Origin of the sequence: Neisseria meningitidis, from assembly GCF_022869645.1 — a bacterium.
Taxonomy (GTDB): Bacteria; Pseudomonadota; Gammaproteobacteria; order Burkholderiales; family Neisseriaceae; genus Neisseria; species Neisseria meningitidis.
Genome location: NZ_CP064367.1, coordinates 280,905 through 337,532 on the forward strand (window position 1 = coordinate 280,905; position 56,628 = coordinate 337,532).

Below are 56,628 nucleotides of genomic sequence, written 5' to 3' on the forward strand. Positions count from 1 at the left end.
ACAAACTGGGTCGGCAACCGTTTCAACTGCCTTGCCTATACGTTGGAAATGCCGTTCAAAGACAATGCCAACCTGCCCGACGACGATTTCGGATGGAACGGTCAACGGTCGTTGCGCTTGGGCGAAGCCGCGTTGTCCGCCATCCTCAACATCATCGGCGATTTGCGCTGAAACCCTTATTGCAGAAATGCCGTCTGAAGCATCATGCCTTTCAGACGGCATTTGAAAACGAAAGCCCGTTATGATTACCCATCCCCAATTCGACCCCGTCCTTATCAGTATCGGCCCGCTTGCCGTCCGCTGGTATGCCCTAAGCTACATCCTCGGATTTATTCTTTTTACCTTTCTCGGCAGAAGGCGCATCGCGCAAGGCTTGTCCGTTTTTACCAAAGAATCGCTCGACGACTTCCTGACATGGGGCATTTTGGGCGTAATTTTGGGCGGGCGTTTGGGTTACGTCCTGTTTTACAAGTTTTCCGACTACCTCGCCCATCCGCTTGATATTTTCAAGGTATGGGAAGGCGGAATGTCGTTCCACGGCGGCTTTTTGGGTGTAGTTATTGCCATATGGTTGTTCGGTCGCAAACACGGCATCGGCTTCCTCAAACTGATGGACACGGTCGCACCGCTCGTTCCACTGGGTCTCGCTTCGGGACGTATCGGCAACTTCATCAACGGCGAACTTTGGGGACGCGTTACCGACATCAACGCATTTTGGGCAATGGGCTTCCCGCAGGCGCGTTACGAAGACCTCGAAGCCGCCGCGCACAATCCGCTTTGGGCAGAATGGCTGCAACAATACGGTATGCTGCCGCGTCATCCCTCGCAGCTTTATCAGTTTGCACTTGAAGGCATCTGCCTGTTCGCCGTCGTTTGGCTGTTCTCTAAAAAACAGCGGCCGACCGGACAAGTCGCCTCACTCTTCCTCGGCGGCTACGGCATATTCCGCTTCATTGCCGAATTTGCACGCCAACCCGACGACTATCTCGGGCTGCTGACCTTGGGGCTGTCGATGGGGCAATGGTTGAGCGTCCCGATGATTGTTTTGGGTATCGTCGGCTTTGTCCGGTTCGGCATGAAAAAACAGCACTGACCGCCTGTGAAAAATACCGTCTGAAACATGGAAATCCGGTTTCAGACGGCATTTTTACGTTTGGTTCATGGAAACAAACGCTTCAATTCTTACCGCAACACGCCTTGTATTTTCTGCCGCTGCCGCACGGACAGGGATCGTTCCTGCCTGTTTTTTCGCCTTCCCTGCGGACGGTTTGCGGCTTGTTGATGACCGCCTGCCAGTAGCGGTAGATATCCGCCAATGCATAAGGCAACTCGGATTCCAGTTCCGCCAGCTCGCCTTCTGTGAATTGCAGACGGATAGTGCCGTTGTCCTCTTCGTCGTAAATACCGCCCAATGCCATGATGGGATAAAACAACTCTTCAAACGCTTCATCATCGACGGCTTCAAACCAATCGGTCGGCACAATATCCAAACCGTAAAGATAAGCATTGCACCATGTGTAAAAATCGCTGCCGCCGTCTTCGTTTTCATACAGCCACAAATCGGGCAGTTTTTTATCCGACATCGCGGCGGTTGTTTCCATCGCCATTGCCAAAACCAGCCGTTCGATTTCGGAACGTTCGGCGGCGGTAAATTGCGATTCGTCGCCCAACACTTCGGGCAGCCAGTCGAGCGGTGTCAATTTGTCCGGCCCGCTCAACAGCGCCGTCATAAAACCTTGAACCTCGTCGCAACGCATCGTGTTGCCTTGTTCGCTTTTGGCATCCAACAATTCGCTCAACCGCCGTTTGGATGCTTCGGTAAATTTTCGGGAATCCATCATTTTCCTTTTCCAATGGGTTTTGCGCCCTATTATAGTGGATTAAATTTAAATCAGGACAAGGCGACGAAGCCGCAGACAGTACAAATAGTACGGCAAGGCGAGGCAACGCCGTACTGGTTTAAATTTAATCCACTATATCGCCGCAATGCCGTCTGAAGCCTTTTTATGCTTCAGACGGCATCGTCTGTTTTCACGCTCAAATCGTACCGCTGCCTTGCGCTTTCGGTTTGGCAGAACCAAATTCCAGTTTGCTTAAGGCAGAGAGGTAGGCTTTGGCAGTGGCGACCAAAACGTCGGTATCCGCACCCTGACCGTTGACAACGCGGTTGCCACGCGCCAGACGGACGCTGGTTTCGCCCTGGCTTTCCGTACCTTGCGTGACGGCGTTGACGGAATAAATCTGCAAAGCCGCGCCGCTTTGCGCCACGCTTTCAATCGCTTTGAAAATCGCATCCACGGGGCCGGAGCCTGTGGCGGAAGCGCGTTTTTCTTCGCCTTTGATGCTGAACACGATGTCGGCGCGCGGCTCTTCGCCGGTTTCGGTGCTGATTTTTTGGGAGATGAATTTGTAGCTCTCGGCATTCATGCTGCCCATTTCGTCGGATACCAGTGCGTGCAGGTCTTCATCGAAGATTTCGCGTTTTTTGTCGGCGAGTTCTTTGAAGCGGGCAAACGCGGCGTTCAGTGCCTCTTCGCTTTCCAACTCGATGCCCAAATCCGCCAGCTTGGTTTTGAAGGCGTTGCGGCCGGACAATTTGCCCAAGCTCAAACGGTTTGTTGCCCAGCCGACCGATTCGGCGGACATAATCTCGTAAGTTTCGCGGTGTTTCAGCACCCCGTCCTGATGGATGCCCGATTCATGCGAAAAGGCATTGGCACCGACAATGGCTTTGTTGGGCTGCACGGGATAGCCCGTAATGGTGGACACCAGTTTGGACGAAGGCACGATTTGCGTGGTATCGATGCCGGTTTCCAAGCCGAACAAGTCGTGGCGCACTTTCAACGCCATCACGATTTCTTCAACCGAAGCATTGCCTGCACGTTCGCCCAAGCCGTTGACAGTACATTCCACCTGACGCGCACCGCCTTTTAATGCGGCAAGCGAATTGGCAACCGCCAAGCCCAAATCGTTGTGGCAGTGTGCCGACCAAACGACTTTGCCGCCGTTGGGCGTTTTGACAATCAGTTCGCGGAAAAATTCTTCGGTTTTGTACGGGATTGAATAGCCGACGGTATCGGGAATATTGATGGTGGTCGCGCCCGCTTCAATTACCGCGCCGCAGATTTCGGCAAGGAAATCGATTTCCGAACGCAACGCGTCTTCGCAGGAAAATTCCACATCGTCGGTGTATTCACGAGCGATTTTCACCGCTTTGACCGCCGCCTCAATCACCTGCTTCGGCTTCATCTTCAATTTGTACTCCATATGGATGGGGCTGGTGGCGATGAAGGTGTGGATGCGTTTTTTCGGCGCGGGCGCAACGGCCTCACCCGCCTGACGGATGTCCCGCTCGATGGCACGGGACAATGAACAGACCGTTGATTTGGTAATGGTTTTCGCAATCGCATTGACCGCCTCGAAATCGCCCGGGCTGGCAGCGGCAAAACCCGCTTCGATGATGTCCACACCCAATTTTTCCAGCTGGCGGGCGACGCGGATTTTTTCCTCTTTGGTCATAGCGGCGCCGGGCGATTGTTCGCCGTCGCGCAGGGTGGTGTCGAAAATGATAACGCGGTTGGCCTGTGTCATTTCTGTTCTCTCCAGAGATTCGTTTTTTTGTAAAAAAGCATTCAAATCCAGCGGCCTGCCTTGCGATTCGGCAAGCGCGGTCAGCTTTTGCAGTTGCGCCAAAGGCAGCGACCCGCGCGTGCGCCATTTATAGATGGCGGCGGTCGTCGCGGCATTTTCGGGATCGTGCTGTTTCAACGCTTCGGCAAGCGCGTTCACGCCGCCGAAATAAGCAACCAAGCGGTCTATATCTAATTGCATGGTAGTCCTTGTCTAAAATAAATCAGCCTACAGCAGAAATATGGACAGGATTATACGCATTTTGGACAAAACGGCAATATAAATTTGAAAAATCTCAATAAGCCGCCATAGATTTTATTAATTTTATACATTTTGTCTATTTTATCGCAGACGCGGCGTGATTGTTGACAATTGCGGCAGAACAGGGCAAATTCGGCGGCACAAGGCGGCAAACGAGACAGGACAAACCAACAAGGACGGAAACAATGAAATACAAAAGAATCGTATTTAAAGTCGGCACATCTTCGATTACCCATTCGGACGGCAGTCTCTCGCGCGGCAAAATCCAAACCATCACCCGCCAGCTTGCCGCATTGCATCATGCGGGACACGAGCTGGTCTTGGTGTCTTCCGGCGCGGTTGCGGCAGGGTTCGGTGCGCTGGGTTTCAAAAAACGTCCGGTCAAAATCGCCGACAAACAGGCTTCCGCCGCCGTCGGGCAGGGGCTGCTGATGGAAGAATATACGGCAAACCTGTCTTCAGACGGCATCGTGTCCGCACAAATCCTGCTCAGTCGCGCCGACTTTGCCGACAAACGCCGCTACCAAAATGCCGGCGGCGCACTTTCCGTGCTGCTGCAACGCCGCGCCGTCCCCATCATCAATGAAAACGATACGGTTTCGGTTGAGGAATTGAAAATCGGCGACAACGACACATTGAGTGCGCAAGTGGCGGCGATGATACAGGCAGACCTCTTGGTGCTGCTGACCGACATAGACGGTCTTTACACCGGCAACCCGAACAGCAATCCCGATGCCGTACGGCTGGACAAAATCGAACACATCAACCATGAAATCATCGAAATGGCGGGCGGCTCGGGTTCGGCAAACGGCACAGGCGGTATGCTGACTAAAATCAAAGCGGCGACGATTGCGACCGAGTCCGGCGTACCGGTCTATATCTGTTCCTCGCTCAAACCCGATGCACTTGCCGAAGCGGCAGATAATCAGGCGGACGGCTCGTTTTTCGTCCCCCGTGCCAAAGGTTTGCGGACGCAGAAGCAATGGCTGGCGTTCTATTCCGAAAGCAGGGGCGGCGTTTATGTGGACGAAGGTGCGGAACACGCTTTGTCCGAACAGGGAAAAAGCCTGCTGATGTCGGGCATTGCCGGAATCGAAGGGCATTTTTCCCGTATGGACACCGTAACCGTGTACAGCAAGGCAACCAAACAGCCTTTGGGCAAAGGGCGAGTCCTGTTCGGCTCTGCCGCCGCCGAAGACCTGCTCAAATTGCGTAAGGCGAAAGGCGTGTTCATCCATCGGGACGACTGGATTTCCATCACGCCCGAAATACGCCTGCTTCTGACCGAATTTTAGAAAAGGAAACCCATGTCAAACACACAAAAACAGCTTGCCCTTGCCAAAGCGGCAAAAAAATCCGTCAACACGGCGGATACGGAAGAAAAAAACCGCGCGCTGTTTGCTATGGCGGACAGCTTGGAAGCGGCGGCGGCAGATATTTTGGCGGCAAACCGTCAAGACTTGGAAGCCGCGGCAGGCAACATTCCCGAAAGCATGACCGACCGCCTTTTGTTGGACGGCAAACGCATTTGCGCGATGGCGGACGGCATCAGGGCGGTTGCCGCGCTGCCCGACCCCGTGGGCGAAATACTGGAAACCTCGACTTTGCCCAACGGCTTGGAAATCGTCAAAAAGCGCGTGGCGATGGGCGTTATCGGCATTATTTACGAAAGCCGCCCGAACGTTACGTCCGATGCGGCGGCTTTGGCACTGAAAAGCGGCAGCGCGGTCGTACTCCGCAGCGGCAAAGATGCATTCCAATCCGCACGCGCCATCGTTGCCGCCCTGAAAACGGGGTTGGCACAAACCCGCATCGACCCCGACGCGCTCCAGTTGATTGAAGACACCGGGCGCGAAAGCAGTTACGAAATGATGAGGGCGAAAGATTATCTAGACCTGCTGATTCCGCGCGGCGGGGCGGGGCTGATACGGGCGGTGGTTGAGAATGCCGTCGTGCCGGTCATTGAAACGGGGACGGGCATTGTCCACATTTATATCGACAAGGACGCGGATTGGGACAAGGCGCTCCGTATCGTGTACAACGCCAAAACCAGCCGCCCGTCCGTGTGCAACTCGATGGAAGTGCTGCTGGTGCATGAAGACATTGCTGCCGACTTCCTGCCCAAGCTCGAACGGCTGTTGGTTCGCAACCGTATAGAAGCCGGACTGCCGCCCGTCCGCTTCCGTTTGGATCCGCAGGCGGCGCGGCATATCGGCGGCGAAGCGGCGGGTGCAGACGATTTCGATACCGAGTTTTTAGACTACATCCTCGCCGTGAAAACCGTCGCTTCGGTCGAAGAGGCGGTTGGGCACATCGAAGCCCACGGCACGCACCATTCAGACGGCATCGTTACCGAAAACCGCCACGCTGCGGACTATTTCACGACCCATATCGATTCTGCCGCCGTGTATGTCAACGCGTCCACGCGCTTTACCGACGGCGGCGAATTCGGCTTGGGTTGCGAAATGGGCATCTCCACGCAAAAACTCCACGCCCGGGGCCCGATGGGTTTGAAAGAACTGACGAGTTACAAATACATCGTACAAGGCACGGGACAGGTCAGGGAATAATCCGAATTCAAATGTCTGATATAGTGGATTAAATTTAAACCAGTACGGCGTTGCCTCGCCTTAGCTCAAAGAGAACGATTCTCTAAGGTGCTGAAGCACCAAGTGAATCGGTTCCGTACTATTTGTACTGTCTGCGGCTTCGTCGCCTTGTCCTGATTTTTGTTAATCCACTATAAAAATGCCGTCTGAAACAGTCTTCAGACGGCATTTCCATTTGCAAAAAATCAAGCATTGTCCAAGGGGACGAGAATCGTACGGTTGCCGTTGTGTTCCGGTGCGGACACAATGCCTTCCGCCTCCATCTGGTCAATCAGACGCGCGGCGCGATTATAGCCGATACGCAATGCGCGCTGCACGCCAGAAATGCTGGCTTTGCGCGTTTTCAAAACAACGGACACGGCCTCGTCGTACATCGGATCGGTTTCGCCGTCGCCGCTCCGGCTGATTCCCAGCAAATCGTCGGACATACCGCCGCTCAAAATATCGTCAACATAGTCCGGTTCGCCAAACTGTTTCAGATATTCGACCACGCGGTGCACCTCTTCATCCGAGGCAAACGCGCCGTGAACGCGCTGCGGATAGGCCGTACCCGGCGGCAGGAACAGCATATCGCCCTGCCCGAGCAGGTTTTCCGCACCCATTTGGTCAAGAATCGTGCGGCTGTCGATTTTGCTGGACACTTGGAACGCGATACGCGTCGGGATGTTCGCCTTAATCAGACCCGTGATGACATCGACACTGGGGCGTTGTGTGGCAAGGATAAGATGGATGCCTGCCGCGCGGGCTTTTTGGGCGAGGCGGGCAATCAGTTCTTCGATTTTCTTGCCTGCCGTCATCATCAGGTCGGCAAACTCATCAACCACGACCACGATAAACGGCAATTTTTCCAAAGGTTCGGGATTGTCGGGCGTGAGGCTGAACGGGTTGCCGATTTTCTCCCCCCTTGCTGCGGCTTCGGCGATTTTTTGATTGAAACCCGCAAGATTGCGCACGCCCATAAAGCTCATCAGGCGGTAGCGTTTTTCCATTTCGTTAACACACCAGTTCAGCGCGTTTGCCGCCAGCTTCATATCGGTAACGACAGGGGCGAGCAGGTGCGGGATGCCTTCGTAAATGCTCAATTCCAGCATTTTCGGATCGATCATAATCATACGCACGTCTTCCGGCGCGGCTTTGAAAAGCATAGACAGAATCATCGCGTTGACACCCACCGATTTGCCCGAACCGGTCGTGCCGGCAACCAACAAATGCGGTGCTTTGCCCAAGTCGGTTACGACGGGCTGTCCGGTGATGTCCTGACCGAGCGCGAGCGTCAGCTTGGATTTGGATTCGGCAAACTCGGGCGAATTGAAGATTTCGCTCAGGCGTATCATTTGGCGTTTCGGGTTCGGAAGTTCCAAACCCATACAGGTTTTGCCGAGGATGGTTTCGACAACGCGGATGGAAGCCACGCCGAGCGAACGCGCCAAGTCTTTTTCCAGATTTAGAACGGAATTGCCGCGCACGCCGACATCGGGTTCGATTTCATAACGCGTAATCACGGGGCCGGAATAAGAATCGACAACCTTGACCTTGACTTTGAACTCCGCCAATTTTTCTTCGATGGTGATGCTGTTTTCCAACAGTTCTTCTTCGGTTTGCGTCGCCCCGGGATTGAACAGCGGCGGCAGAAGCAGGTCGGTTGTCGGCAGGTGTTCGGATACCGCACCGGTTTCTTCAGATTGGAACGCCCCTTCATCCGCTTCCGTATCCGATGCCCGGCGGGACGGGCGTTCAGACGGCACATTTTCAAACGGACAAACCGCCTGACTGTCATGCCCGAACGCTTCGGTTTCCGACAAATATTGCCCGCTTGACCGCTCTGCCACACCCTCACTGCCGTCATTCGCAATAGCGGCGGTTTCCTCCTGCCAACCTCCATTCAAAACATCATCGGCAAGATGATCGGTTTCGGCAATGCGGCTGCGTTGCACCTGCTCGAATCCTGCCGGCGGTTCATAGGTACGGTTGTAGATTTCCGATACGGGAGGCGGCGGCGGAATATCGATTGCGGGCATGGGAACTTTCGGCACTTCGGGTGGTTCGACCACCCAAGCATCGGGCGCGGCAGGTTCTTCAATATGGATATCGGCAGTTTCATCATAAACCGGACCGCCGTATCCCACAGACGAAACAGTTTCCGTGAAAACATTTTCGGTTTCAGACGGCATTTCGACATCCCGTTTCCCGACAACCGTCCGACTTTCCGGAATCAGGCGCGAAATCCGCGCCTCCGCAGAAACCGTTGCCTTGTTCGGTTCTTTCAAATTGACGGAAACGCGGCGGCGGGCATCGCGGACGGCTGTGCCGTCTGAAACGGACTGCCCTTGGGAAACATCCGGGGATTTTGCCTCCGCCTGCCCTTTCCCCTGCCCTGCATGACGGCGGAACGGCGCATTCCGTGCATTTTCGGCTTTGACTGCAGAAAAGGCAGACGGATGCTGCTTCTCAAAATACGGCTCAAATCCGTAATCCGCAGACTCGGAAAACGCTTCTTTGTCCGCATCGAACATACGGGAATACGTGCGTTGAAGCACAGGGTCGTCCAAACCGATAATCTGCAGCCCTTCCATCGGGGTATCGGACACGCGGACTTTGGGGACCGCTGTTTCGTTTTTCTCAAATGCATCGATATAGCGTTTTTTCGTTTCCCTTAAAGCCGCGCTGTTTAAAGCACGCGTTGCTTCTTCCAAAGTGATTTCCTTAAAAACCGGACGGACGGGCGAAATTTCGCTTTCAGACGGCATCAACCCTTCAGCAATACTCCGGTCGAATGGGATGCGGCGGTTGTCGATTACGGCAGTTGCAATGTCTTCCGTATCGGCAGCCTCTTCCTCCGCAGCTTCTGCTTCTTCCGTTTCCGCTTCTTCCGTCCCGTTTCCACTGTCTGAATATCCGTCGGATGCGGTCGGAACATCCGCACGATTTGCAGAAGCAGGCGGAACGGGCCTGTCCGGTTCGGATTCGTGCGCCAGATAGTTTCGGCAGAAACGGACGACACCGACAAACAGCCAATACACTGCCGTTTTGACGGCATGGAAAAGCATCAGGGCAAGTTCGGGAAAATCGGGCATACCGTCTTTGATTTCAGGCAGCTCCGCCTGTTTTTCCCCTTTCTTTTCCTGCCACGCAGAAACCTCGCGCATCCACTCGCGTTCGGATTGTGCGCGGACAAAAAACAAGCCGGCAAGCGCAAGCAACAAAATAACGATCAAAACTATCCAAAACATATGCCGTTTCCCGCAAGACAAACGATTAAACGGGTTTATTTTAACGTGTTTCCATCCCAAAAAAAACAACCGGTCGGCAATTCTGCCGAAACCGATTCGGCTTTCGGTTTGCCCCCGCCGACAGTATAATAGCCGTCCCTTCCCTTAATCTTTGCGGCATTGCCATGATTTTCCAAACAGTCTGGTTTTCAGATATGGTACTGTCGGTTTCGTGGATTGTCCTTATCCTGATACTGGCAGCTTCCGCGCCGTCCGCATTCCGCTCGCTTGCCCGCTACCGTTCCGCCCTTCCACTGTGTACCGTAATTTTTTCCGCAGCATGGTGTCTGAACGCCTCTGCCGGCGGCGGACAGCTTGCACAGATGAACTACCACCTGCTCGCCGTCAATCTGGTTGCACTGATGGTGGGCACTTCCGCCGCCCTTTGGCTTGCCGCGCTGCTGATGCTGCCCTACTGCCTGCTGTTTGCCGATTCTGCCGGCGCATATCCGCCGAACGCTTTGGTGCTGATTCTGCCCGCGCTGGTCGTCAACCGCCTGTCGCGTATGCTGGTCAACCGCCTGCCGCCCAATATTTTCATCTTTATTTTCGTCAACGGCTTTCTCGCTTCCGCCGCCGGCATTCTGTTGACCGGGCTGGTGCTGACCGGTATTTTGGATGCTGCAAACGCTTTTCCGTCCGAAATATTGTGGACGACCGCCCTGCCCGTCTTTATTCTGCTGGCGTGGGCGGAAGCCTTCCTCAGCGGCATTTCAACTGCCATATTTGTTGCACTGAAGCCCCATTGGATTAACACTTTCGACGACAACCGCTATCTTAAGTCCGACCGCGGCATATGGCGGTAGCCTTCAGACGGCATAGACAGGCAAAACCATGCTTTCCAACATCATCCCCCTTTCCATCGGTGCGGCACTCGGTGCAACGGCGCGTTGGCTGCTCAACCTCGCCGTTCCCGCATCGTTGTCTCCCGCCACGGGCAACCTGTTTGCCAACTGGACGGGCGCTTTTCTTATCGGAATCTTTGCCGAAACCGTCAACCATCCGCAATGGAAGCTGCTGCTGATTACCGGTTTTCTCGGCAGCCTGACCACGCTTTCCGGATTTTCACTGGAAACCGTAACCCTGCTCCAATCGAATCGTCCTGCTTCAGCACTTGCCAATATTTTCCTGCACACGGCAGGTTCGCTGCTGCTGACTTGGCTCGGGCTGAAGATAGGGACGGCAGTCAAATAACCGCAACAAATTGCCTCCCTTTGTTTTGACATAATCTATAAATTAGCTTCGCTTGTTTAAATACTGGCTGTGCCAATTATAGTGGATTAACAAAAATCAGGACAAGGCGACGAAGCCGCAGACAGTACAGATAGTACGGAACCGATTCACTTGGTGCTTCAGCACCTTAGAGAATCGTTCTCTTGGAGCTAAGGCGAGGCAACGCCATACTGGTTTTTGTTAATCCACTATACCGTTCTCAAATTCAAATTGGGCTTTTAGGTCTATAACAAAGAAAAAGCCTTGGCAGGATAAACCTACCAAGGCTTTTTATTAAAAAAAACGCTCTATTACTGTGTCTAAAAATGCAAAAAAAGTAACCATCATAACCCTTTTGCCAAAATCAATATCATCTTCCGATGAATGAATTGACGGTATATAAGAAAGAATTAATAAGCTCATAAACCGGTAAGAAAAATCAGTAACAAAGATTTTCATTATTAACCATTCTTAAAAATGATCACGTTCGTTTGGGTAATTATTATACCCTTTTCCCTCTTATTACTAAAGCACGAATGACTTTAAAGGACGCGCCCAGAGACAAGCCGAAAAGGCATATCTCATCCGCCAAACAAAATGCCCGCCAATCTACTCCGGAGGGCAGTTCAACACCCTGTCAATCCTTCATCAGCCAGTATTGCAAACCGATTAATGTCTTGCCGTCTTTAATTTCATCGTTTGCCAATGCCTGACGGACTTCTTCTTTCGACATCAATACGGTTTCCGTAATCTCGTCTTCGTCATTGGCAAGCGTACTGCCCAAACGCACGCCTTCCGCCTCGAACAGATACATTTTTTCGTTGCAAAAACCGACCGCCGTATAAAAACTGTAAAGCAGGCGTACGCTGTCGGTGGTATAAGGCGTTTCTTCAGTCAGTTCTCGTAAAGCGCATGCTGCCATATCCTCGCCCGCCACATCCAGCTTGCCCGCAGGAAGTTCCAATGTCGCCTGATTTGCCGCATACCGCCACTGCCGTACCAAAACGACCTTTTCCTCATCCGTTACCGCCAACACGCACGCCGCGCCCGGATGCCGGATGACGATACGCTGCCCTTCATTGCCGTTGGGCAACCTGACCTTATCCCTGCTGATGCTGACGAAACCGCCCTCGTAAATGGTTTCGCCGCCTAATTTTACTTCCCTCAAATCCACTTCATATCTCCTTTCCGTTTCCTATTCTGCCGTTCAATCTTCACGCTTGCCGCGCTCGATTTCCACGCCAACCTCGCGCACGCCTTCCAAAATACCCGGCTTGACGATTTTCACGCGCACCCACACCGCGCCGAAATATCCCAAAACCAAATCGGCAATATATTCCGCCAACGCTTCCAAAAGCAGGAAATCCTGTTCTTTCAGATGTCGGCGCAGCGTTTCGCATACCTCGGCATAATGCACCGTATTGGCAATATCGTCGTCCGAACCCGCTTTCTCGGGAACGCCGATGTCCAAATCGACAATCAGGGTCTGCAACCGTTCGCGCTCCCAGCCGTACACGCCGATAAGCGTATCCGCCTTGATGCCGTGCAAAAAGATTTTATCCATAATCCGCCCCGTTTTTTGCTAAAATAACCGCACCATTCTAAGTAAAGTACCGCAAATGTTCAACATACCGGCTGTTGCCGTTTCCTATCTGATCGGCTCACTTTCTTTCGCCGTCATCGTGTCCAAATATTACGGCATGGACGACCCGCGCACCTACGGATCGGGCAATCCGGGGGCAACCAATGTTTTACGCAGCGGCAAAAAAAAGGCGGCCGCGCTGACGCTCTTGGGCGATGCCGCCAAAGGTTTGGTTGCCGTTTTGCTTGCACGCGTGCTTCAAGAACCGCTCGGTTTATCCGACAGCGCAATCGCGGCCGTCGCACTCGCCGCGCTGGTCGGGCATATGTGGCCGGTGTTTTTCGGATTTAAAGGCGGCAAAGGCGTGGCAACGGCATTGGGCGTGCTTCTGGCACTCTCTCCCACAACTGCCTTGGTCTGCGCGTTGATTTGGCTTGTGATGGCATTCGGCTTCAAGGTGTCCTCCCTTGCCGCATTAACCGCCACAATCGCCGCCCCCCTTGCCGCACTGTTTTTTATGCCGCATACTTCTTGGATTTTCGCAACCCTCGCAATCGCCATATTGGTGTTGCTCCGCCATAAGAGCAACATCCTCAACCTGATTAAAGGCAAAGAAAGCAAAATCGGCGAAAAACGCTGATTCGGCATTTGTTTTCCATTACGTCATGCCGTCTGAAACCATGTTCCCGCGTTCAGACAGCATTTCCGCACAAACGGCTTTCATACCATGCTCAGTTACAGACACGCATTCCACGCCGGCAACCACGCCGATATGCTCAAACACTTTACCTTGTTTTTAGTGCTGCAATATTTCAACCGCAAAGACAAGCCCTACTGGTACATCGACACGCACGGCGGCGCGGGTGTGTACAATCTCGAAGGCAGCGAGGCGCAGAAAGTCGGCGAATACCGGCAAGGCATCGCCCTGCTCCGACAGGCGCAAAACCTGCCTGCCGAACTCTCTGACTTTGCCGCGCACATACAAAAAATCCTGCCCTCGCCCGAACTTTACTGCGGTTCTCCGTGGCTGGCACAATCGCTGACCCGCGTCGGCGACAAATTACGCCTGTTTGAGCTGCACCCCACCGACTTTGTCCATCTGCAAAACAATATGGGCGAAGCAGGATTGGGCAAACGCGGACAAGTGTTGCGCGAAGACGGTTACAAAGGGCTGATTTCCCTGCTGCCGCCCCCGCCGCGCCGTGCCGCCGTCCTCATCGACCCGCCTTACGAGGAAAAACAGGACTACTGGCGTGTAACGGAAACGCTGAAATCCGCTTTAAAACGGTTTGAGTCCGGCTGTTATCTCATCTGGTATCCCTGCCTCAGCCGCGAAGAAAGCCGCAAGCTGCCCGAAGAACTGAAAAAACTCGTTCCCGACAACTACCTTCACGCCGAACTGCACGTCCACGCGCCGAAAGCCGACGGTTTCGGTATGCACGGCAGCGGAATGTTCGTCATCAATCCGCCCTATCTGTTGGCGGAACAATTGGCGGCAAACCTCCCCGCCCTGACGCGGCTGCTGGCGCAAGACGAAGGCGCGCGCTACCTTTTGGACAGCAAAATCCGCTGACCCCGATGCCGTCTGAAACCCTTCAGACAACATCTCCCGTCAAATAAACAAAACCGGACGATATACCGGCAGTCGGCACTTTTAAGAATAAATATCCCCTCATCCGCCTGCCGCGTTCCGACTTGCCCCATGCCGTTTTTTTACACTACAATCCCCTAGACTATCCTGCAAAACGCACCAAAGGAATACGCCACAATAACCTGCCGCCTTTCAGACGGCACAAACCTTTCCGAAACGAGCAAACTATGGACACACTGACCCGATTCCTCCCCGAACACCTGCAACAAAACCAGCTGCCCGAAGCACTCGGCGGCGTTTTACTGTCCGTTGTTTCCGCCTGCACCGAAATCAACGCCAAAGTCCGCCTCGGCGCACTGGCCGGCGTATTGGGTATGGCGGGCACGGGCAATATTCAGGGCGAAGACCAAAAAAAACTGGATGTTATCGCCAACAACATCATGATTGACACACTCAAAGCCAACCCTGCCGTTGCCGGTTTGGCAAGCGAGGAAGAAGACTCTTTCGTAAGTGCCGGTGAAAACGGACGCTATCTCGTCCTATTCGATCCTTTAGACGGATCGTCCAATATTGATGTCAACATTTCCGTCGGTACGATTTTCTCCATCCTTGAAAAACCCGAAGGCGCATTGGCAACCGAATCATTCCTTCAAACGGGCAGACAGCAGCTTGCCGCTGGTTACGTTCTTTACGGGCCTCAAACCCAGCTCGTATTCACATTCGGACACGGCGTATATATGTTCACGCTCAATGCCGAAAACGAATTTGTGCTGACAAAAGAAAAACCGAAAGTACCCGAAAGTACCAAAGAATTTGCCATCAATATGTCCAACCGCCGCCACTGGCTGCCCCCCGTCCAACAATACATCGACGAGCTCTTGGCGGGCGAAACCGGCACGCGCGGCAAAAACTACAATATGCGCTGGGTAGCCAGCATGGTTGCCGAAATCCACCGCATACTGATGCGCGGGGGCGTGTTCATGTATCCGCAAGACAAACGCGACCCGTCCAAACCCGGCAAACTGCGCCTGATGTATGAAGCCAATCCTATGGCCCTGATACTCGAACAAGCCGGCGCATCGGCAAGCAACGCCCGTCAGGACATACTCGGCATCCGTCCCGAAAGCCTGCACCAGCGCGTCGCCGTCATTATGGGCAGCAGCGAAGAAGTGGATTACCTCAACCGCCTGCATTCAAAATAAAAGGCAGCCTGACCGATAAAGAAAGGCGGCAGCGCGCATCCGACGCTGCCGCCGATATTTCGTTTATAGCCTTAAAAAGATAGAAAACCACCTTTCCGAACGGCAAAAATGCCGTCTGAAAAGTTTTCAGACGGCATTTTAAAAATTAAAGCCCGAATTTATTTGCCCGCTGCTTTTTGCAGGATGGCGTACAACTCGTCTTTCAGTTTCAATTTGGCTTTTTTCAGCTCATCGATGGTTTCCGCACCGCTGGTAACCGGATTGTTGACCAGACCGGTAATTTTATCGTCCAGCTCGTTGTGTTCGTCGAACAGACGGGCGAAGCGAGAATTTTCCTGTTTCAATTTGGAAATCAAATCACGGTATTCTGGGAACATATCGCTTTCCTCTCTTGGTTTACGGTTAAAAAGTCAAATTGAATCTTTACATTAATTATAACAAAGATAATATTTTTATCCAGTGTTTTATCGGATACGGCAAAATTTTCTTTTAACACCGCCGTCCGGTTGATAAAAACGTTGACAATATCACGCTTTACGCATAAATTTTCAGCCTTTCCTACTGTATAGTGGATTAACAAAAATCAGGACAAGGCGACGAAGCCGCAGACAGTACAAATAGTACGGAACCGATTCACTTGGTGCTTCAGCACCTTAGAGAATCGTTCTCTTTGAGCTAAGGCGAGGCAACGCCGTACTGGTTTTTGTTAATCCACTATATATGAAAGGCACGCCCCAGTTTCCCCAATGTGGATTTTCAGCGCGTGCAGTAGAGGTGCTGACCCAATTGGCAGACCCTTTGCTTTTGTTAATATCCTAGAAAACCCAGAAATTCGCAGTACTCTACCACTCATCGCCAATCGGCCAACCTTTCCACAGCTTTGGGTTAATGGTGAGTTAATCGGTGGTAGTGATATTATCACAAATGTACCAATCAGGTGAGCTAAAACCACTCATTGAAGAGCATAGCCCAAAGGTCTGATTACTTAATATCTTAAAATAAATATCAAAAAAGACTGCTGATGACATTAGCGGTCTTTTTTTGATGGTCAAGATTGATAGTTTGGATTGAATTATTTAGTCATATTAAATACAATAATCAGCATGCCTTGTATGAATCATCAATCAAACTCAGGCGAAGGAGTGCTTGTGGCTAAAACATATTTATTGACTGCATTGATAATGTCTATGACAATCTCTGGATGTCAAGTCATCCATGCCAATCAAGGTAAGGTTAATACTCATTCTGCTGTCATCACAGGTGCAGACGCTCACACGCCTGAACATGCAACGGGACTGACCGAACAAAAGCAGGTGATTGCAAGTGATTTTATGGTAGCGTCAGCCAATCCATTAGCAACACAAGCTGGCTATGATATCTTAAAGCAAGGCGGTAGCGCTGCAGATGCGATGGTGGCGGTGCAGACGACACTAAGCTTGGTAGAGCCACAGTCGTCAGGCTTGGGCGGTGGTGCATTTGTGTTGTATTGGGATAATACCGCCAAAACATTGACCACATTTGATGGGCGTGAGACGGCACCGATGCGTGCGACGCCGGAATTATTTTTGGATAAAGATGGTCAACCATTGAAATTTATGGAAGCGGTGGTCGGTGGTCGCTCGGTGGGTACGCCTGCTATCCCTAAACTGATGGAGACAATACATCAGCGATACGGTGTATTGCCTTGGGGAAAATTATTTGATACACCGATCCGCTTGGCAAAACAAGGCTTTGAGGTGTCGCCAAGGCTTGCCATCTCGGTTGAGCAAAATCAGCAGCATTTGGCACGCTATCCAAAAACAGCCGCTTATTTTTTGCCGAATGGTGTGCCGCTACAAGCAGGCAGCTTGCTGAAAAATTTAGAATTTGCTGACAGTGTTCAGGCGTTAGCAGCTCAAGGTGCAAAAGCTCTGCATACTGGTAAATATGCCCAAAATATCGTTTCAGTTGTCCAAAATGCTAAGGATAACCCCGGTCAATTATCCTTACAAGATTTATCTGATTATCAAGTGGTGGAACGCCCGCCTGTTTGTGTGACTTATCGTATTTATGAAGTATGCGGTATGGGTGCACCAAGCTCAGGAGGGATTGCTGTGGGTCAGATTTTGGGGATTTTAAATGAATTTTCACCCAATCAGGTGGGGTATGATGCCGAAGGTTTACGTCTCTTGGGCGACGCTTCTAGGCTTGCGTTTGCGGATCGTGATGTATATTTGGGCGACCCTGATTTTGTACCAGTACCCATTCGCCAGTTGATTTCTAAAGACTACCTAAAACATCGCAGCCAGCTGCTTGAGCAGTCGGATAAGGCATTGTCTAGCGTATCTGCAGGCGATTTTATTCATGAGTGGGTGTCCTCACAAGCGATTGAGTTACCTTCTACCAGTCATATATCAATTGTGGATAAGGCGGGCAATGTGCTATCAATGACGACTTCCATTGAAAATGCGTTTGGCTCAACTTTGATGGCAAATGGCTACCTGCTGAATAATGAGCTGACAGACTTTAGTTTTGAGCCAATAAAGCAGGGCAAACAGGTCGCCAATCGTGTCGAGCCCGGCAAGAGACCACGCTCCTCAATGGCACCAACCATCGTATTTAAAGCAGGCAAGCCTTATATGGCAATCGGCTCCCCAGGTGGTAGCCGTATCATTGGCTATGTCGCTAAGACGATTGTGGCACATAGTGACTGGAATATGGATATCCAAGATGCCATCAGTGCACCCAATTTATTAAATCGCTTTGGTAGCTATGAACTAGAAACGGGTACAACCGCCCTCCAGTGGCAACAAGCATTAAATGATTTGGGCTATAAGACTGACGTGCGTGAGCTAAATTCAGGTGTTCAAGCCATTATTATCGAGCCAAGCAGGCTGGTTGGTGGTGCCGATCCACGCCGAGAAGGTCGAGTGATGGGTGATTAGAGGTGAAGCTTGTATTTTGTGAATTTGACCGCATTAAGTTAATATTAAAATAGGGGGAAATTGTGAGTAATCAAACAAAAATACAAGCCATCAAGCAAGCTTCTGAGCAGATCTTCGCAATTTGTGAGACGCCAAACACAGCATTACAAGCCATTCATCTGATTTTAAGACATGGTGGGGCAGGAGAGTTGTCTTGGCAAGTGGTGTATCAGCGGGTTATGGCTGATAAAGATGTGGTTGGTGCTGGTTATTTGATTGATTTTGCACAAACTGCCGAAAATTTACCATTTGATGCATTGCCTTTGGGTAGCCTTGTACTAACATAAAGGTAATGAGACGCTAAAAACCAGCATGTTAAATAAATTACCTGATAATGCCAAAGAAAATTTACGCATTATGGACTATCTGCCTTAGGTTTTGAAGTATTTTTTTATACAAAAAACACTCATGATACCCTGATTACACAAAGGAGCCGAGAACATGTTTTCAAAAAGCGTTACCCTCGCACAATATGACCCCGATTTGGCAGCAGCCATTGCCCAAGAAGACCAACGCCAGCAAGACCACGTCGAGCTGATTGCCTCTGAAAACTACGTCAGCTGCGCCGTAATGGAAGCGCAAGGTTCCCAGCTGACCAACAAATACGCCGAAGGCTACCCCGGCAAACGCTACTACGGCGGCTGCGAATACGTCGATATTGTCGAACAATTGGCGATTGACCGCGTCAAAAAACTGTTCGGCGCGCAATACGCCAACGTCCAACCGCACTCCGGCTCGCAAGCCAACCAAGCCGTGTACGCTTCCGTTTTAAAACCAGGCGACACCATTTTGGGTATGTCTCTGGCGCACGGCGGCCACCTGACCCACGGCGCGAGCGTTAATATCTCAGGCAAACTCTACAACGCTGTTACTTATGGTTTGGATGAAAACGAAGTGCTCGATTATGCCGAAGTCGAACGCCTCGCGCTCGAACACAAACCCAAAATGATTGTGGCGGGTGCGTCTGCCTACGCGTTGCAAATCGACTGGGCAAAATTCCGCGAAATCGCCGATAAAGTCGGCGCATACCTCTTTGTCGATATGGCGCACTATGCCGGTCTGGTTGCCGGCGGCGAATATCCCAATCCCGTGCCGTTCTGCGACTTCGTTACCACCACCACCCACAAAACCCTGCGCGGTCCTCGCGGCGGCGTAATTTTGTGCCGCGACAATACCCACGAAAAAGCGTTGAACTCTTCCATCTTCCCAAGCCTGCAAGGTGGCCCGCTGATGCACGTTATCGCCGCCAAAGCCGTGGCGTTTAAAGAAGCATTGCAACCCGAGTTCAAACAATACGCAAAACAAGTGAAAATCAATGCAGCCGCCATGGCGGAAGAGTTGGTTAAACGCGGTTTGCGCATCGTTTCCGGCCGCACCGAAAGCCACGTTTTCCTCGTTGACCTGCAACCGATGAAAATTACCGGCAAAGCCGCCGAAGCTGCTTTGGGCAAAGCGCACATCACTGTCAACAAAAACGCCATCCCGAATGATCCGGAAAAACCCTTCGTTACCTCCGGCATCCGCATCGGTTCCGCCGCCATGACCACACGCGGTTTTAACGAAGCCGACGCGCGCGTATTGGCGAACTTGGTTGCCGACGTATTGTCTAACCCCGAAGACGAAGCCAACCTCGCCAAAGTCCGCGAACAAGTAACTGCTTTGTGCAATAAATACCCCGTTTACGGCGCGTAAGCCTTTTTAAAAATATTCCGCTAAGCAATCCAATGCCGCCTGAAATCTCATAATGTTTCAGGCGGAAACCTTTGCAAAATTCCCCAAAATCCCCTAAATTCCCACCAAGACATTTAGGGGATTTTCCATGAGCACCTTCTTCCGGCAAACCGCGCAAGCCATGATTGCCAAACATATCAACCGTTTCCCGCTATTGAAGTTGGACCAAGTGATTGATTGGCAGCCGATCGAACCATACCTGAACCGTCAAAGAACCCGTTACCTCCGAGACCACCGCGGTCGTCCCGCCTATCCCCTGCTGTCCATGTTCAAAGCCGTTCTGCTCGGACAATGGCACAGCCTCTCCGATCCCGAACTCGAACACAGCCTCATCACCCGCATCGACTTCAACCTGTTTTGACGTTTTGACGAACTGAGCATCCCCGATTACAGCACCTTATGCCGCTACCGCAACCGGCGACGCAAGACGACACCCTGTCCGAATTGCCGGAACTGATCAACCGCCAACTGACCGAAAAAAACCTAAAAATAGAGAAAGCATCCGCCGCCGTCGTTGACGCCACCATTATTCAGACCGAGACCTTTGCAAAATTCCTTTCCCTCCCGACAGCCGAAACCCAAACACAGGTTTTCAGCTGTTTTCAGCTGTTTTCGGCTGTTTTCGCCCCAAATACCGCCTAATTCTACCCAAATCCCCCCTTAATCCTCTCCGGATACCCGATAATCAGGCATCCGGGCCGCCTTTTAGGCGGCAGCGGGCGCACTTAGCCTGTTGGCCGCTTTCAACAGGTTCAAACACATCGCTTTCAGGTGGCTTTGCGCACTCACTTTAATCAGTCCGAAATAGGCTGCCCGAGCGTAGCGGAATTTACGGTGCAGCGTACCGAAGCTCTGTTCAACCACATAACGGGTCTTCGACAAATATCGGTTGCGTTTGGTTTGCACTTCCGACAGCGGGCGGTTGCGGCAGGCTTTGCGCATAATGCCGTCCAACAACTGATGTTCTTCCAGATGTTGCCGGTTTTCCGCACTGTCGTAGCCTTTGTCGGCATAGACGGTCGTACCTTCGGGTAACCCTTCCAACAACGGCGACAGGTGTTTGCACTCATGGGCATTGGCGGGAGTAATGTGCAGTTTCTCGATATAGCCTTCCGCATCGGTACGGGTATGTTGTTTGTAACCGAGTTTGTAGAGGCCGTTTTTCTTTATCCAACGGGCATCGCTGTCCTTACTCGGTGTGGTTTGACCGCTGATTTGTCCTTCTTCGTCAACTTCTATGGCCTGACGCTGTTTGCTGCCGGCGGTCTGGATAATGGTGGCATCAACGACGGCGGCGGATGCTTTCTCTATTTTTAGGCCTTTTTCGGTCAGTTGGCAGTTAATCAGTTTGAGTAATTCGGACAGGGTGTCGTCTTGCGCCAGCCAGTTGCGGTAGCGGCATAAGGTACTGTAATCGGGGATGATCAGTTCGTCGAAACGGCAAAACAGGTTGAAATCGATGCGGGTGATGAGGCTGTGTTCGAGTTCGGGATCGGAGAGGCTGTGCCATTGTCCGAGCAGGACGGCTTTGAACATGGACAGCAGAGGGTAGGCGGGACGGCCGCGGTGGTCTCTAAGGTAACGGTTTTTTTGACGGTTCAGGTATTGTTCGATCGGCTGCCAATCAATCACCTGGTCCAACTTCAATAGCGGGAAACGGTCGATGTGTTTGGCAATCATGGCTTGTGCGGTTTGCCGGAAGAAGGTGCTCATGGAAAATCCCCTAAATGGCTTGGTGGGAATTTAGGGGATTTTGGGGAATTTTGCAAAGGTCTCAGACCGCCGGCAGCAAACAGCGCCAGGCCATAGAAGTTGACGAAGAAGGACAAATCAGCGGCCAAACCACACCGAGTAAAGACAAAGATGCCCGTTGGATCTCTACAAACTCGGTTACAAACAACATACCCGTACCGATGCGGAAGGCTATATCGAGAAACTGCACATTACCCCCGCCAATGCCCATGAGTGCAAACACCTGCCGCCGTTGTTGGAAGGACTGCCCAAAGGTACGACCGTCTATGCCGACAAAGGCTACGACAGTGCGGAAAACCGGCAACATCTGGAAGAACATCAGTTGTTGGACGGCATTATGCGCAAAGCCTGCCGCAACCGTCCGCTGTCGGAAACGCAAACCAAACGCAACCGGTATTTGTCGAAGACCCGTTATAGTGGATTAAATTTAAATCAGGACAAGGCGACGAAGCCGCAGACAGTACAAATAGTACGGCAAGGCGAGGCAACGCCGTACTGGTTTAAATTTAATCCACTATATGTGGTCGAACAGAGCTTCGGTACGCTGCACCGTAAATTCCGCTATGCGCGGGCAGCCTATTTCGGACTGATTAAAGTGAGTGCGCAAAGCCATCTGAAGGCGATGTGTTTGAACCTGTTGAAAGCCGCCAACAAGCTAAGTGCGCCCGCTGCCGCCTAAAAGGAGACCGGATGCCTGATTATCGGGTATCCGGGGAGGGTTAAGGGGGTATTTGGGTAAAATTAGGAGGTATTTGGGGCGAAAATAGACGAAAACCTGTGTTTGGGTTTCGGCTGTCGGGAGGGAAAGGAATTTTGCAAAGATCTCATCCTGTTATTTTCACAAAAACAGAAAACCAAAAACAGCAACCTGAAATTCGTCATTCCCGCGCAGGCGGGAATCCAGACCCCCAACGCGGCAGGAATCTATCGGAAATAACCGAAACCGGACGAACCTAGATTCCCGCTTTCGCGGGAATGACGGCAGAGTGGTTTCAGTTGCTCCCGATAAATGCCGCCATCTCAAGTCTCGTCATTCCCTTAAAACAGAAAACCGAAATCAGAAACCTAAAATTTCGTCATTCCCATAAAAAACAGAAAACCAAGTGAGAATAACAATTCGTTGTAAACAAATAATTATTTGTTAATTTTTATTAATATATGTAAAATCCCCCCCACCGAAAGCTTAAGAATATAATTGTAAGCGTAACGATTATTTACGTTATGTTACCATATCCGACTACAATCCAAATTTTGGAGATTTTAACTATGAAAAAAACAGTTTTTACATGTGCCATGATTGCCCTGACCGGTACTGCCGCCGCTGCACAAGAGCTTCAAACCGCTAATGAGTTTACCGTCCACACCGACCTCTCTTCCATTTCTTCAACTCGTGCTTTCCTGAAAGAAAAACACAAAGCTGCCAAACACATCGGCGTACGTGCTGATATTCCTTTTGATGCCAACCAAGGCATCCGCTTGGAAGCCGGTTTCGGGCGCAGCAAAAAAAATATTATTAATTTGGAAACAGATGAGAACAAGCTGGGTAAGACTAAAAATGTAAAACTGCCCACCGGCGTTCCTGAAAACCGTATCGATCTTTACACAGGCTACACCTACACCCAAACGTTAAGTGATTCTTTAAATTTCCGTGTGGGTGCCGGCTTGGGTTTTGAATCTTCAAAAGACAGCATTAAAACCACCAAGCATACGCTTCACAGCAGCCGTCAGTCGTGGTTAGCCAAAGTTCACGCGGATTTGCTTTCCCAACTGGGTAACGGCTGGTATATCAACCCTTGGTCTGAAGTGAAATTTGACCTCAATTCCCGCTATAAATTAAACACCGGCGTTACCAATCTCAAAAAAGACATCAATCAAAAAACCAACGGCTGGGGCTTTGGATTGGGTGCAAATATTGGTAAAAAACTGGGCGAATCCGCCAGCATCGAGGCGGGGCCGTTCTACAAACAACGCACTTACAAAGAATCCGGCGAGTTTAGTGTAACAACCAAGAGCGGCGACGTATCGCTCACCATCCCGAAAACCAGTATTCGTGAATACGGCTTGCGCGTCGGCATAAAATTCTGATGATTTGAAATCATCATTGTCACTTTAAATGCCAAACCGCAAACTATTTTGGTTTGCGGTTTTTACGTGAAATGAATTTGAATAGCCGATGCCGTCTGAAAATTTCAGACGGCATTTTTCCAATCGGTTAAAATACGCGGTTTGTTTTTTTTAGGAACGCGCCGTGCTTGCCTCCGCCATCGACTTCATCCTCCATATCGACCAACACCTGCTCGCGCTGTCGGCGCAATACGGTGTGTGGATTTATGCGATTCTGTTTTTGATTGTTTTTTGCGAAACCGGCCTGATTGTTACGCCCTTACTGCCCGGCGATTCGCTGCTGTTTGCCGCCGGCGGTATTGCCGCGCTGGGCGGTATGGATATTCATTTGATGGTTGCATTATTAAGCCTTGCCGCCATACTCGGCGACGCGCTCAATTTTACCGTCGGCAAATATTTCGGCGGCAGGCTGTTCGCCAATCCCGATTCTAAAATCTTCCGACGTGAATATCTCGATAAAACCCACCGTTTTTACGAAAAACACGGCGGCAAAACCATCATCATTGCCCGTTTTATGCCCATCGTCCGCACCTTCGCCCCCTTCGTCGCCGGTATGGGGAAAATGCACTATGCCAAATTTATCCGCTACAACATCATCGGTGGCTTGTTGTGGGTTATCCTGTTTTCTTACGCGGGCTATTTCTTTGCCAACTTCCCCGTCGTAAAAAACAATCTGGGCTTGGTGATGGGCGGCATCATTATTGTTTCCGTCCTGCCGGGTGCGGTTGAAATTGCCCGCGCCAAACTTGCGGTAAAATCCAAACGGTAACTGTTGAGAATTTGTATCATGAATATATTATCTGTAGAAAACGCTTCCTTTGCCGTCGGCCACGTCGCCCTGCTCGACAAAACTTCCTTCCAACTCGACAGCGGCGAAAAAATCGGCTTAATCGGTCGTAATGGTGCGGGTAAGTCTTCGTTTTTAAAAATCCTCGCCGGCGTGCAAAAGCTTGATGATGGGCAGATTATTGTCCAAAACAACCTCAAAATCGTTTATGTACCGCAGGAATCCTTTTTTGATAAGGAAGCAACCGTATTTGATACTGTTGCCGAAGGTTTGGGCGAAATTCGCGATTTATTGCGCCGTTATCATCATGTCAGCCATGAGTTGGAAAATGGTTCGAGTGAGGCCTTATTGAAAGAGCTCAACGAATTGCAACTTGAGATCGAAGCGAAGGACGGCTGGAAGTTGGATGCGGCGGTGAAGCAGACTTTGGGCGAACTCGGTTTGCCGGAAAACGAAAAAATCGGCAACCTCTCCGGCGGTCAGAAAAAGCGCGTCGCCTTGGCGCAGGCTTGGGTGCAGAAGCCCGACGTATTGCTGCTCGATGAACCGACCAACCATTTGGACATCGACGCGATTATTTGGTTGGAAAACCTGCTCAAAGCGTTTGAAGGCAGCCTGGTTGTGATTACCCACGACCGCCGTTTTTTGGACAATATCGCCACGCGGATTGTCGAACTCGATCGCGGTATTTTGCGTTCCTATCCCGGCTCGTTCTCCAAATATAGCGAGAAAAAAGCGCAAGAGTTGGCAGTCGAAGCGGAACACAACCGCCTCTTCGACAAATTCCACGCGCAGGAAGAAGCGTGGATACGCAAAGGCATCGAAGCGCGCCGTACCCGCAACGAAGGCCGCGTGCGCCGTTTGGAAGAACTGCGCCGCCAGCGTGCCGAACGCCGCAACGTACAAGGGCAGGTCAATTTCAAGCTCGACAGCGGCGAGAAAAGCGGCAAAATCATTGCCGAACTGGAACATGCCTCGTTTACCTATGGCGACAAAGTCATCATGGACAAATTCTCCGCCATCTTGCAGCGTGGCGACAAAATCGGCTTAATCGGCCCAAACGGTATCGGCAAAACCACCTTCCTCAAGCTGATTTTGGGCGAATTGCAGCCGACCTACGGCAGAATCCGTATCGGCAGTAAGCAGGAAGTTGCCTATTTCGACCAATTCCGCAGCACGTTGAACGAAAACGACACCGTGTTTTACACGCTCGGTCAAGGCAACGATTACGTCGAAGTCGGCGGCAAGAAAAAACACGTAATGAGCTATCTGGAAGATTTCTTATTCCATCCAGCCCGCGCACAAAGTCCCGTTTCATCGCTCTCCGGCGGCGAACGCAACCGCCTTTTGCTGGCAAAACTCTTTACCCGTCCTGCTAATATTTTGATTTTGGACGAACCGACCAACGACTTGGATATCGATACCCAAGAGCTGCTTGAAGATTTGCTGCGCGATTATCAAGGCACGGTATTCCTTGTCTCACACGACCGTATGTTCCTCGATAACGTGATTACCCAAAGCATTATTTTTGAAGGAAATGGAAGGTTAAAAGAATATATCGGCGGCTATCAGGACTACATCGACGCAAAATCACGCGAAGCGAAGATTCAGACGGAATCCGCACCCAAAACAGCCGATGCCGAACCGGTGAAAGAAAAACCCAAAGCCAACCGCACGGTCAAACTGTCCTACAAAGAACAGCGCGAACTCGACGCCCTGCCCGACGAAATCGCCGCCTTGGAAGCCGAACAGGCAGAAATCAACGCGCAGCTTTCCGATCCCGAAATCTTCAAAGATTACGAAAAAGCCGGCGCACTGCAAAGCCGCGCCGAAGAAATCGAAATGCTGCTTTTGGAAAAGCTGGAACGCTGGGAGCTGCTGGAAACCAAACAGAACGGCAATGCCGTCTGAAATCAAACAGGAAGAAAAAAATGTTCAAACGACCTGAAGAAATCATTGTCCTGATACTTGCCGTCCTCTGGATTGCCGGTACGTATTTTCTCGCCGCCCTGTTTGGAGCGGATGCTTATACCGTGTTAAAAATCACTGCCCTTACCCTGCTTTGGTCTGCCGCATCATTCCTCCTTTGGCAAAAAAACCTCAGCCGGCATATCTGGCCGCTGCTGCTCGGCTGCCTGACTGCCTGTTGGTGGCCGTATCTGAATCAATCGGTCGCACCCGGTTCTTTACCTTGGTATGCATCATGGACGTTCAAAACCATCTTAGCCCTGATTCCCGTAACCGCAGGTTATCTGTTTAAATGGAAACAATACCGGCAGCGCAAAACAAAGCCGTAAGCCCGTCCTTTTCAGACGGCATCTCCGGTCAGACTGTCAACAATTCCGATAAAATGCTATACTCGCGCCCGTTGCCGCGCCGTCCGAAACCGCCCTTTGGGAAAGCAGAAATGATCAGCAAACAAGAATACCAAGCCCAAGCCGCCCAAGGCTACAACCGCATCCCGCTCGTGCAAGAACTCCTTGCCGATTTGGATACGCCGCTTTCCCTCTATCTCAAACTCGCCAACCGCCCCTATACCTACCTGCTCGAATCCGTTGTCGGTGGCGAACGTTTCGGCCGCTATTCTTTTATCGGCCTGCCTTGCAGCCACTATCTCAAAGCCAGCGGCAAACACGTCGATGTTTATCAAAACGGCGAAATTGTCGAGCAACACGACGGCAACCCCCTGCCCTTTATCGAAGCCTTCCACAACCGCTTCAAAACACCCGAAATCCCAAGCCTGCCGCGCTTTACCGGCGGACTGGTCGGCTACTTCGGTTACGAAACCATCTACAATTTTGAACACTTCGCCCACCGCCTGAAAAACACCACCAAAGCCGACCCGCTCGGCACGCCCGACATCTTGCTGATGCTGTCGCAAGAATTGGCGGTGATCGACAATTTGAGCGGCAAAATCCATCTCGTCGTTTACGCCGATCCGTCGCAGCCCGACGGCTACGAACGCGCCCGCGAACGCCTCGAAGACATCCGCACCCAGTTGCGCCAAAGCTGCGCCATCCCGCTCTCGCTCGGCAGCAAACACACCGAAGCCGTCAGCGAATTCGGCGAAGAGCCGTTCAAAGCCTGCGTTAACAAAATCAAAGACTACATCTTCGCAGGCGACTGCATGCAGGTTGTCCCCAGCCAGCGCATGAGCATGGAATTCACCGACAGCCCGCTCGCCCTCTACCGCGCCCTGCGTACGCTCAACCCTTCGCCTTATCTCTTTTACTACGATTTCGGCGATTTCCACATCGTCGGCTCCTCGCCCGAAATCCTCGTCCGCCGCGAACGCGACGATGTCATCGTCCGCCCCATCGCCGGCACGCGCCTGCGCGGCAAAACCCCCGCCGAAGACCTTGCCAACGAACAAGATTTGTTAAGCGATGCCAAAGAAATCGCCGAACACGTCATGTTGATTGACTTAGGACGCAACGACGTCGGCCGCATCAGTAAAACCGGCGAAGTCAAAGTTACCGACAAAATGGTGATTGAAAAATACTCCCATGTAATGCACATCGTTTCCAACGTCGAAGGCCGTCTGAAAGACGGCATGACCAACATGGACATCCTCGCCGCTACCTTCCCTGCCGGCACACTCTCCGGCGCACCCAAAGTCCGCGCCATGGAAATCATCGAAGAAGTCGAACCGAGCAAACGCGGCATCTACGGCGGTGCCGTCGGCGTATGGGGTTTCAACAACGACATGGATTTGGCAATCGCCATCCGCACCGCCGTAGTAAAAAACAACACGCTATACGTCCAAAGCGGCGCGGGCGTGGTTGCCGACTCCGATCCGGCCTCCGAATGGCAGGAAACACAAAACAAAGCCCGAGCCGTTATACGCGCCGCGCAGATGGTGCAGGAAGGGTTGGATAAATGACTTATGAAAAACTTTATGAGCTTCGCCAAACACTCAGACCGACTACCAAAGACGGTCTCTATACAGATAATGAAAAAAGTCGAGAAATCCTAACGGTTAGATGGAGCGGCAACACAGAAAATCCTAAAAATTTCTCAGCTGTTGCTATAGGAATTAATCCAAGTAAAGCAAATGATGAAAGAAGCGACAAAACCCTTACCCAACTTGCACGTTTCTTGGATATGTACGGTTTTACCAACTTCAAAATGTTAAATATTTTTTCCAGTTACTCTACACAGCAAACAGGAATTAGGGCAAACACCCAAACCGATTTTTCCAAATTTAAAGGATGTTTGGAAGATGCTGATATGATTATTCTTGCATGGGGTACAGACCGCAGTGCTTATAAGGATGAAAAAAACAGAATACTGGAATTTCTAAAAGCAGAAAAATTTATGGAAAAAGTATTCTGTATTTCTGAAACTGGTAATTCCAGCGATACAAGACATCCGTCAAGAATTAGTTATAGCTATCAACTTGTACAATTTGAAGAGTCAGCATGAAAAACATATCTCTTTCTCCGCCCGCCATGCTCGGCATTCTTGGCGGCGGACAATTAGGCAGAATGTTTACTGTTGCTGCCAAAACCATGGGCTACAAAGTAACCGTACTCGATCCCAACCCGAATGCGCCGGCAGCGGAATTTGCCGACCGCCATTTGTGTGCGCCGTTTGACAACCAAACCGCTTTGGAAGAATTGGCAAAATGTGCGGCTGTTACGACCGAGTTCGAAAACGTCAATGCCGATGCGATGCGTTTTCTCGCCAAACATACCAATGTTTCCCCCAGCGGCGACTGCGTTGCCATCGCGCAAAACCGCATTCAGGAAAAGGCATGGATACGCAAAGCAGGCCTGCAAACCGCGCCGTATCAAGCAATTTGCAAAGCCGAAGACATCACTGAAGAAAGCATACAATTTCTGCCCGGCATCCTGAAAACCGCTACATTGGGCTATGACGGCAAAGGCCAAATCCGCGTCAAAACGGTGGATGAACTCAAAGCCGCGTTTGCCGAACACCGCGGCGTGGATTGCGTTTTGGAAAAAATGGTGGACTTGCGCGGCGAAATTTCCGTTATCGTATGCCGTCTGAACAATGACAACGTGCAAACTTTCGATCCTGCCGAAAACATTCACGAAAACGGTATCCTCGCCTACTCCATCGTCCCAGCCCGACTGAGTGCCGACATTCAGCAACAGGCGCGACAAATGGCGCAGCGTTTGGCCGATGAATTGAACTACGTCGGCGTATTGGCGGTAGAAATGTTTGTTGTCGGCGACACGCATGAATTGGTCGTCAACGAAATCGCGCCGCGTCCGCACAATTCCGGCCACCATACCGTCGACGCCTGCGCGGCAGACCAATTCCAGCAACAGGTCCGCCTGATGTGCAACCTGCCACCTGCTGACACCAAATTGCTGAGTTCTTGCTGTATGGCGAATATTTTGGGCGACGTTTGGCAGGAAGACGGCGGCGAACCGGATTGGTTTCCCCTGCAAAGCCGGCCGGACGCGCACCTGCACCTTTACGGCAAAAAAACCGCGCACAAAGGGCGGAAAATGGGACACTTTACCATTTTAAGCACCGATTCGGACACCGCATTTCAAGAAGCAAAAAAACTGCATCAGTCCCTATAATCCGACCAACGGCACAGATGCCGTCTGAAGCCGCCGACATACTGCCATGAACCTGCTGACACTGTTACGCCCCGCCACCGTGCAAGACTGCAAAGACATCTTCAAAGTCCACCTGCACTCCGTCCAATACACCTGCATCCTCAGCTACAACGAACACGCCCTAAAAGTATGGGAAGGCTTGTTAAACACAGAAAGCTACCTGCCGACCATTTCCGATCCCGACAAAGCACTTTGGGTTGCCGAATACAAAGGCAACATACAGGGATTTTTCCAAATCGACTGCCAAGAAGCACAACTCGATGCACTTTACGTCCACCCCCTGTTCCACAACCTCGGACTGGGCACTGCCCTGCTTCATCAGGCGGAAACCATCGCCCACAAATCCGGTTTGAGCTTTCTGAAACTCTACGCATCGCTCAACTCCGTCCCGTTTTACCTTCTCAACCGCTACGAATCGCTCGGTTCGGCAGTATTGCAGCTTGACCCCAGCATCAAAATCAAATGCGAACTGATGCGGAAACACCTCTGATCCGTCCTTATAACCAAAACTGATAATCTTCAAATCAAACATTATTTCCACAAGCGCAGACAGCCGTATAAAGTTGCCCCATCTACCAACCGACAGGACAAGCATATGAAAACCTACGCACCGGCATTCTATACCGCAGCCCTGCTCACCGCCTGCAGCCCCGCAGCCGATTCAAACCATCCGTCCGGACAAAATGCCCCGGCCAATACCGAATCCGACGGAAAAAACATTACCCTGCTCAACGCCTCATACGATGTGGCACGGGATTTTTACAAAGAATACAACCCCTTATTTATCAAAACATACCAATCCGAACACCCCGGCACATCCGTCAGCATCCAACAGTCCCACGGCGGCTCCAGCAAACAGGCATTATCCGTAGCCAACGGCCTTCAAGCCGATGTCGTAACCATGAACCAATCCTCCGACATCGACCTGCTCGAAAAAAAAGGACTGGTAGAAAAAGGCTGGCAACAAGCCCTCCCCGACCACGCCGCGCCCTACACCAGCACTATGGTTTTCCTTGTCCGAAAAAACAACCCCAAACAGATCCGCGATTGGAACGACCTTGCCAAAGACGGCGTTAACATCGTCATCGCCAATCCCAAAACCTCGGGCAACGGACGCTACGCCTTCCTCGGCGCATACGGTTACGGTCTGAAAACCACCAACGGCAACGAACAGGAAGCCCAAAAACTCGTCGCATCCATCCTCAAAAACACCCCCGTTTTTGAAAACGGCGGACGCGCCGCCACCACCACCTTCACACAACGCAACATCGGCGACGTACTCATCACTTTTGAAAACGAAGCCAACTACGTCAGCAAAAAACTGACCCAAGGACAGTTTGAAATCGTCTATCCGAGCTACACCATTTCCGCCGAAAGCCCCGTCGCCGTCGTCAACAGCGTCGTCGCGAAAAAAGGCACGCAAAAAACCGCCCGCGCCTATCTCGAATACCTTTGGAGCGAACCGGCGCAAGAACTCGCCGCCTCACTCTACCTGCGCCCCCGCAACCCCGAAGTATTGGCAAGACACAAAGCCGACTTCCCAGACTTAGACACCTTCTCTCCCGAAGAAAAATTCGGCGGATGGGACAACATCATGAAAACCTACTTCGCCGACGGCGGCATATTCGACCGCCTGACCGCACAAAAATGACCGCTATGCCGTCTGAACCGCCTTTCAGACGGCATTTCACACATCAAAACAGAAAAACCGCGCCCAAAATCATCATCACAGGACACAACGGCAAACCGGATACAAAACCCAACACCGCCGCCAAAATGCCGTCTGAAGCCGTCGGCGCAACCATCCTTATCTGGGGCTCGCTTCAGGGGCGCATAACTTTCCTTAACCATCCTTTTGACAGCCAAATAAACAGTGCTTTTGCCTGTCAGAAACAAAACCAGAGACCTTTGCAAAATTCCCCAAAATCCCCTAAATTCCCACCAAGACATTTAGGGGATTTCTCATGAGCACCTTCTTTCAACAAACCGCCCAAGCCATGATTGCCAAACACATCGACCGTTTCCCGCTATTGAAGTTGGACCAGGTGATTGATTGGCAGCCGATCGAGCAGTACCTGAACCGTCAAAAAAACCGTTACCTTAGAGACCACCGCGGCCGTCCCGCCTACCCGCTGTTGTCCATGTTCAAAGCCGTCCTGCTCGGACAATGGCACAGCCTCTCCGATCCCGAACTCGAACACAGCCTCATTACCCGCATCGATTTCAACCTGTTTTGCCGTTTCGACGAACTGAGCAGTATAGTGGATTAACAAAAACCAGTACGGCGTTGCCTCGCCTTAGCTCAAAGAGAACGATTCTCTAAGGTGCTGAAGCACCAAGTGAATCGGTTCCGTACTATTTGTACTGTCTGCGGCTTCGTCGCCTTGTCCTGATTTTTGTTAATCCACTATACTTTATGCCGCTACCGCAACTGGCTGGCGCAAGACGACACCCTGTCCGAATTGCTGGAACTGATTAACCGCCAACTGACCGAAAAAGGTTTAAAAATAGAGAAAGCATTGACGCCACCATTATTCAGACCGCCGGCAGCAAACAGCGTCAGGCTATAGAAGTCGATGAAGAAGGACAAATCAACGGCCAAACCACACCGAGTAAGGATAAAGATGCCCGTTGGACAAAGAAAAACGGCCTCTACAAACTCGGTTACAAACAACATACCCGTACCGATGCAGAAGGCTATATCGAGAAACTGCACATCACCCCCGCCAATGCCCATGAGTGCAAACACCTGTCGCCTTTGCTGGAAGGACTGCCCAAAGGTACGACCGTCTATGTCGACAAAGGCTACGACAGTGCGGAAAACCGGCAACATCTGGAAGAACATCAGTTGCAGGACGGCATTATGCGCAAAGCCTGCCGCAACCGTCCGCTGACGGAAGCGCAAACCAAACGCAACCGGAGACCTTTGCAAAACTCCCCAAAATCCCCTAAATTCCCACCAAGCCATTTAGGGGATTTTCCATGAGCACCTTCTTCCGGCAAACCGCACAAGCCATGATTGCCAAACACATCGACCGTTTCCCGCTATTGAAGTTGGACCGGGTGATTGATTGGCAGCCGATCGAACAATACCTGAACCGTCAAAGAACCCGTTACCTCCGAGACCACCGCGGCCGTCCCGCCTACCCGCTGTTGTCCATGTTCAAAGCCGTCCTGCTCGGACAATGGCACAGCCTCTCCGATCCCGAACTCGAACACAGCCTCATCACCCGCATCGATTTCAACCTGTTTTGCCGTTTTGACGAACTGAGCATCCCCGATTACAGCACCTTATGCCGCTACCGCAACCGGCGGCGCAAGACGACACCCTGTCCGAATTGCTGGAACTGATTAACCGCCAACTGACCGAAAAAGGTTTAAAAGTAGAGAAAGCATCCGCCGCCGTCGTTGATGCCACCATTATTCAGACCGCCGGCAGCAAACAGCGTCAGGCCATAGAAGTCGATAACAAAGGACAAGTCAGCGGACAAACTACACCGAGTAAAGACGGCGATGCCCGTTGGACAAAGAAAAACGGCCTCTACAGACTCGGTTACAAACAACATACCCGTACCGATGCGGAAGGCTATATCGAGAAACTGCACATCACCCCAGCCAATACCCATGAGTGCAACCACCTGTTGCCGTTGTTGGAAGGGTTACCCGAAGGTACGACCGTCTATGCCGACAAAGGCTACGACAGTGCGGAAAACCGGCAACATCTGGAAGAACATCAGTTGTTGGACGGCATTATGCGCAAAGCCTGCCGCAACCGTCCGCTGACGGAAACGCAAACCAAACGCGACCGGTATTTGTCGAAGACCCGTGGCGATGTGTTTGAACCTGTTGAAAGCCGCCAACAGGCTAAGTGCGCCCGCTGCCGCCCAAAAGGCGACCGGATGCCTGATTATCGGGTATCCAGGGAGGATTAAGGGGGTATTTGGGTAAAATCAGGAGGTATTTGAGGCGAAAACAGCCGAAAACCTGTGTTTGGGTTTCGGCTGTCGGGAGGGAAAGGAATTTTGCAAAGGTCTCAACCGGTATTTATCGAAGACCCGTTATGTGGTCGAACAGAGCTTCGGTACGCTGCACCGTAAATTCCGCTATGCGCGGGCAGCCTATTTCGGACTGATTAAAGTGAGTGCACAAAGCCATCTGAAGGCGATGTGTTTGAACCTGTTGAAAGCCGCCAACAGGTTAAGTGCGCCCGCTGCCGCCTAAAAGGCAGCCCGGATGCCTGATTATAGGGTATCCGGGGAGGATTAAGGGGGTATTTGGGTAAAATTAGGAGATATTTGGGGCGAAAACAGCCGAAAACCTGTGTTGGGGTTTCGGTTGTCGTGAGGGAAAGGAATTTTGCAAAGGTCTCAACCAATATTTTGCAGTTCGTATCGGAACATTTATAAAACATCAGATTTCCGTGTTTCGCGTTTCCGGCAATTCAAAATTGGCAAAACCATTAACCTGCTTCGCAAGGCAGGTTTTTAAAACTTTATCAGGCGTTCGGGCATATCGGTTCGACCGGCCCGCATTTCCGGCAATCAACACTGCCGACGGTTGCCGCATTTCTTTTTGATATACAATCACACTTTCAAAAAACATACGACGGCAACAAAATCATCCTCCCCCGATTGGCAAACATTCCGGCAAATTAAAACCCCGCCCGAAACAGCCATCGGACAAATAACAGGAAAAAATATGAATACCGACTTCCAAAACATCCTCAAACAACTGGGCAAACAAGCCCAAAAAGAAGCGGCAGAAAAACAGGCAGCCGAAAAAAACAAGCAAAAACAAGAACAGGATTTCGATTTTTCACAAGCAGTCGGACAAGTCTCCCCATTAAAAAACCGGCAGCAATATTATGCGCCGCCCGACAAAACCCCCATCAAAGTCCGTCCCAAAGACAACCGCGCCGACGAAGAAAACTACTTCTACATCGGCAGCACATACAACGACCCGCCCGCCAGCTTCAGCAAAAACGGACAGGGAAAAAACGACATCCAACGCCTGAAAAACGGATACTATCCCGTCGTTACCGATGTCGACCTGCACGGCTACACACAGGAAGAAGCCCAAAAAGTCCTCAACGAATTCATCGCATTCACCCAAAAACGCGGCGTATGCGGCGAAATCATCCACGGCAGCGGATTAGGTTCCAAAGGCTACAAACCCGTTCTGAAAAATATGACCCGAAACTGGCTGATGCAACACCCCGATGTACTCGCCTACGCCGAACCCCGGGAAGGCAACGACGGCTGCGTCCGCATCCTGCTCAAACGCAAATTAAGGCAGCAAGACTGACAAATTTCTCCGACAGACTTGGCAGCACCGCACAATATCCGTATAATTTGCAAACCATTTCTGGGGGCGACCTTGGTTTCGACGGGGGTTGCGAAGCAGATGCGGGCATACCGGGGTCTCAGATTCCCGTAAAACACTGAATTCAAATAGTCGCAAACGACGAAACTTACGCTTTAGCCGCTTAAGGCTAGCCGTTGCAGCAGTCGGTCAATGGGCTGTGTGGCGAAAGCCACCGCAACGTCATCTTACATTGACTGGTTTCCTGCCGGGTTATTTGGCAGGAAATGAGATTTAAGGTAACTGGTTTCCAAAAGGCCTGTTGGTCGGCATGATGGAAATAAGATTTTCAAATAGACACAACTAAGTATGTAGAACGCTTTGTAGAGGACTTTCGGACGGGGGTTCGATTCCCCCCGCCTCCACCATACCCTATTTTCAGCAGTATCCTGAAACACAAAAAAGCCTTGAACTTCAACAGTTTCAAGGCTTTTTTGTTGCCTTGAATATGCTGGCGTATGCTTGAGTTTTCGCCATTTATGGGGTAACTTTTGGGGTAACTCTTTTCACGAATTACCCCAAAAAACGCCTTAAGAATGCAAAAGTCATCACGCATTTTTTTAAAAAGGTTACCCAAAACTTAAATGTAATCCTTTATTTATAAGCTTGCAGCTTTCCAAACAAGTTACCCCCAAACGGATAAAAAAATGCCGAAGCCGAACTGACCCCAAAAAGTCGGACAGTTTAATCAAGCGGCTTTCAGGGACTGAATTCTGTACTGAACAAGGCTCAGCCCTTTTAATTTCAACTTGATTCTATCGTTGTTGTATAGTGGATTAAATTTAAACCAGTACGGCGTTGCCTCGCCTTGCCGTACTATTTGTACTGTCTGCGGCTTCATCGCCCTGTCCTGATTTAAATTTAATCCACTATAAAAAAACATCTGATATTGCCAACCTTGATCCGAATGCAGTATCGGCTTTTCAGACGATCTCGGTTTCTCCGGCGCACCTTTCAGTATCTCGCCGGCCAAATCGAAAGTCGGGCGGGTTTGAATACGGTAACTGACGATTTCCCCGTTAAACAAATCCATAATCGGAGAAAGGTATATCTTTTCTCCGCCTACATTGAACTCGGTAACGTCCGTTACCCATTTCTCATTCGGCTTTTCTGCATGGAAACAGCGTCGCAGGATATTCGGCGCAATTTTGCCGACTTCTCCTTTGAACGAGCGGTATTTGCGCCGCCATATCACTGCCTTCAGCCCCGTCTTCGCCATCAGACGGCTGACTTTCTTGTGATTGACCGGTGTTCCTGCGTGACGGATGGCTGCCGCAATCCTCCGGTAGCCGTATCTTCCCTTATGTCGTCGATAAATATCATGGATATGCCGTTTCAAATCGGCATATTTGTCTTCTGCCGATTGGACGGCCAATTGGTAATAGAAGGTGCCGCGTGGCAGTCCGACAATCACCAACAGCAGTTCAACGGATGGCATTGCCTTAACCCTGCGACGAGTTGCGTTCTTTCTGCCGCACTTCTTTCCCATAGATTAAGGCATCGAGCTTTTTTAGGGCAGCCATTTCCGCTTTAAGGCAAGCCAATTCCGCAAGCAGTTCTTCCTTGGTTTTCAGATAGCCGGCTTTTTTCGTTTGCGGCGGATACTGTTTTTTCACGGGCTTTCTTCCTTGTTTTTGGGAAAAGTCGTACCACCGCTGCCTTTCGTCCTGCGCTTTTTTAAGCTGCAAGGCGTATTGTTCCGCCGCAACCATAGAAGAATGCCGATAGGTGGCAATCAGGGCGGTTTGTTTCGCTTCGGCCTTGTCGGCGGCGTATCGGTAACCGCACGTCCACACAAGCAAAAGCACAAATGCCCAAAGCAGCCGTTTTTTGGCTCGGACAAATTCAATCATTGCCGCCCCCTTCCTGATTTGCGGATTTTTTGATTTCTGCCAACTGCGGAATCGCCGCGATGCCGCGTTTGATTAATGCATACCCGCCGACCAATGCGCCATAAGCCCACTAGAGCCATTCGGGCGCGTCCGCCGCCTGCACGAACTTCCAAGTCATGGCGGCTGCGGCGACGTTTGCCCATAGTTTGGTATGGCTGATTTTTCCTGTGGCCGGATTAGAGACCAAGCCGCCCAGCCATCGGAAAAAGGCGGTTATTTGTGACGCTTTTTTTTGGCTGCGCGTTTCGCGGCGGCTACCCCGCTCTTGCGGTGGGCTTGCGTCCAACATCCCTGAGTCGGCATGGCGTAGCGAATGCCTAGGTCGCTGTGGCTGAAATCGGGCTGCATGGCTGCGGTCATTAGGGCGATGAGTGACTTTTTTGACATGGTTTATCTCCCTTTAATCAGTGTTATCTGCAGACGCGTGAATCAGGTTTTGCGCCACACGGCGTACCCAGCCCTTGCCGAAAGAGGTGAACGTACCGAGCTTGGTATAAAAGACCAGACGCTCGGCGTTGAACCGCAATAAAAGGTCGTTTTCGGGAAGGGAATTGATGGCTTTGAGGCTGACTGCTCCGATAACGCCGTCGTCCGGTACGCCTGCGGCGCGTTGCAGCATACGGGCGGCATTGCCGTAACCGTGGTTGACGCAGGCATCAAAAAATTGGAACGCGACCGCTTCCGGCATTTGGTCGGCGCGGTAACGCTCCCAAAACGCTTTACGGTAAATGCTGATTGCCTGTTCACGCGTCATGGCACGCATGGAGCCGTTGTAGCCGTTTGCCTGTGCGGTGCGCTTAGTGATGCCCCAATTGGTTTCGCCGCCGGGGTCTTTGGGATGGTTGGCGTAACCACCCTCGTGAGAGAGGACGCGGTTGATGAATTGGTTGAACTTGTCTGACATGGAAAAATCCCTGTATTGAATTAAAAATCAATACAGGGATTTTAGAAAAGGTCGTCTGAATGGGATTTTAAAGGGGGTTAAAACTCGTTCTAGATTTTGGGTTTCTTCTTTTCCATTAATTTTTTAAACTCTTCTTTTCGGCTTTTAATTAAATTCCCAGGTAAGAATACAGAATAAAAAATGGAAATACAGGCTAAAAATAAATAGCTCCGTTCAAGCCAAAAAATGGCTGGTCCATTTTTGTATTCTTCTTTATGAGCCAACAAGATGACAATAAAAACACAAACTAATACGGCAAGATATGTGTAAAAAAGTAAGGAATGTTTTATATACCGTTGTTCTTGTACGCCTTCACGAATTTGAATTTGTCGCCAATTTGCATCTTCATCAAACCTCATATCACTAAACAATGTCATAATGGCAATTAAAAAACCGGCTAAGATTGCAAATACGTTAATAATTAAATCAACGGCCTTCTCGTTCCCATGAACAAAAGGTTGCCCTTTCCATGCTAAAAATGCTGATATACAAGCAATCAACAAAAAACGTAGTAAGGGCAGATATTTTTTCATTGTTCAGTTAAGTTTCTGCTTTGGAGTTCTAGGAAATATTCACTGATTGCTGTAAATGCCGAGTCAGGGAGTAACGAGTTGGCTTCATCGTATCGTCCTATTCTAACAGATTTAGACAGTTTTACATCAGAGGGCTGAATCACTTCACCTTGTTGCGTGGTAATGGAAAATCCTTGATTAACCGTTTCATCATCAATAATTTCCTCTGCCTGCTCCTGCATCAGCGATTGCGCTTCAATACTGGCTCTCGAATTACCGTTTAGCAAGACTTCTAAATTGATATGAATTTCGGATTGTGCTTCCAATTCCTCATCACTCAATTCGCTTGTAAATACACTACCAACTTTCCCTAATGCTTTAGCAATGGTTGAACGGCTATCTTGATACAGTCTGTTTCTGGATAATTGATATGCCGAAGCATCTAAAAGAATACTTTTTACCCCATGTTGTTGTATCAATGACAACTTGTCGCAATTGCCTACTGCTTTGAATTCAATATTAAATTGAACAATATCCGGATTGTTCTCTCTCAATTTATTGCTAAGTAAACTTAAATAAGAAGCAACCGTTGATGCTGACAAAAAACCATGTCCGCAAAAAATTACATGGTGTCCAACAATATACAAAAAAGCCTCTTTACGCAAAAAGGAATATCCACTTGGAGGAGCTTGTGTTCCACCATGATCATCTTGCTGTACAGGTCTATTGCTCATAGTGCGGATATGTTCATCTTTTGTACCGCTGCCAATGTGTATCAGTAATCCACCAATTGAATTGCCTTTTACATCTTTAGGATCCAAAGTTCTATGCATGATTTGGGTAAGCTGATTATATTGTTCAATTTGTGTATCTTGAACAGTAGGAGCAGCTGACAAAACCCTTCTTAATGCTACCTCTAAATCGAACAAGCTATGGTTTTGCTGCGCACGTAAATAATGAATAGTTTTAGTAGTTTTTTTTGCCATTTGTACAGTCCTTTCTCTTTTAATATCTGTGTCGAAAAAATAAATTCAGACGGCATCAATTCAAATCTTTCAACACCTGAACCACCTGCCCGATGACCTGTATGTCGGGGTAGTTTTTAATGCGTTTTAAAATGCACGGCCGCTTCAATTGCTTAATATCCGTTTCAGAACACCGGAGCAGCCCGACTGTCGGAGTGTCCTAAATGCCGTCTGAAAATTTCAGACGGCATTTTTTATTTTTCAAATAGCTCTTTGCCGATTGCTTGGTAATCTACTTCTTTTTCAGTTGGATTTACCGTGTCTGCATAGGCTTCTACCAAAGAAAACACACCAGCTTGGCTTAGATAATGCACTTTTACCGCCTTAGCTAATGCCGAAGCCAAAGGTTCGGGAATTTCGATATTGTTCTGGGTGGCTGCCTCTTTAACGATTTCTTCCGCTCGCTCACCCCATTTGATTTGTTGTTCAAAGTCAAACATAAGACTGTCTCCATTTTGGATTTAAAAATCACGCTGTTTTATGCGTGGCTGAAACTTGAGTATTTTCGGCTGCTTTTTTCTCTGCGCCTTTTGCCACACTGAGAATGACAAATTTGCCGTTATCGCTGGCTTGGCGGTAATACCCTAATAACTCTGACTCTTCCTTACTAATTTCAGAATTTTCAGACGGCCTAATTCCCTGTTCAGCAGCAAATAAGCTGCTCACATCTATTCCCATATTCAAAAAAGAGAGCAATACATCTCCACTAGGCATAAATACGCCACGTTCGTATTTGCCCCATGTTTCGCGCTCAATACCTGCTTTTTCAGCAGCTTGTGCTTGGGTAAGCCCTAAAAACTTTCTTTTTTCTTTCAAACGATTACCAAAAAGAGATTTAGAAATCACAAAATAATCCTTGCAAAAGAGATTTTAAAATCTCATAATTCACGCATTGGTAATGCACTAATTAATTTCTAGTGCATAAATAGTTCACTATTTTATCACAATGGGAAAGGGCTATCTATGGCTATACTGTTGAAAAACTAAAAGAAAATTTTGCCCAAAACGGCCAAACGCTGGCGCAGTGGGCAAGAGAGAACGGCTTTAAGCCGCGCGATGTGTATCTGGTGGTCGGCGGACAGCGCAAAGGCAATTACGGCAAGGGGCATGAAATTGCCAAGAAGCTGGGACTGAAATAAGGAGGATGCGGATGGCAGAAAGTAAAAGGGTACAACGGCTATTGAGGGTCTTTATCGCGCTTGACGAGCATCCGATTATCGGTCTGAGCAATAAGGATTTATCGGTCGGACTGGGGCTGACGCCATCGCAAGTCAGCAGGGATATTGATGATTTGGTTGCCTCGGGATTGGTCATCAAACTTGAAAACGGCAACTACGCCTACGGCATCAAAACCCTGCAAATCGCAGAGCGGTTCAGGCAGCAGCATGAACGGCTGCAAAGCAAGATTGCCGAAATCGGCAAGCGGGTCGATGTGGATTAACGGATTTTGAAAGTTTCCGACGTCGGAAACTTTGGAGATAAAAAATGAATACAGAAATTGAAATTATCGCAACCGACAAAGTAAGCAATCAGGCAGCGATGCGCAGTGTGCTGGTGATGGAGCAGTGGGGTAACGGCGAGACTTATAGCGAAGAGCGTTGGGTTGAACGCGGTCGTCAAGCAGTACGGCAGACGATGGAAGGCATGTTCGAACTGGGACGTGCGCTGATTATTTTAAAAGAGCATACGGAACACGGACGGTTTATGGAAATTGTGAAAAGCCAATTTGGGCTGGGTATCGCAGAAACATCACGTCTGATGTCAGCCACTCGCCGCTTTGCGACCCCGCAAATGCAGAAAGCCGCGCCGAAGCTGATGGATTTGGGCAAGTCGAAGCTGCTTGAGCTGCTGGTCGAAGAAGACGTTACGCTGGTGGGTTTGGCCGAAGGGGAAGAAGTCAACGGCATGACCTTTGACGATGTGGACCGAATGACGGTGCGCGAGCTGCGCGTCGCCCTGCGCGAAAGCCGCGAAAACCTCGCCGCCAAAGACGAAGTGATGAAAACCCAAACAGCCAAAATTGATGAGCTGGCCGAGAAGCTGGCTAAGAAGCAAACCGTTGTCAGAGAGCCGAAGGCGGAAGACGTAGGCAGCGAGTTGGCGATGCAGTTAACAAGCCTTGAGGTCGGTATCCGCAGTCAAGTGAGCCGTCTGAAAGATTTGTTCGACCAACTTAATGCGCACAGTGAGGCACACGGGATCAGCCATCAGGCAAAGATGGTCGGCACGCTCAATCAAATTATTTTGGACTGCGAGCAACTGCGCGAAAGCTATGCCCTGCCGACTGAAGCACCGACAGACAATGTGCCGGAATGGTTGGGCGGTGAAACGGGAGAAGGCGATGAATCCGGCAATGATTGAGCGTCTTAAGGCAGTCGAGAATCAGGCGGAAGCAATGGAACGCGGCGCACGCTCTGCATATCTTAAGCAGCAGGCGCAGGAATTGGGCATCAGCCTTGCCACGCTATACCGCAAGCTGGAGGCGGTCAGCGTCAAGCCGACGCGCAAACGGCGCAGCGATGCGGGCAAGACGGAGCTTAAAACGGAAGAAGCCAAATTGATTTCGGCGGTTTTGGTGGAGGCGATGAGGCGCAACGGCAAGCGGTTGATGTCGGTGCGGCAGGCGGTGGAAATGCTGCGCGCCAACGGAAAAATCGAGGCGGCGCGGATTGATGGGGAAACCGGGGAAGTCATCCCGTCCGTCCGCACTGCTTTCCGCCCGCTGGCAAGACATCGACCTCACCGCCCGGTTATGGCACATCCCCGCCGCCGACATGAAGACCAAACACCCCTTTACCGTCCCACTGTCGGACTGGGCGGTAGAAATACTCCGAGAGCTGCACACACAGACCGGCGACAACATCCACCTTTTCCCCGGCATCCGCCCACGGCGCAAACCCGCCCCCCATCCCGACCACATCAGCATCAAATTCGCCCACAACGCCATCCGACGACTGGGCTATGACGGCAGCACCCCCGGCAAATCCAAACACACAATGCACGGATTCCGCCACCTCTTCACCAACATCAGCCTGACCGCCGGAAAAGACACCCTCACAACAGACCTCGCCCTCGGCCACATCAGCCGCGCCGCCCTCCAACGCGCCGGCTTCTCAAGCCTGCACCACTACCTGACCGCCGACAGCTACCGCCTCCAAGAGCGGCGCGAACTCGCCGAATGGTACAGCCGCCGCCACCGCCAAGCATACGAAGCCGCCGCCCAAAACACTTGCAATAAAACCTAAAAGGTATCAATATATACACATGGCAGACATCCTGCCATCCGACAAGCGGCGGCAACCGCCAAAAACGAAAGGAAGTACGATGAACATAATCGAACAAGAAATGAAACACTCCAGTCTGAGAAAAGTAGATGTCGAAATCGCCAAAATCATTGCAGACGCGCACAAAATCAACGCCGAATCCGTAAAAATAGCCCAAGAATCCCGATGGTATCCCATGATGGCGGCCACCGGGCTGGTTACCGCCATCGCCGCCGTGTTGGCACTGATATTCAAATTTGCCTGACCACAAGCCCCGCGAGGGGCTTTATCCCCCGAACAAAATGAACAGAGCCGCACTATTCAACCGCTACCCCGAATGGATTATCGGGCAAGACGGCGCAAGCCGTTTCATTACCCATTGCCGCTATCCCCGCCTGATTGCCAAAATCCACAGGCAGACAGACAGCGAATGCCCGGGCGGGCATTACCGCCATTCCGAAAACGGCATCACCCTTTACGATTTTATTTTTTTCGACGGAAAACCGGCAGACGAAGCCCGATTTGCCGCCGTCCTTACCGAAACCTGCCGCCGGGCAGTCAAAAAAATATGCGAAACAAAATAAACCGCAACGACATGGAACTCGGCTACACACCTTACAACCTGCGCAACCGCTGCAAACTGATACAGGCCGAGTTGGCGCAAATCGTCGGGGTGAAGCACTACATACAGGTAGGCCGCTGGGAAGCCGAACCCGATACCGAAACGCGGCGGGCCGATATGCCGCTGGAAAAATGGCGGCAGTTCCTCGATTGGACAGAAAAAACAAACGCCGTCTGAAACCTTCAGAGTGCGAAGCCTGCCCGCCGGGTACGGCATTTTTTACCCACCCCCAAACCTAAAAGCCCCACGCCGCTTGCCCCCGACCCGCCGCCGCCCCAAAATAAACTCACTCTGAGACCTTTGCAAAATTCCCTTCCCTCCCGACAGCCGAAACCCAAACACAGGTTTTCGGCTGTTTTTGCCCCAAACACCTCCTAATTCTACCCAAATACCCCCTTAATCCTCCCCGGATACCCGATAATCAGGCATCCGGGCTGCCTTTTAGGCGGCAGCGGGCGCACTTAGCCTGTTGGCCGCTTTCAACAGGTTCAAACACATCGCCTTCAGGTGGCTTTGCGCACTCACTTTAATCAGTCCGAAATAGGCTGCCCGCGCATAATGCCGTCTAACAACTGATGTTCTTCCAGATGTTCGGTTTTCCGCACTGTCATAGCCTTTGTCGGCATAGATGGTCGTGCCTTCGGTAATGCCTTCCAGCAAAGGCAACAGGTGGTTGCACTCATGGGTATTGGCTGGGGTGATGTGCAGTTTCTCGATATAGCCTTCCGCATCGGTACGGGTATGTTGTTTGTAACCGAGTCTGTAGAGGCCGTTTTTCTTTGTCCAACGGGCATCGCCGTCTTTACTCGGTGTAGTTTGTCCGCTGACTTGTCCTTTGTTATCGACTTCTATGGCCTGACGCTGTTTGCTGCCGGCGGTCTGAATAATGGTGGCATCAACGACGGCGGCGGATGCTTTCTCTACTTTTAAACCTTTTTCGGTCAGTTGGCGGTTAATCAGTTCCAGCAATTCGGACAGGGTGTCGTCTTGCGCCAGCCGGTTGCGGTAGCGGCATAAGGTGCTGTAATCGGGGATGCTCAGTTCGTCGAAACGGCAAAACAGGTTGAAATCGATGCGGGTAATGAGGCTGTGTTCGAGTTCGGGATCGGAGAGACTGTGCCATTGTCCGAGCAGGACGGCTTTGAACATGGACAACAGCGGGTAGGCGGGACGGCCGCGGTGGTCTCGGAGGTAACGGGTTCTTTGACGGTTCAGGTATTGTTCGATCGGCTGCCAATCAATTACCTGGTCCAACTTCAATAGCGGGAAACGGTCGATGTGTTTGGCAATCATGGCTTGTGCGGTTTGCCGGAAGAAGGTGCTCATGGAAAATCCCCTAAATGGCTTGGTGGGAATTTAGGGGATTTTGGGGAATTTTGCAAAGGTCTCACGCTGTAAAATTGCCGCCGCTCCGCATTCAGACGGCATCGGCAATAAAAAAGCCCGAAAAAATCGGGCTGAAAGTTAAGGCTGCATCGCCTTTAAAGCGGCTTTCGCCAAAAAACCGCTCGGGTTTCATGACGGCGGCAGTGCAGGCATCGACACGGTTGAGGATATGTTGCGGCCAACTGATATTAAACCGTACCTGTCCGGTTAATGCGGCATCGTCCGCTTCAACCATCGTCCACAACACCGCTAGGCATAATCGGGATTGTCCCGATGAACCTTTATGCTTTGCGCCCCAGGAATCGGCAGGTTTTCCTGCAAAAGCCCTTCGAGATGGAACATTGCGGCGGCTTTGGTATCGGCAAGCGCGTCGGCAACCGTATCGCCGACAGGATAGCAGCCCGGCAGATCGGGAATAATCACGCCTCAGTTGCTTTAATCGGGGTCTTGGAACAGCACAGCGGGATAGTAAATCATCGCTTCCTTTCTCGGATATGCGGTATCGGCAAAGTCCAAACGCAACGAAGGGGATTTATAGTGAATTATAATCAATTAAAAACAAAATAGTACAATACTCAACTTTGAAGGTCTAACCATGGCATACTCTGCGGACTTAAGAAACAAAGCTTTAAACTATAGTGGATTAAATTTAAATCAGGACAAGGCGACGAAGCCGCAGACAGTACAAATAGTACGGCAAGGCGAGGCAACACCGTACTGGTTTTTGTTAATCCACTATATTACGAACAATGCAAAAACATCAGCCAAACCGCAGCAACGTTTAACTTGTCAAGAAACACGCTTTACCTGTGGATTCGCCTTAAAAAACAAACAGGCAGCCTAAAACATCAAGTTACCGGTCTAAATGCCGTCAAATCGGATAGGCAAAAACCGGCTCAATATATTGGGCAACACCAGGATGCCTATCTGCATGAAATCGCCAAACATTTTGATTGTACGGCAGCCACCATTTGCTATGCACTCAAACAGATGGGGATAACGCGCAAAAAAAGACCACCACTTACAAAGAACAAGACCCGGCCAAAGTAACGCATTATTTGACACAGCCGGCCGAATTTTCCGACTACCAACGTGTTTATTTGGATGAAACAGGATTTGACCGCTACCTGTTCCGTCCCTATGCCCGCAGCCTGAAAGGGCAAATAGTGAAAGCGCAGATAAGTGGAAAAAGATACCAACGCTTATCTTTGGTGTCCGCACAAGTCGGCAACCGGCTGATTGCTCCAATGGTTTATCAAAATACGATGACCGGAGTCTTTTTTGAAGCGTGGTTTCAGCAATGCCTACTGCCCGCATTGACTCAAAAATCGTTGATTATTTTAGATAATGCGCGATTTTACCGTATGGGTGTCTTACGGGAAATGGCGGAAAAATTGGGACATAAGGTATTGCCTCTTGCACCTTATTCACCTGAGCTCAACCCGATTGAGAAAGTGTGGGCGAATATTAAGCGGTATCTGCGAACCGTTTTGTCTGATTACGCCCGATTTGACGATGCACTACTGTCCTATTTTGATTTTAATTGAATATACAAACCACAGTGGGGCGTGGTCGTTGTAACGCCAAAAACGCAACATCTACAATACACCGAAAGCAATGGGATAGCAATTAAAACCGTACACCGCCGCACCAGTTTCGACAGCTGCCGCGCAACAGCAGGCAAAAAATCACGGTTTGACGTGGAAAGCGGCGCAAATTTCGACAAAACGGTCGAACTGCCGATTGAGGATGGGGATGGGAAAATTGGCGTAGTTGCCGAACCCTCCGGTTCTGGGAAAACCGGTATCGGTAAGGCTCGAGAGCTTTACGCGCCGACTTGTGCGGGCGGCAAGCCGATAGCCGATGAAATCGCGCCTGATAAGGCATTTCACGAAGTAACGGCGGCATTGTCGGCGGCCGGTTTGGGCAGCGTCCCCGTCCGGCTGCGCCCGTACACGCCCCGACATGAAAGAAGCGCGTGCCGCCGGGATGGTCGTATTGCCCGAATGGCAGGGTATCGGCATCGGCACACGGTTTTTAAACACCCCCAGCGAAATGCGGTACCGAGGCGGAAACCGCTATAATAAACCCATGCGGACACTGTTCCACACCCCCACCCCGGGCTTGTCCGTTCCTTGCGGAAAGACCGCAAATGGACGCAGATTTCCGCCGCCCTATACGGACAAAACAAGACCCGATCCGCCGAAGCCGTCACGCGGAGCTTCAAAAAAAACCCCGCTGTAAACGGCAAGAGCAAAGGAGCAGGCGCAGGATACGGCGGACACCTCCGCGCCATACAGGGATTCCGATACCGGGCAGGGACGCTCCGGCCGACAGTTACGGCGCAAATTAAGCGGGAACATCTCAAAAAACAAGCCCGATTGGAAGAATCCGATCGGGCTTGTTTTGCAACTGTTTTGTCATGCCGTGAAATATCCGCATGACAAAATAATGCAAAATTGGGACAAAACGGGCGCGAGGTTACACAAGCCCGTTTGAGAGGAGTATTTATTGAGAACGAACCGTGGGCGCGTTGTTTCAAGAGATATAACAATAGCATACCTTCTTCTACGCAGACCCGCCGTACTGGCAAACCGCAGGGTACGACCACGAATTCGATTGGCTGCAGTATGAGCTGCTGACCAAAGCGATGGCGGAGAGCAAGGGAAAATTCATGCTATCTATCAATGACCATCCTGATATAAGGGAGTTTCAAAGACTTCCGCATCACACAGCCTGAGCTTGCCTATACGGTTGGCAGAGACAAAACCGGTAAAACAAGCGGCGAGCTGATTATATGCAATTGGTAAAACAAAAGGGCAGCTTACAATACGTTTTTCGGCAAAGCAAGGGCATCTGAAAAGTTTTGCAAAATTTTCAGGTGTCCTTTTTTGTTTTCAAAGTGAATGAATGAAATACTACGGTCAGAAGATTTATAGTGAATTAAATTTAAACCGATACAGCGTTGGCTCGCCTTAGCTCAAAGAGAACGATTCTCTAAGGTGCTGAAGCACCAAGTGAATCGGTTCCGTACTATTTGTACTGTCTTCGGCTCGCCGCCTTGTCCTTATTTAAATTTAATTCACTATATTTGCCCGTGCGTTTGTGATAAATTCGGCACTGTATTTGATATGATTTTAACAAATCGGGAGGGGCAATGTTTTGGTATGTAATCGGCTTTTGCGCCTTTGTCGTCGCGCTGCTGTCGCTGTGGGTCAATGCCGGCGCGTTCGGTATGCAGGAAGACGATACCCCGCAATCGGATTATGAAAGGCGTTTGGGTTTGGGGGCGAAACTGAAAAACAAAAATACGCCGAAATCAGGGGAAAAACGGCAATAAAGACAGCAAATGCTTTCAGCCGGCATTTGCTTTGAAGCATGGGAGACAGTCAAACATTTATCTCATGCTCAAATGCGTTCAGGATTCGGCGGACTTCATCCGCATCCTTAACCGTTCGGACGCGGTCAAACAGCGTTTGCGCCGGGTCGAACGTTTTTTTCATCATGCCCAACCATTGCTTAAGACGGGCGATCGGGTATTTATTGTTTGCCTCTTTTGTCAGGCACAGCTCGAAAAACTGCCGTATCCATTTAGAAACTTCGGCAAAATCCGTGTCTTTGACCGGCCCGCCGTTCTCGTATTGCTTGATTTGCCGCGCCAAATCGGGGCGGATGACCGCGCCGCGCCCCAGCATGACGCTGTTGCAGCCGCTGATTGTTTTGATGCCGATATAGTCCTGCAGGCTGAAGACATCGCCGTTGGCGGTAACTGGGATATCGACGCTGTCTCGGATTTTCCTTATCCATTCCCAATGCGCCGGCGGTTCGTAACCCTCGGCTTTGGTACGCGCGTGTACGGTCAGTCCGCACGCGCCCCCTTCGGCAATCGCACAGGCGCATTCCAAAGCAGGGCTTTTGTCTTCATAGCCGAGCCGCATTTTTGCGGTGAGCGGAATATGTGCGGGCAAACGTTCGCGCAGCGTTTTGACGATGTGGAATATCAGTTCCGGTTCTTTCAGAAGAATTGCGCCGCCTTTGTGCCTGTTGACGGTGGGCGCGGGGCAGCCGAAGTTCAAATCGATTTTGTCCGCACCGAAGCGGACGGCTTCCAGCGCATTCGCCGCCATATTGTCCGCATCGCTGCCCAGAAGTTGGACGGTGCAGGGCGTGCCGGAAAACGTTTTGTTTCCGTTGGCGATTTCGGGGACGTATTTTAACCATGTGGCGCGGGAATGCACGGTATGGGTAATGCGTACAAATTCGCTGACGCATTCGTCGTAGCCGCCAATACGCGTCAGCAGGTCGCGCATCACGTCATCGACCAGACCCTGCATAGGGGCAAGGATGATTCGGGTTTTTTGTTTGGGTTCGGTTGTTTGTCCGTCAATCATGATTCGGGTAGGTATTTGATTCAAACAATGCCGTCTGAAGGCTTTCGGCGTTCAGACGGCATTTCCGTGTCCGTTGTTACAGCAATACTTTTTCCACGCCGCCGTTGTTGGCTTTTTTCACAAACTCGTCTAGCCAGTTTTCGCCGAGGATGTGTTTCGCCATTTCGATGACGATGTAGTCGGCAGGCATATTGTTGTCGTCGGTGTAGCGGCTCAAGCCTTGCAGGCAGGCTGGGCAGGAAGTAAGCATTTTGACGGGTTCACCCTGCGGCAGCTCTTTGAGGTTTTTCTCGATTTCCTCTTGTTTGCGGAATTTGACTTGGGTGGCGATATCGGGTCGTTTGACGGCGAACATGCCAGATTCGCCGCAGCAGCGGTCGCTTAAGACGACTTTCTGCCCCATCAGGCTGCTGGCCATTTGGGTGGCGTTCATGGTTTTGATGGGCGTGTGGCAAGGATCGTGGTAGAGGTATTGCTGACCTTTTACGCCGTTTAGTTTCACGCCTTTTTCGAGCAGATATTCGTGGATGTCGATGATGCGGCAGCCAGGGAAGATTTCTTCAAAGCGGTATTTTTCGAGCTGGTCGTAACAAGTGCCGCAACTGACGACGACGGTTTTGATGTCGAGGTAGTTGAGGGTGTTCGCCATTCGATGGAAGGCGACGCGGTTGTTGGTGCTCATTTCTTCGGCTTTTGCCTTGTTGCCGCCCGCGTCTTGCGGATAGCCGCAACACATATAGCCCGGCGGCAGGACGGTTTGTACGCCGACGTGCCAGAGCATGGCTTGAACGGCAAGTCCGATTTGGCTGAACAGGCGTTCCGAACCGCAACCCGGGAAGTAGAACACGGCTTCGGCATCTTCGGGCGCGGCGGGGTTGCGGATGATGGGGATGCTTTTGCCGTCTTCGATGCCCAATAAGGAGCGCGGTGTTTTAGCGGGTACGCTTTTGGGCAGTGGGCGGTTGATGAAATGGATAACCTGTTCTTTAATCGGGGCTTTGCCGACGGTTGCCTTGGGTTCGGCTTTTTGCTTTTTCGTGCCGATCGGAAGAAGCTTGCCGATTTTGTAGGCAAAGTTTTGCGCGGGGAAGCCGGTTTGTATCATGGCGGCGCGAAGGGCTTTGATGGTTTTCGGGCCGGTGGCGTTCAAAAACGCCATACCCATAGCTGCGGCAGGCGCAAATCGTTTGTGGCCGGAATCGGCAAGGTAGTTGCGGACGGCTACGGTTACGTCGCCGAAGTCGATGTTGACGGGGCAGGGTTTGACGCAGCGGTGGCACACGGTGCAGTGGTCGCCGATGTCCATGAGTTCTTCAAAGTGTTTGATGGAAACGCCGCGACGGGTTTGTTCTTCGTATAAGAAGGCCTCGGTCAGCAAACCCACGCCGAGGATTTTGTTGCGGGGGCTGTACAGCAGGTTGGCACGCGGAACGTGGGTGGAGCAGACGGGTTTGCATTTGCCGCAGCGCAGGCAGTCTTTGACGGAATCGGCAATCGTGCCGAGGTCTGATTTTTCCATAATCAGCGATTCCGCGCCCAAAAGCTCGAAAGACGGCGTGTAGGCGTTGCGTAAGTCCGAGCCTTTCATCAGTTTGTGACGGTTGAAGGTGTGTTTGGGATCGACTTGGTTTTTGTAGTCCCAAAACGGCTGCATTTCTTCGTCGCTTAAAAATTCGAGCTTGGTGATGCCGATGCCGTGTTCGCCCGAAATCACGCCTCCGAGCGAACGGGCGATTTTCATAATGCGTTCGACTGAGCGGTATGCCGTCTGAAGCATTTCGGCATCGTCTGAGTTAACCGGAATATTGGTGTGAACGTTACCGTCGCCGGCGTGCATATGCAGGGCGACAAAGACGCGGCTGCGTACGGTTTTTGCGTGGATTTTTCCCAAGCCTTGGATAATTTTGGTGTCGGTTTTGCCGCTGAAGATTTCAGAAAGCGGCTTCATTACGTCCGCTTTGACAGACACGCGCAGGCGGAAATCGCGGAATGCGGTAAAGCAGCTTTCATTGTCTTTGGCTTCGGGCGCGGCGTGGACGGCTGAGCCATAGCGTGCTTTATAGTCGGCAAGCGGCGCGTCCAAGTTGGCAAGCAGCCATTCCCAACGCGCTTTGACGGCGGAAACGTGGGCAAGGGCGTGTTTGCCGCGTTCGCCCAACAGTTCGGCGGTCGGCAGGTCTGTTCCCATTTTGTCGATGGGGAGTTTGCCCGAAAGATATTGCTCCAATGCGGCACAGAGTTTGAGTTTGTTTTGGATGGAAAGCTCGATGTTGATGCGTTCGATGCCGTCTGAATACTCGCCGAGCCTTTCGAGTGGGATGACCACGTCTTCGTTAATTTTAAAGGCGTTGGTGTGCTTGGCGATGGCGGCGGTGCGGCTGCGGTCGAGCCAGAAGGTTTTGCGCGCTTCGGGCGATACGGCGATAAAGCCTTCGCCGTCGCGGGCGCGGGCAAGTTCACAGATGTGCTCGGCGGCTGCCTCTACGGCGGCTTCGTCGTCTGAAACCACGTCTGCCAGCAAGACCATTTTCGGTCGTCCCTTGCCCGCCGCTTTGGTGGCGTAGCCGACGGCGCGGACGTAACGCCAGTCTAAATGTTCCAAACCTGCCAGCCGAACGCTGTCGTGGGCGAGCAGGAAATCGCGGATTTCAACGATAGAAGGCGTGGCGGTGGCGACCGTGCCGAAAAACTCCATACACACGGTGCGCGTGTATTTCGGCATTTTGTGCAACACGAAGGCGACGCCGGTGATGATGCCGTCTGTACCTTCTTTTTGCACGCCGGGCAGGCCGCTCAAGAATTTGTCGGTAACGTCTTTGCCCAAACCGACTTTGCGGAATTTGTGGCCGGGGATTTCCAAGCGTTCGGTCTTAACGATGTTGATGCCGTCTGAATCCAGCGTGTGAACGTCGAACACGGCGGTTTCTTCATCGTGGATTTTGCCGAAATTGTGGCGCACACGTTCGATACGCAACCATTCGCCCTGCGGGTTGACCATCTGCCAGTAGGCGAGGTTGTCCAACGCCGTCCCCCACAACACGGCTTTTTTACCGCCTGCGTTCATCGCCACATTACCGCCCACGCAGGACGCATCGGCGGAAGTCGGATCGACGGCGAACACCAAACCTGCCTGATGCGCGGTTTCTTCCACCCGCCGCGTAACCACGCCCGCGCCGCACCGGATAATCGGATGCTTGCCGTCCAATCCTGCCAGTTCGACAAATTCGACACCGCGATGCTTGTCGAGTTTTTCGGTATTGATGACTGCGCTCATTGCGTCCAAAGGAATCGCGCCGCCGGTATAACCCGTGCCGCCGCCGCGCGGAATAATGACCAAATCCAGCTCGATTAAGGCGCGCACCAAAGGCGCGACTTCCGCCTCAGTGTCGGGATTGACGACGACAAACGGATACTCCACGCGCCAGTCGGTCGCATCAGTAACGTGCGTTACCCGCGCCAATCCGTCAAACATGATATTGTGCGGTTTGGTAATTTTGCTTAAGCGTTCCAAAATCTGATGGCGTTTTTGGCTGGTTTCATCAAAACTGCTATCAAAACGCTCGACTGCTTTTTCTGCTGCGGCAACCAAGACATCCACTTGCCGATTATCGTCGCGGCGTTTGCGGATTTCGTTCAACCTGTGGCGCATTTCGCGTACCAGCGCGGCGCGGCGTTTCGGATGTTCCAACAAGTCATCGACCAGATACGGATTGCGCACGACCACCCAAATATCGCCCAATACTTCAAACAGCATTCGTGCTGAACGCCCGGTTTTACGCTGTCCGCGCAGGTCTTGCAGGATTTGCCACGCTTCGTCGCCCAATAATCGGATGACGATTTCGCGGTCGGTGTAGGAAGTATAGTTATAGGGAATTTCCCGAATACGCTGCGGGGCGGTAGTCGTGGTCATGGTGTGTCCGTGTTTGGCAATTTTTATTTGAATGCCGTCTGAAAAGTCGGTTTCAGGCGGGTTTGAAAAGGCGATAATGTAGTTCAATTTTTGATATTTTTCAATGCCGAAACAGGAAATACCCTTATAGAAACAAAATAACGCTTTGAGAAATTGTTGACAATATTATCAAATATAAATTTTAGGTGGTGTTTCCGGCGTATGACCGTATCAAAACGGTTGAGTTTTTCAGAAAACCCGTTATAATGCCGTTTCTCTGAGGCGGGTCTCCCCGCATGGCAAATCGGAACACCGGGTCAGGGGCGGAAGCCAGCAGCCCACTCCGGTGCGCCAGTGCCGGGGGTTTGGCCCGCCGCCCTATTTGAAACGCCGGAGCTTCGATGTTCCGGCGTTCTCGTACCGCGCCGATGCCGTCTGAAAGCCGTTCAGACGGCATTTTCTTTACTTTGCCATAACGTATAACTACAATGGGAAAACAATTTCAATGTGCATATGCACCTGCCGACAATTTTAAGGAAACTGCCATGAGCGCATCACAATTACTGTCAAGACTGACCCAAACCGTAGGCGAAAAATACATCATCACCGACCCCGCGAAGACCGAACAATACCGCCAAGGCTACCGCTTCGGCGAGGGCAGGGCGTTGGCGGTGGTGCGCCCCGGAACCATTCTGGAAATGTGGAAAATTCTGCAGGCCTGCGTCGAAGCGGACGTGATTGTGATTACGCAGGCGGCGAATACCGGTTTGACGGGCGGCTCGACCCCCGACGGCAACGATTACGACCGCGACATCGTGATTGTGAACACCATGCGGATGAACATCATCCAAACCATCAACAACAACGAACAAGTCGTCTGCCTGCCCGGCTCGACCCTGAACCAGCTTGAATTGCTGCTGAAACCTTTGGGGCGCGAACCGCATTCGGTTATCGGCTCTTCCTGCATCGGTGCGTCCGTCTTGGGCGGCGTGTGCAACAACTCCGGCGGCGCATTGGTGCAGCGCGGCCCGGCCTACACCGAAATGGCACTGTTCGCCCAAATCAACGAAGAAGGCAGGTTGGAACTGGTCAACCACTTGGGTATAGACTTGGGCGACACGCCCGAAGAAATCCTGACCAACCTGCAAGGTCATCATTATCAAAACAAAGACATCAAACAAGACGCGGGCAAAGGGCACGACCACGCCTATTGCGAACACGTCCGCCAAGTGGACGAACCGACCGCCGCGCGTTTCAATGCCGACCCCGCCCGCCATTACGAAGCCTCGGGCTGCGCGGGCAAACTGATGGTTTTTGCCGTCCGTTTGGACACCTTCCCGCAAGAAAAACAAACCGCCGTGTTCTACATCGGCACGAACGACATCAACGAGCTGACCGACATCCGCCGCGCCGCCTTGGGCGAATTTGAAAGCCTGCCTGTTTCCGGCGAATACATCCACCGCCACGCTTTCGACATTGCCGACGTGTACGGCAAAGACACGTTTTACGTCATCAAAAAATTCGGTACGCACCAACTGCCGAAATTATTTGACTTGAAGGCGCGCGTGGACAGGTTCGGCAAAAAAGCCAGCTTCCTGCCCAAACATTTTTCCGACAAGGCCATGCAGTTCGTCAGCAAATACCTGCCCGACCACCTGCCCAAATCCATGCGCGATTACCGCGACAAATACGAACACCACCTGATTCTGAAAATAGGCGGGAAAGGCGTGGATGAGGCGCGCGCGTTCTTAAAAGAATATTTTGCACACCACAGCGGCGCGTTTTTCGAGTGCAACGCCGAAGAAACCCAAGCCGCGATGCTGCACCGTTTCGCCGTCGCCTCCGCCGCCATCCGCTACCGCGCCGTGCATGATGACGAAGTGGAAGACTTGGTCGCGCTCGACATCGCCCTGCGCCGCGACGATCGCGACTGGTTTGAAAAACTGCCGTCGGAAATCGACAATAAAATCATCCATAAACTCTACTATGGACATTTCATGTGCCACGTTTTCCATCAGGATTACATCATCAAAAAAGGCAACGACTGCATGGCGTTGGAACACGAAATGCTGCATCTTTTAGACCAACGCGGCGCGCAATATCCCGCCGAACACAACGTCGGTCATTTGTATGAAGCCAAACCCGCGCTCAAACAGTTTTACCGCAAACTTGACCCGACCAACAGCTTCAACCCGGGCGTAGGCAAAACCAGCAAAAAGAAAAACTGGGCGGAATAAGCGCGTCCGCTTTGAAGGCAGGCAATGCCGTCTGAAGGCAAAACGCCGTTCAGACGGCATTGTCGGGTTTGAAGTTCCCCGTCGGGTAATCGCTTTCAAACCGTATGCCGACACACGGGCGCGCCCCTCCCAAATATAGTGGATTAAATTTAAATCAGGACAAGGCAACGAAGCCGCAGACAGTACAGATAGTACGGCAAGGCGAGGTAACGCCGTACTGGTTTAAATTTAATCCACTATAAAGTCTGATCCTACCTTCCCAAAGGGCAGGGTTTCAACCGAAAAGGAAACACGATGAAACCATACAAAATCTACACCCATCCCGCCCTGCCGCCCCAAGCCGTCAAACAAGGCTGGTCATGGCCGGGGCTCTTGTTCGGCACGCTGTGGGCGTGTTTCAAAAGAATGTGGGGTTTGGGGCTGGGGCTGACGGGCGCGATATTCGTGCTGGCTGTGTTTGCCCAACTGGTTTACGGCGACACGCCCGCCACAGACTCGGCGTTTAACGTATTGGGCTTGGCGGTTTCCGTCTGGTTCGGCGCAAAGGGCAACAGCCTTTATGCACGCCACCTTTTATCGCGCGGCTATACCGAATTGCCCGAAACGGTTGAGGCAGCCAATCCCCAAGCCGCATTGGCGCAATATTTCGGGCGCGGGGGCCGATAAGCGCGTTTTCTTTTCCATCGTGCCGTCTGAAAAATGTTCAGACGGCATTTCTTATAACCTTTCGTTTGCAGCACATAACCAATCAGTCTTTCCTATTCCGTTCCGAAATGCATACCATGCGCCCGTACCCA

52 protein-coding genes, 2 other RNA genes and 14 pseudogenes (1 of these 68 cut by a window edge) are annotated in these 56,628 nt (G+C 51.2%); 46 read left to right on the top strand and 22 right to left on the bottom strand.

Annotated elements, in window-relative coordinates:
* A protein-coding gene (locus IUJ45_RS01435; RefSeq protein ID WP_002219327.1) for a M14 family metallopeptidase crosses the window boundary here: on the top strand, window positions 1-171 show its 3' portion. The gene continues 960 nt to the left of window position 1, outside the view; only the last 171 of its 1,131 coding nucleotides appear in the window; its start codon lies off the left edge, out of view; it ends in the stop codon at window positions 169-171.
* A gap of 70 nt (window positions 172-241) precedes the next feature.
* Window positions 242-1,093: a prolipoprotein diacylglyceryl transferase gene (lgt, locus tag IUJ45_RS01440; protein ID WP_002219328.1), complete on the top strand. Its 852-nt coding sequence runs from the start codon at window positions 242-244 to the stop codon at window positions 1,091-1,093.
* An 82-nt stretch (window positions 1,094-1,175) separates the two neighbouring features.
* Here the strand turns inward: lgt and IUJ45_RS01445 are convergent, their stop codons facing one another.
* Window positions 1,176-1,838 carry a YecA/YgfB family protein gene (locus IUJ45_RS01445; protein WP_002222528.1) on the bottom strand — a complete coding sequence of 221 codons (663 nt, stop codon included), beginning with the start codon at window positions 1,836-1,838 and terminating at the stop codon, window positions 1,176-1,178.
* A gap of 33 nt (window positions 1,839-1,871) precedes the next feature.
* Here IUJ45_RS01445 and IUJ45_RS11115 point away from each other — a divergent pair.
* Window positions 1,872-1,979 (top strand): annotated as a pseudogene (locus tag IUJ45_RS11115) (IS5/IS1182 family transposase); the annotation flags it as partial.
* 58 nt (window positions 1,980-2,037) lie between these two features.
* On the opposite strand, the gene IUJ45_RS01450 reads toward IUJ45_RS11115, so the two are convergent.
* The gene (locus tag IUJ45_RS01450; RefSeq protein WP_002246171.1) at window positions 2,038-3,831 is read right to left on the bottom strand and encodes a 2-isopropylmalate synthase; all 1,794 of its coding nucleotides are present in this window, start codon (window positions 3,829-3,831) and stop codon (window positions 2,038-2,040) included.
* A gap of 245 nt (window positions 3,832-4,076) precedes the next feature.
* Here IUJ45_RS01450 and proB point away from each other — a divergent pair, with 245 nt between their 5' ends.
* Window positions 4,077-5,186 carry a glutamate 5-kinase gene (proB, locus tag IUJ45_RS01455; protein WP_002219332.1) on the top strand — a complete coding sequence of 370 codons (1,110 nt, stop codon included), beginning with the start codon at window positions 4,077-4,079 and terminating at the stop codon, window positions 5,184-5,186.
* A 12-nt stretch (window positions 5,187-5,198) separates the two neighbouring features.
* Entirely contained in the window at window positions 5,199-6,461 is a 1,263-nt protein-coding gene (locus IUJ45_RS01460) for a glutamate-5-semialdehyde dehydrogenase (protein WP_002246170.1), read from the top strand.
* A gap of 224 nt (window positions 6,462-6,685) precedes the next feature.
* On the opposite strand, the gene IUJ45_RS01465 is transcribed toward IUJ45_RS01460, so the two are convergent.
* Complete coding sequence (locus IUJ45_RS01465) at window positions 6,686-9,730, bottom strand: DNA translocase FtsK (protein WP_002246169.1); 3,045 nt, start codon at window positions 9,728-9,730, stop codon at window positions 6,686-6,688.
* Window positions 9,731-9,894: 164 nt separating this feature from the next.
* Here IUJ45_RS01465 and IUJ45_RS01470 point away from each other — a divergent pair, with 164 nt between their 5' ends.
* Both IUJ45_RS01470 and IUJ45_RS01475 read left to right on the top strand, forming a co-directional pair.
* Window positions 9,895-10,575 (top strand): energy-coupling factor ABC transporter permease, encoded by a 681-nt coding sequence (locus IUJ45_RS01470; RefSeq protein ID WP_002235741.1) that lies wholly within the window; start codon window positions 9,895-9,897, stop codon window positions 10,573-10,575.
* Window positions 10,576-10,603: 28 nt separating this feature from the next.
* Window positions 10,604-10,963, top strand: coding sequence for a fluoride efflux transporter CrcB (locus tag IUJ45_RS01475; protein WP_002240501.1), 360 nt, complete (start codon window positions 10,604-10,606; stop codon window positions 10,961-10,963).
* A 655-nt stretch (window positions 10,964-11,618) separates the two neighbouring features.
* Here the strand turns inward: IUJ45_RS01475 and IUJ45_RS01480 are convergent.
* A complete protein-coding gene (locus IUJ45_RS01480; RefSeq protein ID WP_082308609.1) occupies window positions 11,619-12,155 on the bottom strand; it encodes an NUDIX hydrolase in 537 nt (178 codons plus the stop codon).
* Window positions 12,156-12,188: 33 nt separating this feature from the next.
* On the bottom strand, window positions 12,189-12,545 hold the full coding sequence (gene folB, locus IUJ45_RS01485; RefSeq protein WP_002213654.1) for a dihydroneopterin aldolase: 357 nt from the start codon (window positions 12,543-12,545) through the stop codon (window positions 12,189-12,191).
* Window positions 12,546-12,600: 55 nt separating this feature from the next.
* Between folB and plsY the strand changes: the two genes are divergently transcribed.
* From plsY to IUJ45_RS01500, 3 genes are all read left to right on the top strand, one after another.
* Complete coding sequence (plsY, locus tag IUJ45_RS01490) at window positions 12,601-13,203, top strand: glycerol-3-phosphate 1-O-acyltransferase PlsY (protein ID WP_002240500.1); 603 nt, start codon at window positions 12,601-12,603, stop codon at window positions 13,201-13,203.
* Between the two features lie 87 nt (window positions 13,204-13,290).
* Complete coding sequence (locus IUJ45_RS01495) at window positions 13,291-14,136, top strand: 23S rRNA (adenine(2030)-N(6))-methyltransferase RlmJ (protein ID WP_002227199.1); 846 nt, start codon at window positions 13,291-13,293, stop codon at window positions 14,134-14,136.
* 245 nt (window positions 14,137-14,381) lie between these two features.
* Entirely contained in the window at window positions 14,382-15,356 is a 975-nt protein-coding gene (locus IUJ45_RS01500) for a class 1 fructose-bisphosphatase (RefSeq protein ID WP_002213657.1), read from the top strand.
* A gap of 158 nt (window positions 15,357-15,514) precedes the next feature.
* Here IUJ45_RS01500 and IUJ45_RS01505 read toward each other — a convergent pair whose 3' ends face one another.
* Complete coding sequence (locus IUJ45_RS01505; RefSeq protein WP_002213659.1) at window positions 15,515-15,733, bottom strand: HP1242/YdcH family protein; 219 nt, start codon at window positions 15,731-15,733, stop codon at window positions 15,515-15,517.
* 343 nt (window positions 15,734-16,076) lie between these two features.
* Between IUJ45_RS01505 and IUJ45_RS01510 the strand changes: the two are divergent.
* The 5 genes and pseudogenes from IUJ45_RS01510 to IUJ45_RS01530 all read left to right on the top strand — a co-directional run.
* A pseudogene (locus IUJ45_RS01510) lies at window positions 16,077-16,337 on the top strand (glutaredoxin family protein).
* 167 nt (window positions 16,338-16,504) lie between these two features.
* On the top strand, window positions 16,505-18,280 hold the full coding sequence (gene ggt, locus IUJ45_RS01515) for a gamma-glutamyltransferase (protein WP_002249353.1): 1,776 nt from the start codon (window positions 16,505-16,507) through the stop codon (window positions 18,278-18,280).
* 62 nt (window positions 18,281-18,342) lie between these two features.
* The gene (locus IUJ45_RS01520) at window positions 18,343-18,606 is read left to right on the top strand and encodes a hypothetical protein (RefSeq protein WP_002213663.1); all 264 of its coding nucleotides are present in this window, start codon (window positions 18,343-18,345) and stop codon (window positions 18,604-18,606) included.
* A gap of 154 nt (window positions 18,607-18,760) precedes the next feature.
* Window positions 18,761-20,011: a serine hydroxymethyltransferase gene (gene glyA, locus IUJ45_RS01525; protein WP_002235737.1), complete on the top strand. Its 1,251-nt coding sequence runs from the start codon at window positions 18,761-18,763 to the stop codon at window positions 20,009-20,011.
* A 127-nt stretch (window positions 20,012-20,138) separates the two neighbouring features.
* A pseudogene (locus IUJ45_RS01530) lies at window positions 20,139-20,587 on the top strand (transposase); the annotation flags it as partial.
* Between the two features lie 168 nt (window positions 20,588-20,755).
* On the opposite strand, the gene IUJ45_RS01535 reads toward IUJ45_RS01530, so the two are convergent.
* Complete coding sequence (locus IUJ45_RS01535; protein WP_002249498.1) at window positions 20,756-21,763, bottom strand: IS5 family transposase; 1,008 nt, start codon at window positions 21,761-21,763, stop codon at window positions 20,756-20,758.
* Window positions 21,764-21,825: 62 nt separating this feature from the next.
* Here IUJ45_RS01535 and IUJ45_RS01540 point away from each other — a divergent pair.
* From IUJ45_RS01540 to ssrA, 17 genes and pseudogenes are all read left to right on the top strand, one after another.
* Window positions 21,826-22,481, top strand: a pseudogene (locus IUJ45_RS01540) (transposase); the annotation flags it as partial.
* 587 nt (window positions 22,482-23,068) lie between these two features.
* Window positions 23,069-23,887, top strand: coding sequence for an autotransporter adhesin Opc (gene opc, locus IUJ45_RS01545; RefSeq protein WP_002232366.1), 819 nt, complete (start codon window positions 23,069-23,071; stop codon window positions 23,885-23,887).
* A 163-nt stretch (window positions 23,888-24,050) separates the two neighbouring features.
* Window positions 24,051-24,695, top strand: coding sequence for a DedA family protein (locus IUJ45_RS01550; RefSeq protein WP_002219343.1), 645 nt, complete (start codon window positions 24,051-24,053; stop codon window positions 24,693-24,695).
* A gap of 18 nt (window positions 24,696-24,713) precedes the next feature.
* Window positions 24,714-26,624, top strand: coding sequence for an ATP-binding cassette domain-containing protein (locus IUJ45_RS01555; protein ID WP_002246168.1), 1,911 nt, complete (start codon window positions 24,714-24,716; stop codon window positions 26,622-26,624).
* Between the two features lie 20 nt (window positions 26,625-26,644).
* The gene (locus IUJ45_RS01560; protein WP_002213667.1) at window positions 26,645-27,010 is read left to right on the top strand and encodes a hypothetical protein; all 366 of its coding nucleotides are present in this window, start codon (window positions 26,645-26,647) and stop codon (window positions 27,008-27,010) included.
* Between the two features lie 110 nt (window positions 27,011-27,120).
* Entirely contained in the window at window positions 27,121-28,596 is a 1,476-nt protein-coding gene (gene trpE / locus IUJ45_RS01565; RefSeq protein WP_002225282.1) for an anthranilate synthase component I, read from the top strand.
* The gene (locus IUJ45_RS01570; protein ID WP_002213669.1) at window positions 28,593-29,138 is read left to right on the top strand and encodes a DUF1643 domain-containing protein; all 546 of its coding nucleotides are present in this window, start codon (window positions 28,593-28,595) and stop codon (window positions 29,136-29,138) included. The genes trpE and IUJ45_RS01570 overlap by 4 nt, the downstream gene beginning before the upstream one ends.
* Window positions 29,135-30,271, top strand: a complete 1,137-nt coding sequence (locus tag IUJ45_RS01575; RefSeq protein WP_002246167.1) for a 5-(carboxyamino)imidazole ribonucleotide synthase — start codon at window positions 29,135-29,137, stop codon at window positions 30,269-30,271. Before IUJ45_RS01570 ends, IUJ45_RS01575 begins: the two co-directional genes overlap by 4 nt.
* Window positions 30,272-30,317: 46 nt before the next feature.
* Window positions 30,318-30,800 (top strand): GNAT family N-acetyltransferase, encoded by a 483-nt coding sequence (locus tag IUJ45_RS01580; protein ID WP_002213671.1) that lies wholly within the window; start codon window positions 30,318-30,320, stop codon window positions 30,798-30,800.
* A gap of 105 nt (window positions 30,801-30,905) precedes the next feature.
* The gene (locus IUJ45_RS01585) at window positions 30,906-31,961 is read left to right on the top strand and encodes a sulfate ABC transporter substrate-binding protein (protein ID WP_082308610.1); all 1,056 of its coding nucleotides are present in this window, start codon (window positions 30,906-30,908) and stop codon (window positions 31,959-31,961) included.
* 5 nt (window positions 31,962-31,966) lie between these two features.
* Window positions 31,967-32,278, top strand: coding sequence for a hypothetical protein (locus tag IUJ45_RS01590; RefSeq protein WP_226893064.1), 312 nt, complete (start codon window positions 31,967-31,969; stop codon window positions 32,276-32,278).
* Window positions 32,275-32,577: pseudogene (locus IUJ45_RS01595) on the top strand (transposase); the annotation flags it as partial. The gene IUJ45_RS01590 and the pseudogene IUJ45_RS01595, both read left to right, overlap by 4 nt.
* 138 nt (window positions 32,578-32,715) lie before the next feature.
* A pseudogene (locus IUJ45_RS01600) lies at window positions 32,716-33,230 on the top strand (transposase); the annotation flags it as partial.
* Between the two features lie 62 nt (window positions 33,231-33,292).
* Window positions 33,293-34,195 (top strand): annotated as a pseudogene (locus tag IUJ45_RS01605) (IS5 family transposase); the annotation flags it as partial.
* A gap of 150 nt (window positions 34,196-34,345) precedes the next feature.
* A pseudogene (locus IUJ45_RS01610) lies at window positions 34,346-34,531 on the top strand (IS5/IS1182 family transposase); the annotation flags it as partial.
* 477 nt (window positions 34,532-35,008) lie between these two features.
* Window positions 35,009-35,614, top strand: a complete 606-nt coding sequence (locus IUJ45_RS01615) for a Smr/MutS family protein (RefSeq protein ID WP_002219349.1) — start codon at window positions 35,009-35,011, stop codon at window positions 35,612-35,614.
* 62 nt (window positions 35,615-35,676) lie between these two features.
* Window positions 35,677-36,039, top strand: a transfer-messenger RNA (tmRNA) gene (ssrA, locus tag IUJ45_RS01620).
* A gap of 398 nt (window positions 36,040-36,437) precedes the next feature.
* Here ssrA and IUJ45_RS11125 read toward each other — a convergent pair.
* From IUJ45_RS11125 to IUJ45_RS01660, 9 genes and pseudogenes are all read right to left on the bottom strand, one after another.
* A pseudogene (locus IUJ45_RS11125) lies at window positions 36,438-36,545 on the bottom strand (IS5/IS1182 family transposase); the annotation flags it as partial.
* Window positions 36,546-36,608: 63 nt separating this feature from the next.
* A pseudogene (locus IUJ45_RS01625) lies at window positions 36,609-37,160 on the bottom strand (IS3 family transposase); the annotation flags it as partial.
* The gene (locus IUJ45_RS01630) at window positions 37,114-37,524 is read right to left on the bottom strand and encodes a hypothetical protein (RefSeq protein ID WP_002219350.1); all 411 of its coding nucleotides are present in this window, start codon (window positions 37,522-37,524) and stop codon (window positions 37,114-37,116) included. The pseudogene IUJ45_RS01625 and the gene IUJ45_RS01630, both read right to left, overlap by 47 nt.
* A pseudogene (locus IUJ45_RS01635) lies at window positions 37,517-37,852 on the bottom strand (hypothetical protein). Before IUJ45_RS01635 ends, IUJ45_RS01630 begins: the two are co-directional and overlap by 8 nt.
* A 111-nt stretch (window positions 37,853-37,963) precedes the next feature.
* Window positions 37,964-38,467 carry a glycoside hydrolase family 108 protein gene (locus IUJ45_RS01640; RefSeq protein ID WP_002225286.1) on the bottom strand — a complete coding sequence of 168 codons (504 nt, stop codon included), beginning with the start codon at window positions 38,465-38,467 and terminating at the stop codon, window positions 37,964-37,966.
* A gap of 89 nt (window positions 38,468-38,556) precedes the next feature.
* Complete coding sequence (locus tag IUJ45_RS01645; protein ID WP_002213683.1) at window positions 38,557-39,039, bottom strand: hypothetical protein; 483 nt, start codon at window positions 39,037-39,039, stop codon at window positions 38,557-38,559.
* Window positions 39,036-40,004: a hypothetical protein gene (locus IUJ45_RS01650; protein ID WP_002213684.1), complete on the bottom strand. Its 969-nt coding sequence runs from the start codon at window positions 40,002-40,004 to the stop codon at window positions 39,036-39,038. Before IUJ45_RS01650 ends, IUJ45_RS01645 begins: the two co-directional genes overlap by 4 nt.
* A 233-nt stretch (window positions 40,005-40,237) precedes the next feature.
* A complete protein-coding gene (locus IUJ45_RS01655; protein ID WP_002213685.1) occupies window positions 40,238-40,483 on the bottom strand; it encodes a hypothetical protein in 246 nt (81 codons plus the stop codon).
* A 28-nt stretch (window positions 40,484-40,511) separates the two neighbouring features.
* On the bottom strand, window positions 40,512-40,889 hold the full coding sequence (locus tag IUJ45_RS01660; RefSeq protein ID WP_002221068.1) for a helix-turn-helix transcriptional regulator: 378 nt from the start codon (window positions 40,887-40,889) through the stop codon (window positions 40,512-40,514).
* A 170-nt stretch (window positions 40,890-41,059) separates the two neighbouring features.
* On the opposite strand from IUJ45_RS01660, the gene IUJ45_RS01665 reads away from it, so the two are divergent.
* The 8 genes and pseudogenes from IUJ45_RS01665 (at window position 41,060) to IUJ45_RS01700 (ending at window position 44,105) form a co-directional block, all read left to right on the top strand.
* Window positions 41,060-41,182: a helix-turn-helix domain-containing protein gene (locus tag IUJ45_RS01665; RefSeq protein ID WP_196978652.1), complete on the top strand. Its 123-nt coding sequence runs from the start codon at window positions 41,060-41,062 to the stop codon at window positions 41,180-41,182.
* 11 nt (window positions 41,183-41,193) lie between these two features.
* Window positions 41,194-41,484: an IclR family transcriptional regulator gene (locus IUJ45_RS01670; RefSeq protein ID WP_002232332.1), complete on the top strand. Its 291-nt coding sequence runs from the start codon at window positions 41,194-41,196 to the stop codon at window positions 41,482-41,484.
* 44 nt (window positions 41,485-41,528) lie between these two features.
* Window positions 41,529-42,404 carry a DUF3102 domain-containing protein gene (locus IUJ45_RS01675; protein WP_002246162.1) on the top strand — a complete coding sequence of 292 codons (876 nt, stop codon included), beginning with the start codon at window positions 41,529-41,531 and terminating at the stop codon, window positions 42,402-42,404.
* A pseudogene (locus tag IUJ45_RS11050) lies at window positions 42,397-42,807 on the top strand (integrase); the annotation flags it as partial. The gene IUJ45_RS01675 and the pseudogene IUJ45_RS11050, both read left to right, overlap by 8 nt.
* Window positions 42,716-43,288, top strand: coding sequence for a site-specific integrase (locus IUJ45_RS01685; RefSeq protein WP_019273911.1), 573 nt, complete (start codon window positions 42,716-42,718; stop codon window positions 43,286-43,288). The pseudogene IUJ45_RS11050 and the gene IUJ45_RS01685, both read left to right, overlap by 92 nt.
* Window positions 43,289-43,367: 79 nt before the next feature.
* The gene (locus IUJ45_RS01690; RefSeq protein ID WP_002234830.1) at window positions 43,368-43,571 is read left to right on the top strand and encodes a hypothetical protein; all 204 of its coding nucleotides are present in this window, start codon (window positions 43,368-43,370) and stop codon (window positions 43,569-43,571) included.
* A 37-nt stretch (window positions 43,572-43,608) separates the two neighbouring features.
* Window positions 43,609-43,890, top strand: coding sequence for a hypothetical protein (locus tag IUJ45_RS01695; protein WP_002213693.1), 282 nt, complete (start codon window positions 43,609-43,611; stop codon window positions 43,888-43,890).
* Between the two features lie 11 nt (window positions 43,891-43,901).
* The gene (locus tag IUJ45_RS01700) at window positions 43,902-44,105 is read left to right on the top strand and encodes a hypothetical protein (protein WP_002239049.1); all 204 of its coding nucleotides are present in this window, start codon (window positions 43,902-43,904) and stop codon (window positions 44,103-44,105) included.
* A 264-nt stretch (window positions 44,106-44,369) separates the two neighbouring features.
* Here IUJ45_RS01700 and IUJ45_RS01705 read toward each other — a convergent pair.
* The 3 genes and pseudogenes from IUJ45_RS01705 to IUJ45_RS01715 form a co-directional block, all read right to left on the bottom strand.
* Window positions 44,370-45,254, bottom strand: a pseudogene (locus IUJ45_RS01705) (IS5 family transposase).
* A gap of 91 nt (window positions 45,255-45,345) precedes the next feature.
* Entirely contained in the window at window positions 45,346-45,549 is a 204-nt protein-coding gene (locus IUJ45_RS01710) for a type II toxin-antitoxin system HicB family antitoxin (RefSeq protein ID WP_002246160.1), read from the bottom strand.
* A gap of 14 nt (window positions 45,550-45,563) precedes the next feature.
* Window positions 45,564-45,737, bottom strand: a complete 174-nt coding sequence (locus tag IUJ45_RS01715) for a type II toxin-antitoxin system HicB family antitoxin (protein WP_010981178.1) — start codon at window positions 45,735-45,737, stop codon at window positions 45,564-45,566.
* A 294-nt stretch (window positions 45,738-46,031) separates the two neighbouring features.
* On the opposite strand from IUJ45_RS01715, the gene IUJ45_RS01725 reads away from it, so the two are divergent.
* A protein-coding gene (locus tag IUJ45_RS01725; protein ID WP_157794828.1) for an IS630 family transposase occupies window positions 46,032-46,861 on the top strand; the annotation gives its coding sequence in 2 pieces (ribosomal slippage) (window positions 46,032-46,329 and window positions 46,329-46,861; 831 coding nt in all).
* A 141-nt stretch (window positions 46,862-47,002) separates the two neighbouring features.
* Here IUJ45_RS01725 and IUJ45_RS01730 read toward each other — a convergent pair.
* Window positions 47,003-47,338: a hypothetical protein gene (locus IUJ45_RS01730; RefSeq protein WP_153314002.1), complete on the bottom strand. Its 336-nt coding sequence runs from the start codon at window positions 47,336-47,338 to the stop codon at window positions 47,003-47,005.
* A 1,133-nt stretch (window positions 47,339-48,471) separates the two neighbouring features.
* Between IUJ45_RS01730 and IUJ45_RS01735 the strand changes: the two genes are divergently transcribed.
* Entirely contained in the window at window positions 48,472-48,654 is a 183-nt protein-coding gene (locus IUJ45_RS01735; protein WP_002213698.1) for a hypothetical protein, read from the top strand.
* A 49-nt stretch (window positions 48,655-48,703) separates the two neighbouring features.
* Here IUJ45_RS01735 and IUJ45_RS01740 read toward each other — a convergent pair whose 3' ends face one another.
* Window positions 48,704-49,705, bottom strand: coding sequence for a tRNA dihydrouridine synthase (locus tag IUJ45_RS01740; protein ID WP_002246154.1), 1,002 nt, complete (start codon window positions 49,703-49,705; stop codon window positions 48,704-48,706).
* Between the two features lie 76 nt (window positions 49,706-49,781).
* Entirely contained in the window at window positions 49,782-53,615 is a 3,834-nt protein-coding gene (locus tag IUJ45_RS01745) for a DUF3683 domain-containing protein (protein ID WP_002246921.1), read from the bottom strand.
* Between the two features lie 260 nt (window positions 53,616-53,875).
* On the opposite strand from IUJ45_RS01745, the gene ffs reads away from it, so the two are divergent.
* The 4 genes and pseudogenes from ffs to IUJ45_RS01765 all read left to right on the top strand — a co-directional run bounded on the left by ffs (window position 53,876) and on the right by IUJ45_RS01765 (window position 56,497).
* An RNA gene (gene ffs / locus IUJ45_RS01750) (signal recognition particle sRNA small type) lies at window positions 53,876-53,972 on the top strand.
* 167 nt (window positions 53,973-54,139) lie between these two features.
* Window positions 54,140-55,831, top strand: coding sequence for a D-lactate dehydrogenase (gene dld / locus IUJ45_RS01755; RefSeq protein ID WP_002246920.1), 1,692 nt, complete (start codon window positions 54,140-54,142; stop codon window positions 55,829-55,831).
* Between the two features lie 131 nt (window positions 55,832-55,962).
* A pseudogene (locus tag IUJ45_RS01760) lies at window positions 55,963-56,070 on the top strand (IS5/IS1182 family transposase); the annotation flags it as partial.
* Window positions 56,071-56,125: 55 nt separating this feature from the next.
* Entirely contained in the window at window positions 56,126-56,497 is a 372-nt protein-coding gene (locus IUJ45_RS01765) for a DUF2628 domain-containing protein (protein ID WP_002213703.1), read from the top strand.
* Window positions 56,498-56,628 lie beyond the last annotated feature (131 nt).

Excerpts from the sequence above, each read along its gene's own strand:
- lgt (WP_002219328.1), top strand. The coding sequence starts at position 242 with ATGATTACCCATCCCCAATTCGACCCCGTCCTTATCAGTATCGGCCCG.
- IUJ45_RS01445 (WP_002222528.1), bottom strand. The coding sequence starts at position 1,838 with ATGGATTCCCGAAAATTTACCGAAGCATCCAAACGGCGGTTGAGCGAA.
- IUJ45_RS01450 (WP_002246171.1), bottom strand. The coding sequence starts at position 3,831 with ATGCAATTAGATATAGACCGCTTGGTTGCTTATTTCGGCGGCGTGAAC.
- proB (WP_002219332.1), top strand. The coding sequence starts at position 4,077 with ATGAAATACAAAAGAATCGTATTTAAAGTCGGCACATCTTCGATTACC.
- IUJ45_RS01460 (WP_002246170.1), top strand. The coding sequence starts at position 5,199 with ATGTCAAACACACAAAAACAGCTTGCCCTTGCCAAAGCGGCAAAAAAA.
- IUJ45_RS01465 (WP_002246169.1), bottom strand. The coding sequence starts at position 9,730 with ATGTTTTGGATAGTTTTGATCGTTATTTTGTTGCTTGCGCTTGCCGGC.
- IUJ45_RS01470 (WP_002235741.1), top strand. The coding sequence starts at position 9,895 with ATGATTTTCCAAACAGTCTGGTTTTCAGATATGGTACTGTCGGTTTCG.
- IUJ45_RS01475 (WP_002240501.1), top strand. The coding sequence starts at position 10,604 with ATGCTTTCCAACATCATCCCCCTTTCCATCGGTGCGGCACTCGGTGCA.
- folB (WP_002213654.1), bottom strand. The coding sequence starts at position 12,545 with ATGGATAAAATCTTTTTGCACGGCATCAAGGCGGATACGCTTATCGGC.
- plsY (WP_002240500.1), top strand. The coding sequence starts at position 12,601 with ATGTTCAACATACCGGCTGTTGCCGTTTCCTATCTGATCGGCTCACTT.
- IUJ45_RS01495 (WP_002227199.1), top strand. The coding sequence starts at position 13,291 with ATGCTCAGTTACAGACACGCATTCCACGCCGGCAACCACGCCGATATG.
- IUJ45_RS01500 (WP_002213657.1), top strand. The coding sequence starts at position 14,382 with ATGGACACACTGACCCGATTCCTCCCCGAACACCTGCAACAAAACCAG.
- IUJ45_RS01505 (WP_002213659.1), bottom strand. The coding sequence starts at position 15,733 with ATGTTCCCAGAATACCGTGATTTGATTTCCAAATTGAAACAGGAAAAT.
- glyA (WP_002235737.1), top strand. The coding sequence starts at position 18,761 with ATGTTTTCAAAAAGCGTTACCCTCGCACAATATGACCCCGATTTGGCA.
- IUJ45_RS01535 (WP_002249498.1), bottom strand. The coding sequence starts at position 21,763 with ATGAGCACCTTCTTCCGGCAAACCGCACAAGCCATGATTGCCAAACAC.
- opc (WP_002232366.1), top strand. The coding sequence starts at position 23,069 with ATGAAAAAAACAGTTTTTACATGTGCCATGATTGCCCTGACCGGTACT.
- IUJ45_RS01555 (WP_002246168.1), top strand. The coding sequence starts at position 24,714 with ATGAATATATTATCTGTAGAAAACGCTTCCTTTGCCGTCGGCCACGTC.
- IUJ45_RS01560 (WP_002213667.1), top strand. The coding sequence starts at position 26,645 with ATGTTCAAACGACCTGAAGAAATCATTGTCCTGATACTTGCCGTCCTC.
- trpE (WP_002225282.1), top strand. The coding sequence starts at position 27,121 with ATGATCAGCAAACAAGAATACCAAGCCCAAGCCGCCCAAGGCTACAAC.
- IUJ45_RS01570 (WP_002213669.1), top strand. The coding sequence starts at position 28,593 with ATGACTTATGAAAAACTTTATGAGCTTCGCCAAACACTCAGACCGACT.
- IUJ45_RS01575 (WP_002246167.1), top strand. The coding sequence starts at position 29,135 with ATGAAAAACATATCTCTTTCTCCGCCCGCCATGCTCGGCATTCTTGGC.
- IUJ45_RS01580 (WP_002213671.1), top strand. The coding sequence starts at position 30,318 with ATGAACCTGCTGACACTGTTACGCCCCGCCACCGTGCAAGACTGCAAA.
- IUJ45_RS01585 (WP_082308610.1), top strand. The coding sequence starts at position 30,906 with ATGAAAACCTACGCACCGGCATTCTATACCGCAGCCCTGCTCACCGCC.
- IUJ45_RS01590 (WP_226893064.1), top strand. The coding sequence starts at position 31,967 with ATGCCGTCTGAACCGCCTTTCAGACGGCATTTCACACATCAAAACAGA.
- IUJ45_RS01615 (WP_002219349.1), top strand. The coding sequence starts at position 35,009 with ATGAATACCGACTTCCAAAACATCCTCAAACAACTGGGCAAACAAGCC.
- IUJ45_RS01630 (WP_002219350.1), bottom strand. The coding sequence starts at position 37,524 with ATGATTGAATTTGTCCGAGCCAAAAAACGGCTGCTTTGGGCATTTGTG.
- IUJ45_RS01640 (WP_002225286.1), bottom strand. The coding sequence starts at position 38,467 with ATGTCAGACAAGTTCAACCAATTCATCAACCGCGTCCTCTCTCACGAG.
- IUJ45_RS01645 (WP_002213683.1), bottom strand. The coding sequence starts at position 39,039 with ATGAAAAAATATCTGCCCTTACTACGTTTTTTGTTGATTGCTTGTATA.
- IUJ45_RS01650 (WP_002213684.1), bottom strand. The coding sequence starts at position 40,004 with ATGGCAAAAAAAACTACTAAAACTATTCATTATTTACGTGCGCAGCAA.
- IUJ45_RS01655 (WP_002213685.1), bottom strand. The coding sequence starts at position 40,483 with ATGTTTGACTTTGAACAACAAATCAAATGGGGTGAGCGAGCGGAAGAA.
- IUJ45_RS01670 (WP_002232332.1), top strand. The coding sequence starts at position 41,194 with ATGGCAGAAAGTAAAAGGGTACAACGGCTATTGAGGGTCTTTATCGCG.
- IUJ45_RS01675 (WP_002246162.1), top strand. The coding sequence starts at position 41,529 with ATGAATACAGAAATTGAAATTATCGCAACCGACAAAGTAAGCAATCAG.
- IUJ45_RS01685 (WP_019273911.1), top strand. The coding sequence starts at position 42,716 with ATGGGGAAACCGGGGAAGTCATCCCGTCCGTCCGCACTGCTTTCCGCC.
- IUJ45_RS01690 (WP_002234830.1), top strand. The coding sequence starts at position 43,368 with ATGAACATAATCGAACAAGAAATGAAACACTCCAGTCTGAGAAAAGTA.
- IUJ45_RS01695 (WP_002213693.1), top strand. The coding sequence starts at position 43,609 with ATGAACAGAGCCGCACTATTCAACCGCTACCCCGAATGGATTATCGGG.
- IUJ45_RS01700 (WP_002239049.1), top strand. The coding sequence starts at position 43,902 with ATGGAACTCGGCTACACACCTTACAACCTGCGCAACCGCTGCAAACTG.
- IUJ45_RS01710 (WP_002246160.1), bottom strand. The coding sequence starts at position 45,549 with ATGGTTGAAGCGGACGATGCCGCATTAACCGGACAGGTACGGTTTAAT.
- IUJ45_RS01730 (WP_153314002.1), bottom strand. The coding sequence starts at position 47,338 with ATGCCGATACCCTGCCATTCGGGCAATACGACCATCCCGGCGGCACGC.
- IUJ45_RS01735 (WP_002213698.1), top strand. The coding sequence starts at position 48,472 with ATGTTTTGGTATGTAATCGGCTTTTGCGCCTTTGTCGTCGCGCTGCTG.
- IUJ45_RS01740 (WP_002246154.1), bottom strand. The coding sequence starts at position 49,705 with ATGATTGACGGACAAACAACCGAACCCAAACAAAAAACCCGAATCATC.
- IUJ45_RS01745 (WP_002246921.1), bottom strand. The coding sequence starts at position 53,615 with ATGACCACGACTACCGCCCCGCAGCGTATTCGGGAAATTCCCTATAAC.
- dld (WP_002246920.1), top strand. The coding sequence starts at position 54,140 with ATGAGCGCATCACAATTACTGTCAAGACTGACCCAAACCGTAGGCGAA.
- IUJ45_RS01765 (WP_002213703.1), top strand. The coding sequence starts at position 56,126 with ATGAAACCATACAAAATCTACACCCATCCCGCCCTGCCGCCCCAAGCC.